The sequence below is a fragment of the Acetatifactor muris genome (assembly GCF_024623325.1).
Taxonomy (GTDB): Bacteria; Bacillota; Clostridia; order Lachnospirales; family Lachnospiraceae; genus Acetatifactor; species Acetatifactor muris.
Genome location: NZ_JANJZD010000035.1, coordinates 1 through 48,012, shown reverse-complemented (window position 1 = coordinate 48,012; position 48,012 = coordinate 1). Strand labels below are relative to the sequence as shown.

Below are 48,012 nucleotides of genomic sequence, written 5' to 3'. Positions count from 1 at the left end.
CAAGGGCGCGAAGCGCCGCATTTTTTGACTGGTTTGTCAAGTGTTTTTGAGAAAAAAGTGGGTGATTTTTGAAAAATAGGTTCTGAAAGCACCATGAAATAAGGGCTGAAGATTCCGAGAAGTTATTTTCGGAAAAGGGAGGAAAAGCAGATGCTTCATTATGCGCTCTTTGCGGCAATCGTACTCGCTGTCTTGTGTTACATGGACTGGCAGGTAAGGAGGGTTTTCTTTTTCTATGGAGTAGGAAGAAAGAAATGGTACGTCACCTGCCTTCGGGGTGTCCTCTTTTCGGGCTTTGCATTGTTAATTGCGCTGTGGCCGCCCGGAATTGTAATTATTCTCCATTTTTTAGGCGTCTTTATCGTGACGAATTTAATGGAAGTGATAATAAAGCAGATTGGCAGGCACAGACAGGATGAAAAAGGGGGTAGGCTTTGGGAATTTCTGTGCCACGGCGGAATCCTGCAGGTATTGGCAGTGTTTCTAATGCTGGGATATGGATATTACAATGTCGGACACATAGACAGAACGGAATACATCATAGAGACGGATAAAATATCTGCCGATTACAGGATTGTTTTTATCAGCGATACCCATTATGGAACGGTACAGAATCCGGCTGTATTGCAGGAACTGATGGCAGAAATCGGGGCTTTGGAGCCGGACTTTATTGTGCTTGGCGGAGATATTGTGGAGGGCGGCACTTCAAAGGAGTCAATGGAAGAAGTCTTTTGCATGATGGGAAAGCTGGACAGCCGTTATGGGATTTACTATGTGTATGGAAACCATGACAGGCAGGAGGACAGGGAACACCGCAGCTTCACAGATCAGGAACTGGAGCAGGCCATTACAGATAATGGAATCATTATCTTAAAGGATGAATATGCGGAGATTGGGGGCGACCTGATTTTGGCAGGCAGGGATGATGTGGGATATTATGAGAAGCGGGAACGTCTGTCCGCAGAGGAAATTCTGGAAGGGGCAGATCAGGAACGCTATATCATCGTGCTGGATCATCAGCCGGTGGAAAACGCTGCAAATGGGGATGCGGGGGCAGACCTGCAGCTATCCGGGCATACCCATGCAGGGCAGGCTTTTCCGGCCGGACTGTTTATGCGTGTAATGGGAATGCCCTGTTATGGGGAATATCAGGAGAACGGCTGTAAGCTGATTGTTTCTTCCGGGGCGTCTGTGGGTGTATTTCCGATACGGACAGAGAAACATTGTGAATATGTGGTGATTGAATTGAAGCAAAGTCATGGATCAAATTGAGGTTGAGTTGAGATTCATGGTACATGGTAATGAGAAAAATAAACGAGGAGGTCCTATATGGAAAATTCATCAGCAAAAAAGGAAAAGAAAAAAATGAGCAGACGTAAAAAAGTTGTGATAGCTGTCATAGCGGTAATAGTGGCAGCGGCCATAGTTGGCGGAGGTATTTTTTACTGTACCTTTTTCCCAAATCCACTTGCAAAGAAAATTCCCGTCAGCGACATATCCGCAGGAACCATGTCTGTGACAGGTGAGAGCAATGTGCTTGTGGCATATTTCTCTTTGACAAATAACCGGGTGTATACGGCGGATGAAATGGATGCAGTGTCCTCGGCAAGCCTCAAAATAGAAGATGGAACCGGATACGGCCATGCGGAGCTTTTGGCACTTGCAGCACAGGAAGTAACCGGAGGTGATATTTTTCCTATCAAAGTAGACGACCTGTACCCGGAAACTTATGGCGGAGCGTTTGACCGGCACCATAGAGAGACGGGTACATCAATCCGGCCAGAACTGACAGAACATCTTGAAAGCATAGAAAATTACGATACGGTGATTATTATTTACCCGAACTGGCTAAGCAGTATGCCGGTGCCCGTTCTGTCATTTTTGGAGGAATATGATTTTTCGGGAAAGACGATCATACCGATTGCCACCAGTCAGGCATTGGGTTTGGGTTCCGGCCCGGAGCAGATTGCCGCAGCCTGCCCGGATGCAGTGGTGGCGGATGGACTTTCCGCAAGGAGTGAGGACGGCGTAAAAGAATTCCTGACAAAAGCTGGTCTGGCAAAGTAAAGGAGGCTTCATGCGTATCAAAAAGGTTTGCAAGTTATGTATAGATATAGGGATGCTGGTTATTACGTTTCTGCTTATGGCTTCGGAGAGAACGGGGATTGTCCTGCATATGCTCCTGGGGGCGGCTTTGTTCGTCTTAGTTGTTGCTCACAATATTTTAAATCTGGCATGGTGGGCAGGCATTGGCAAGGGAACATATAGCCGGACAAGGTGGATGCGTACTATATGGAATGTGTTGCTGCTCATTGACTTTTTACTGGTGATGATAAGCGGGATTCTGTATGCGGTCGGTCTGCATAGGATAACGGCGCTCTTATTTTTGATTCTGACTGTGATACATATAAGAGTGCATTGGAAAAAGGCTTCGGCAAAACAGCAGAAATAACAGATATTGAATAGGAGGCTTATTAAAATGGTATTGATAATCGTCTGCATTATCGCAGGACTTGGAGCAGGTATTGGAACAGGGCTTGCCGGTTTATCCGCAGCGGTGGTTATTACGCCCATGCTGATTACTTTCTGCGGATTTACGGCATATGAAGCGGTAGGAATTGCACTGGCTTCTGATGTGCTGGCTTCGGCAGTCACGGCATACACCTATGGGAAAAATAAAAATCTTGATATTAAAAACGGTCTTATAATGATGGCCTCTGTACTTGTATTTACGATTTTGGGGAGTTGGCTGTCCTCGCTCCTTCCCAATGCGGTCTTGGGAGGCAGTTCTTATATTATGACCTTTATTATGGGTGTCCGTTTTCTTGTAAGCCCCATAACAAAGACCACATCAAGGATGGATGAAATAGAGCCGAAAAAGAGGGTTATACGGTCTTTGCTTTCAGGAATCCATATCGGTCTGTTCTGTGGATTTGTCGGTGCTGGAGGTGGCGTGCTGCTTCTGATTACACTGACCTCTGTTCTCGGATATAGCCTGAAAACGGCAGTCGGAACAAGTACCTTTATTATGACATTTACGGCTTTGACAGGGGCGGTTTCCCATGTAATCATTGGCGGTACGGTAAATGTAACGGCCCTTGTGGTCTGTGTGATAGCGGCATTGGTCGGGGCAAGAGCTTCGGCGCTATTTGCGAATAAAGTGGATGCCAAAAAACAGAACAGGGTTACAGGCGTTGCACTGTGTGGATTAGGGGCTGTGCTGGCTCTTGTTAATTGGCTGTAAAAAGTATTTTGGGAGGGAAGTTTTGGAGTATGAAACGCACAATTATTATAACAGGCGGCAATACAGGACTTGGTTATTCCTGTGCCGGATATATTGCAGGGAGCAGCAACGATTATACTATTATGATAGCTTGCAGAAACGTACAGAAAGGAAACAAGGCAGCAGAAAAATTAAAGGAAAAGACAGGGAATCCTAATATTTATGTATTGGAACTTAATCTTGCTTCTTTTGCTTCTGTCAGAAAGTTCAAGGAGGATTATTGCAAAGGCGGTTATCCTCCTTTGTATGGGATAGTCTGCAACGCAGGGGTGCATCAGCATGGCAGATTGAAATATACGGAGGATGGGATTGAAGAAGCTTTTGGCGTGAATCATTTGGGACATTTCTTATTGGTGAATCTGTTATTGCAAAATATGGAAAACGATGGACGAGTTGTATTTGTGACGAGCGATACTCACGATTCGGATAAAATACAGTTCCATGATGCCGGGCGCCTTGCATACCCTGAAAAGTTTGGCTGTGCCGAAGATGGGTATCCCGTTTCAAAATTATGCAATATTTTATGTACTTATGAAATGGCAAGAAGATTAAAGGGACAAGGTAAAAAGCATATTACTGTAAATGCGTTTAATCCCGGATTTATGCCAGATACAGGGCTGCCTAAAGCTCTGCCGCCAATTTTGAATATTTTGATTCCTGCACTGATTAGTGTATACGCGGTTTGTATCGGTACATACAGCAATTCAAGAAGATCGGGAAAAGCCTTAGCTGAAATGATGGTGGGTAAAACATATGAGAATAAAACAGGTATCTACAATGACCGTGGAAAAATAAAAGAATCATCAAGGGCTTCTTATGACAAAAAAGCTGCTGTACAGCTATGGGTTGAAAGTGCTGAAATGGCTGGTCTGAAAAATGAGGAAACCATTTGCGGTATTAAAAGTTGAGGTTGAGTTGAGGTTCGGTTGAGATTGGCTTGAGATTGAATCGGCATACTATAGGAACAGCGCACAACATTTGAACTTAGGCGTTGAAGAAAGGGTGATGGCTTATGCTGCAAATAAAAGGCATATCAAAACAGTACCGGACGGGTGAGCTGGTTCAGCAGGCTCTAAATGATGTCAGCTTGAATCTGCGGGATAATGAATTTGTTTCCATACTTGGCCCCAGCGGTTCAGGTAAAACTACGCTTCTGAATGTGATAGGCGGTCTTGACCGTTACGATGCCGGAGATTTGGTTATCAATGGTATTTCCACGAAGGAATATAAAGACCGGGACTGGGACGCTTACCGGAACCATACCATCGGTTTTGTGTTCCAAAGCTACAACCTGATTCCCCATCAGACAATCCTTGCCAATGTGGAGCTGGCTTTGACGATTGGCGGTATTTCCAGAGATGACCGCAGGGAGCGGGCAAGGAAGGCGCTGGAGGAAGTGGGCCTGGGGGATCAGCTTCACAAGAAACCAAACCAGATGTCCGGCGGGCAGATGCAGCGGGTGGCGATTGCCCGTGCCCTGGTAAATGACCCGGAAGTGCTTCTGGCGGACGTAAAATGGAGTATGGTTTTAATTGTGTATTGTGTGCATAGCGTTCAGAAAAAGAGGAAAAAGGGAACGCTATACACAAACAGAACCTAAATTTGTGTATAACGTCATCAACATATAAGATAACAGAAGCAGGTGGAAGGGCATATCCCTGAAGCCGTTTTTTATTGCCTAAATTAGACAAAGTGGTGCAGGATGTTTGTGAACTATTCCGGATAGCTTTTTTCGGTGGAGATGGTATAGTGTTGTCCTGAAAAAGAGCAAGGGAGGCTTAAGCAGTATGGCACAGCAGGAAAGGATGCCCGGTGCGGCAAGAGAGAAACGCAACTGCTGGAGGCGGGGAAACGGCTCCTACAGTTACCGAGGGGAACTGAAACGGGGGATTGCGCTGAACAAGAAATACCTGAACCGGAAAGTACGCCGCAGCGCAGACACCGTCCCCAGGGGGAAAGGCTACCGGAAAATATGCCGGACAGTCAATATGGTGAATTTTACTTAAAGCATAGCCATGCACTTTCGCTTAAAGGGTGCATGGCCTTTTTGTTGGAAAAAGCCGCGGAGCAGGCTAAGGCTGCATGATCTTGAGGATTGGAGGGATGGGCATGGATGAGGAAAGCATCCGCCAGGACAGGGAACTGGCAAGGGCGGCGATCAAAGGACTGACTTCTTATGCAGAGCAGATCGCGCATCAGGGGAAGGATGAAGAAATAGGGCAGGTAAGGAGCCTGGTTGACGCATTGAGCCTGTATTGGGGAGTGGATGGAAAGAAAGACTGGACGGGGGAATTTGATCACAAAGTCCGGCAGGCCAGGCAGAAAAGGGACACGCTGCGGCAATGCTCCGGCATAACCCGGATCAAGGCAGTCATGGGGCTGTGCCGGTATGCGGAGGAAATGGCCGAGGCCCAGGGCATGGAGGAAATAGGGAGAATCCAGGAGATCCCGGATGTCATCAGGCGCATGGGGGAGGCTTTGGAAATGTGCCAGGGCGACATTGAAAATGCCTGCCGCAAAATCGAAGATATCGCAGAAACACTCAAGGCATCACCGCAGGCTATGGGAATGCAGCTTTAAAGGCATCCAAAAGCCGGCGCGGGCTGCATGCAACAGGGAGGTACGGATGGCAAAGTTTGTGGATAAGCAAAACCTGCTACAGTATAAATATTTTAACAACCTGGTCGGAAATTATGACATTGTCAGGGAGATCGTCAGCAATTATATGGCGGGGGAACAGCAGCTGTCAAACCGCACTGCACAAAGCAACCCCAGAGAGTACCGCGAGAGCCTGCGGATGCTGAACAAGGCCAAACAGGATCTGCCGGCAGCCCTCTATTCCAGGAAGGAAGACCAGGAACGATGCCATAAGGAAATCTTTTACGGCAGCACGAAACAGGCAAGACAGAATGCCAACAGATATATTGATATACTGCTTTGCATCAGCTTTTTTCAGGGGGCGCAGATAAGGCGGAGCGTGGAAGCCAGTCCGGGGATGCTGGAGGGACTTTCGGATAGAGAGAAAAGACAAAAATTTGAGTTTAAAAGGGAGGATGGGAAATACTATTCTTCCTTTTTTAGCGTGCCCAAGCTGGTGCTTGTTAACAGGGACCTGTTTGCACAGCACCTGGAGCGGGATGCGGCGGAGGAAGATCTGGAGCGTTTGGAATCCATGATGCCCAGGGATGTACACTATATCCTGAATGTCCAGCATGAGGCGCAGAGTGAATCCGCCTACCTGATCGCCAGGGAAGAAAGCCTTTATATACAGCGGCTGGGCAGATATAAGCTGACCCCGAAGATACAGCTGCGCTGTGGGGGAATGGAAGATCCTGAAATCCTGTCGGTCGCATTATGCCTCACAGACTACCTGCTGGAGATGAAAAGCATTGCGGCACAGCAGGCAGACAGCCCCAGGGAGGCCGGGGCCGGTGATGCCGGACGGCGCCGGGTATCCAAATATGTAGACCAGAACAGCATCAAGATATTTGACATATCCCGGAGCAGCGGCAGGGAAGGCTATGAACTGGAAGTGGACTATTTCAAAAAGAAGCATGGGACAGTAGGGACCGCACGGAGGACCGGGTATGAAATGACGCCCCATACCAGGCGGGGGCATTACAGGACATACAGCGATGGAAAGACCGTCTATGTCCATTCCTCTGTCATCCATAAAGAGAAATACGACGGCATCCAGTCAGCGCACCGGATCAATGATGCAGGGGAAAACAGCATTGCGCAGGAAGATGCCGGCGGCCCCACGTTCACTATGGGGATGTAGATACATGGAGGGGATGGGAATGGATATCAGACAGAGGATCAACAGATTCAACACAGAGAACCGCCCTTTTTACATTGTGGACCATGACAGCGGCGAATACAGCTTATGCCTTGCCTTTTCCTTCCTTGACGGGGAATATAAGGAGTTTGGGCAGGATGCATTTAACCGTTATGCACTGGAGATCAATGAACCGGTGGTGGATGGGAGGGGGATGTTTACGCATGGAAGCGGATACGAATGGCAGGCTGTCTTTGAAAAAGCGTTTGAGGGCGACCCGAACAGCGGCAGGATACGGTATGACTGTGAGGCGGGCGGGTTCTTCTGCTATGCGGACAGCCTGCCTCTGCTGGAGGACTTTGGCACACGTTTCAGGGCTGTCTGTATGGATGGGGAAAAATTCGCAGAAATTGTCAGCGCGGCATTGAAAGAGGATGCAGGACAGCAGTGTATGCAGGAGGCTATGTGCATGGGCGGGATGAAATAAAAAAATTGGCACCAGGCTGTTGCCGCAGGGAGCGGCCAGATTTTCCGTTATGGCGGAGGTCTGGCCGTTTTTTGACGCCCTGCGGCGGCTGGATTAATAGATAGAAAGGATGGGAAGACATGGCATCTAAATTTATGAGTGACATACCGCTTGCAGGGATGGAGGCACAGATGCAGCAGGTTCCGGGATTTAAGCCGAGGAAGTGCGGGATGTCCGTCAGCAGGCTGGAACTGACGCAGGCACGGGGAGGCTGCAGCGGGAAGGCGGAAGGGCAGGGGAACTGCGGGCCGCCAGGCGGGAGCAGGCCCTGTGGCAGCCCTGGAGGCGGCTGTGGGCGCTTTTCCTGCCTCCTCGGACGTTTTACCGATGAAGTAGGGTTTGGCCCGTTTACAGACCGGGTGTCGCGCCTGGAGGGCAGCGCAGGGAGCGCGTTCTGGGATGAGGGGCACAGGGAACGGTTCCAGATCCAGTGGAAGGCACAGGCGGACATCCCCGACAGGGATGCCATGTGTGCCGCCCTGTACCTGCTGACGGCAGACGGGATGCTGTGGGGGATGGCAGCCCAGGCGGTCCGGCCGGAGCTGATCGACTTTGCATCCGTCTGCATCAGGGGCATCGGACTGGACGGCTATGTGCTGTTCAATTCCGCAAAGGATCTGTATAAGGGGACCAACCGGCTGAGCCTGTCGGAGCTTACCGACCCGGAACTGGTCAGTGACGGGACGTTCCGGACGGTGATCACGGCATTCCTGATCCGCAGGTATGGGGCGGAGGCATTGGAGGAAGAAAGGAGCAGCGGATGTTAAAGGTATATCTGAGCAATATCGCCACATCAGAAGGGCTGTGGCTGGCATTCCCCATGGGGAGCCAGGAAAGGCAGGAGGCCATGAAGTTCGGCGCAGGGGGTACAAATGAGATCGGTGCGGCCACAAGCCCGCTGGAGGGGTTAAAGACGCATCTGGAGGGGATGACGCTGCAGCCCGGACAGGGCATACGGGAACTGGAGTTTTTAGACCGGCATACGGACTGCATGACGGAAAGGGAAAAGGGCATATTCCAGGCGGCGCTGGAGATCGAGAAGCCGCGCAGTGTAATGGAGATCGTAAACCTGTCCTGCAACCTGGATAAGTTTGCGCTTTATGAAGGCGTTTCCAGCCATGAGGAACTTGGGAGGCGTGTGCTGGGAAACGAGGAAATGCCAGAGAAGGTTGCCCTTTACCTGGATTATGGGGCAGCCGGTGAAAAGTACGCAGGCAGCCATGCCGGGTGCTTTATGAACCTTGGGTATGTGGTGCGGACGGGGGAAGCCCTGGAGCCGCTCTATGACGGCAAATTTCTGCCGCAGCCCGGATATGATAAGTCCTGCGTCATCCAGGCTTGGCTGTATTCCCCCTATTATGCCGCAGGACATTACCGGAATTACCCTGTTTCCCTTCCCGCCTCAGATGACAGGCTTGCGCTGGCAGAGGAAAAGCTGGGCTGGAGAAAGCTGGATGAGCATGAGGTGGCATATATCAGCTGCCCTGTTTCAGAACTGGAATCCTGCCTGCCGTTTTCCAGGGATATCATGGAGATGAACGCATTTGCAGGGCTGCTGGCGGAAAGGAACATCCTGGGGGATGCAGGGACAAAGGAAAAGCTGTTTGCGGCGCTGGAGGCGGAGGCACCTGAAAATATGGCGGAGGCCATGGAGATTGCCGCAGGGCTGGATCGGTACACCATGCTGCCGGAAGAAGTAAAGACAGCAGAGGATTATGCGGTTTACTATATGAAGGCCGAGCAGATGGATATAGATATAGACGCAGACCTCCAGCTGTTCATTGATTATAAAGCCTATGGGGAATTCCGGATGAGAAGGGACGGGGTGGTGCAGACGGAGCATGGGCTGGTGAGGCGGGAGGACATCCCGATGGCGCAGCCTACGGAGGAACTGGAGGAATTCAGGCTGTTCAGCCCTTTGAGCGGACTCCTGTACCCCTATGATGAGGATTATGGCGGCATCTCGGACCAGCCCATGGAAATTGGCCCTGGGGATCTGTGCCAGTATGAGGACAAGATACTGGAAAGGATCGGGCAGGAACACCTGGAGGAAGAAGGGGAAAGAGGGCTTGCCGTCTACCTCGGCAACCGCCTGCTGAAGCGGAAAGTATTCAGCATGAACCCCACCGTGGAGATATGGAACGGGGAACTGTGGGGCGTTCTGGAGGTAAAAAGCCATGGCACCCTGTCACCCCAGGAGATGTCCGGGCTGATGGAGGAATGGCTGGGACAGGAATCCGATGGCTGGGGGGAAGGCTTCGAGCAGCGGGAGATCAAGACAGAAGAAGGGGAGCTCTGCGTCAGCTTCTGGCATTCCGGCGATGATTTCTTTATCAAGACGGAGCAGGAACTCAAGCAGTGGCAGACACAGGACTTCGGGATGAAGATGGGAGGGAACGGATGATGCGGATACAGGCCAACATCTATGCAGACTGCCATGAGAAACTGCGGGGATACCAGGGGGCGATGCTGGAGCTGCCTGCCACCCCCTATGAGATCAGTGACGCCCTCCAGCGCGCCCGTGTGCCGGAGGGCGGCGGGTATACGCTGGAAAGCACCGGCGACTGGCCGGACTTCCTCTGGACTGCCCTGTCCAATGTCAGCCCCCTCTCAGGGGAAAATGCCCTGGAGGAACTGAACCTGCTGGCGGATGCCGTAAGCCGCATGGATGAGATACAGACCGGGACTTTTGAAGGGGCCGTACAGCTGCACCTGGAGGAAACAGGGAAGAACCCCACTTTAAAAGAATTAATCAACATTTCCGCCTGCCTGGATGATTATGAATTCCATCCCGGCGTGACCAATGACTTAAGCCTTGGGAGGGCCTGCATGGAGGGCGGCATGCTTGACCTGGTGGAGAGCCTTCCGGATGAGGTGGCTGCGCTGCTTGACCCCGCAAAGGTTGGGAAAGCGCTGCGGCACAGTGACCACGGGGCATTTGCCTCCAGGGGGTATGTGTACCGGGGAGTTTCTGCCGCCCGCCAGGATTTCTATGACGGGGAACACCCGCCTGCCTGCGGGGAACACCACAAGGGCCTGCTCTCCCTGCGGATAGAAAAGCTGGATGCCCCTGACGCGGACAGCGGCGTATGGCTGGAACTGCCGGCGGACGAAAAAGCCCTAGGGTGGGCACTCCTGTCTGTCGGTGAGAAAACCTTTGATACCTGCCGGATCGCAGAGGCAAAGAGCATCATCCCGGCATTTCAGTACCAGCTGGCAGGGGACGAGGACATCGGGAAGCTGAACAAGCTGGCAAAGCGCCTGCAAAAACTGCAGCAGGAGATGCCGGGGGATCTGATGCTTATGAAATACAAGGCCGTGCTGGAGCTGGAACAGTATTCTGACCTGGATATGGCGCTGGACATTGCCGCAAACCTGGGCTGTTACGATTTCAGCCCGGATGTCCTGTCGCCGGACGCATACGGGGAGTATGTCCTGCAGAGCGCCGGCATTGACACAGGCGATCCTGCCTTTTCCTGTTTTGATTTCCGTGGGTACGGGGAGCGGCTGCTTGAAGGGGCAGGCTATGTGTTTACACCCTATGGAGCCGTCACCCGAGGCGGGCAGGAGTGTGTGCATGAGTACACAGAACAGGAGCAGGAGTCTGGGCAGGGCATGGCGATGGAACAATAGCACGGCGGCCGCAGGAAAGGAGGTGGTGCGGCATAGACAGCTTTATCTCATGGGTGGGCGGGAAGAAAGCCCTCCGCAAGCTGATTTATACAATGTTCCCCGTAAATTTCGACCGCTATATCGAGGTGTTCGGCGGTGGCGGCTGGGTGCTCTTTGGCAGGCCGCCCGACTGCAGGTGTATGGAGGTCTATAACGACTATAACTCCAACCTTGCCAACCTGTTCACCTGCGTGAAGGAGAGGACATGGGCGTTCCTGAAGGAACTCGGCTTCCTGCCGGTGAATGGAAGGGATGAGTTTGCCGTCATCCGCAGGTTCCTGGACAAGCAGGAGTTTGACGCCCCGTTCCTTGCGGAGGAACTCAAGCTGGCGCAGGTATCCCTGCCGGAGCCTGACTTCGAGGAAATCCGGGCAATCCTGATGGAGAACGCGGAAGTGACGGACGTGAAGCGGGCCGCGGCATTCTTCAAGCTGATCCGCTACAGCTACGGGAGCGGCTGCACATCCTATGGCTGCAAGAACTTTGACGTGCGCAAATGCTTTGACACCATCTGGCAGGCATCCCGCAGGCTTGCCGACACGGTGGTGGAGAATAAGGACTTTGAGGCGCTGATCCGGCAGTATGACCGTGACAGCGCCTTTTTCTACTGTGACCCGCCCTATTATGAGACGGAAGGGCATTATGCCGTGGTGTTCCGCAGGGAGGACCACGCAAGGCTGCGGGATGTCCTGGCCGGGTGCGGGGGGAAATGGATGGTCAGCTACAATGACTGCGGCTTTATCCGGGACCTGTACGCAGGGTACACCATCACGGCGGTGACCCGTATCAACAACCTGGCACAGCGTTATGACGGCGGCTGTGAGTTCCCGGAGGTGCTGATCACCAACTATGACCCGAAGGAGCGGGAAAGGGCACAGCCCATGCAGATGAGCCTGTTCGGGATGTGCGGCAGCGATGGCGGGGAGGACGGATACGAAATCACGGATGCCGCCAGGGAAAAGGAAGGAGGGACCTATGGGCAATGCGATCTATAAGCTGGTGGACGGCAAGGGAAGGGTGCTGATCCCCAAGGCGCTGCGGGAAGCGGCGAACCTGGAATACGGAGGCATCGTGCGGCTGGGGCTTGCGGACGGGAAAGTGACCGTCCGCAGGGTGGATGTGATAGAACCCGGCGACCAGTCGCCGGAGGCGGTGGAAGCCTATGTGCATGCGGCCTTAAAGACCATGCCGGACAGCACAAGGCTTCAGCTGCTTGCGGAACTGAGCGGGCTGCTGCAGAAAAAGGAGGCATAGCACCATGCGCGAATATACAAAAAATGACTGCGGCCAGACCGGGTATGGTTTTTCCCTGAAAGGGAAGGTCGTGGTGTTATCCAAGGCGGCGCTGCCTCCGGAGCATCCGGGGCAGCTTTTCCTCTGCACAGGGGGGAACGGGGCAAACCCCATCCCCATGGGGCGGGGCGTGTTCCTTGTTTCCCTTTCAAACGGGGAAAGCTGCCGTTTCTGGCGGGAGGATGTGCTTGGCACGCTGAAGCCGGAACTGCTGCCGGATGGGGAAAAGCTGATGCTCTCCCAGATCCGGCCTCCGGGGGCAAAGGACATCAATAAAAATGAGCCGGAATATTCCGGGTACAGCTTCCTGCCGGACGGCCGCTACAGCGCGGGCGTATGGCTGTGCAGCCCCCAGGAGGCGCTTGATTATGTGGAGATGCAGAAGCCCTACCAGCACCGGGTGCTGGTCTGTGACAGGGATGATTTCGCGGTGATGGAAGTCATAGACGGAAAACTTGTATATCCCGATGAACAGGCACTTGCCGGATTCCGGCAGGGGCAGGGCGGAGGGATGACCATGCAATAACACAGGCGGTGCCTGTATCATGCGGGAAGGAGGGAGAAATGTGAGCCAGGTCCGGATTGAAAACGGGATCATCATGTTTTACGGAAACAAGGCCGGCAGGGTGGAGGACGGGTGCGCCGTGGTGGACCCCATGTTCAAAGGGGAGGAAATCAGCAGGTTCTTAGAAAGGCAGCGGCATATCCGGGAAGTCAGATGGATGGACGGGATGTTTGACCGCCTCATGGCAGGGGGACAGGAGGGTACTGCGGCGCAGGGACTTAAAAATGTCCGCGTCTGGCAGCTGAAGCCCGATGTGGATGTGTATATGAAATTCATCGGGTATGAGGAAACCTGCAGGAAGTTTGGCCCGCCGGATCAGGAAAACTACCACGCGGTGTATGACGGCGCGGCGGAAACCAATGACCTGGAGGCGCTGTACATGAAGTTCGGGAATGACGGCAGTGCCCTGCCTGCAGGCTACAGGGGGCATTCCCTTTCCATGAGCGATGTGCTGGAGCTTTATGACAGTACGGGGAGCAGCTTCTACTATGTGGACCGTACCGGTTTCCAGGAGATGGAGTTTGCCGCCCCGCAGCAGGCCCAGGGCCAGACAATGCAGCTCTGACAGGCAAAAAGGCGTCCAACGCCGGCCTGTCTGCTGGATAGATAGCATCAATGCCTTTAGGAAGGCAGAAAAAGAAGGAGGATTTTTATGTCTACACTGGATGTCAAGATCAGTTCCATGTACCCGCCCGGACAGCAGGGCGGCATCAGGGCTTATGCCTCTGCGACCATAGACGGCTGTTTTGCCGTGCGGGGGATCAAGGTGGTGGAGGGCGGCAGGGACGGCCTGTTCGTATCCATGCCCAGCCGCAAGACGGTGGACGGCTACAAGGAAGTGTGCTTCCCTGTGACCGCGGAATTCCGCAGTGAGTTCCACAATGCCGTGCTGGATGCCTACCAGCAGGCGCTCACCATGGCGCAGGCGCCGCCTGCCCCGCAGGAGGCGCCCGAAGGCGGGACACCCCAGGAAGGCCAGCAGATGGCAGGGATGTAACAGAAGCAGGACCACAATATCAAAACCATAAAACCAAAAAATGGAGGGACCATCAATGAAGAAGATCAGAAATCAGTTTAACAGGGTGTGCGGTGTTTTGGCGGTAAAGGCCATGGAGGCAAAGGAGAAACTGGCGGAGCGTTCCGGCGAGGGCTATGTTGACACGGCGGTCAAGATCCTGATCGCAGTGGTGCTCGGCGCACTCCTGCTGGCCGGCCTGTATGCCCTGTTCAAGGATACGGTTCTGCCCACGCTGGTAAACCGCATCCAGCAGATGTTCAACTATGCCGGTTAACCCGGCAGCCTGCCAGGGAACGCCTATGCCGCCAGGGATGCTGCTGCAGGCTGTGCTGTTTCTCTTTCTGCTGGTGATTGTTTCCGTCTGGGACATAAAGGACCGGGAGATCCCGGACGGGCTGCAGGCGGCCATCGCACTGCTGTCCCTGCTGCATTTTTCCCCGTGGAACCTGGCCGGGGCGCTTACGGCGCTGCCGTACCTCTTAGTGGCCCTGGCAGGAAAGGGGACAGGCGGGATCGGGGGCGGGGACATCAAGCTGGCGGCATCCATGGGGACCGTGCTTGGACTGCCGGCCGGCCTGGCGGCATCCGTCCTGGGGCTGTCAGCATTTACCGTTTACGGGCTTATCTGTTCCTGCATAAGGAGGCTGAAGGGGAGGAAGGGAAGGGCCGCCTACCCCGCGGGGCCGTTCCTGGCGGCAGGGGCAGCAACAGCCTATTTCATGGAGATTGGAGGATGGATCATATGAAAAAGAAAATCATCATCACATTTTGTGCCGCTGTGCCGGTTGTGGCGCTGGCGGCGTTTTTACGCAGCCGCAGGAAAAGATACGCGGTGCGGTAGTGAAAAAGGGCGGGCTTTCAGGGAAGGCCCGCCAGATACTTAATACAGAATATTTGATTTTCAGGAGGGAACAGTTTGGCTGTCCCATCCAAATATTGAAATGATGCCCGCTGGAGCGGGCAGGGAGGTGTAAGAATGCAGATTTTTAAGAACAGGATCGTCATAGGAGTGGCCTGCATCATCCTGTCGCTTGTCATATGCTTTGCGGTCACGCCGCTCTTTAACAGGAGCATCAGCGAAAAGACACAGATCGTGCGGGTGGTCAGGGAGATCAAAAAGGGCGAGGAGATCACGGCGGCACAGGTAAAGGTGGTGGAAGTAGGCGGCTATAACCTGCCGGAGGACGTGGTGAGGAACCCTGAAACCGCCATCGGCAGGTACGCCTCCGCCGATTTTGCGCCGGGGGATTATATCATCGCCTCCAAGATCGCGGATGAGCCTGCCGCAGAGAATGCCTACCTTTACAGCCTAAACGGGGAAAAGCAGGCCATGTCCGTGACGGTGAAAGCCTTTGCCAACGGGCTGTCCGGGAAACTGCAGAGCGGCGACATCGTATCCGTCATAGCCCCGGATTACAGGAAACAGGGGGTGACCGTGATCCCGCCCGAACTTAAGTATGTGGAGGTCATCGCCGTGACGGCGGACAGCGGGTATGACGCCAACACAGGGGAGCGGGAGGATGAGGACTCGGAAAGGGAGCTGCCTGCCACCGTGACGCTGCTGGTCACGCCGGAGCAGTCCAGGATACTGGCGGAGCTGGAAGCGGACGGCAGGCTGCACCTTTCCCTGGTATACCGCGGGGATGCGGGAAATGCCGCCAGATTCATTGCGGCACAGGAGGCCGTGCTGGAGGAACTGTATGCGCCTGAAGAAGAAAGCGGGGAAGGAACCGCAGAAGGCGCCCAGGAAACGGAGGAAAGAAACGGGGAGCAAAAAGACAGCTGGTCCATGGAGGAAGAAATCGGGAAAGCAGAGGAAGCGCTGTCGGGAAGCGGGGTGGAGTAAGCCTTGAATTTCATGAAAAACAGCATATTCAACAGGAAGGACGGCGGGGATGACGGCCGCATGGAGCCGGAAAAGGGAAACCAGGTGCTGGCGGTGTGGGGAAGCCCCGGCTGCGGCAAGACAACGGTGGCCGTCAAGCTGGCGGCCTACCTGGCACAGCAGAAGAAGGACGTGGCGCTGCTCCTATGCGACATGAACACGCCCATGCTCCCCTGCATCTGCCCTCCGGGGGACCTGGAGGAAGAACATTCCCTGGGGAGCATCCTTGCGGCAAGCCATGTGTCGGAGTCCCTGGTGCGGCACAACTGCATCACCCATAAGAGGTTCCGCCACCTTGCCATCATCGGGATGCGGAAGGGGGAGAACGAATACACCTATCCGCCCTATGAGCGGACCCAGGCGGAGGAACTGCTGGAGGCGTTAAGGAACATCGCCCCCTATGTGGTCATCGACTGCGGCAGCTCCATCGCCAACGACATCCTCTCCGCCATCGCCCTGCTTAAGTCCGATGCGGTGCTGCGGATGGTAAACTGTGACTTAAAATCCATCAGCTACCTGTCCAGCCAGCTGCCCCTGTTAAAGGAGAGCAGATGGGATGCGGAGAAGCAGTACAGGGTGGCAAGCAACGTGTACCCTAACGAGGCCAGCGGCCATATGGAGCAGGTGCTGGGGAGTGTGGCGTTCCAGATCCCCCATTCCGGGGAGGTGGCGTCACAGACCCTGGAGGGGAACCTGTTTAAAGAGCTGGGCCTGAAGGACAGCAGGGCATTCCGGAAATCACTGGAGTCCATCGCAAAGGAGGTGTTCGGATGTTAGGGGAAAAGCGGAGCAGGGCGGCATTCCAGGGGGATTTCCCGGAAAGTGTTCGGGACGGGGGAGCCGCGGATGCAGGGAAACCGGAGGCGGGAAATGCGCCGTCCGGGTACAAAGGGGAAAGACAAAAGGGAACCGGGCAGGCTGGACCAGGAAACGCGCCGGAGAGGGGCACGGGGGCGGGAATGCCCGTTCCAGTATCGGCCGGGGAGGCATACCTGGACAGCCTGCTAAACGGCTGCCTCGGCGGGGAGGCAGCCGGATGCCCTGGCAGTGACAGCAGGGCAATGGGGGATGGCAGGGGAACCTTTCCCGCACATACGGATGAAAGCGGAAAGACCCGGACGGATGCCGGGAAACAGGCGGGAAACGTCTGCAAGCCTGCGGCAGGGGAAATACGGCATATCCCTGTGGCAAAAACAGGATCTTCCGGAGAGGCATCTGCTGAAAGGAAAGAAGTGCCTGAAAGGGAGGAATCCGCTGAAACGGAAGAAGATTATGATACACCCAGGCGGGACGTTAGGACGCTGCGCACCCATGGCCTGTTCTTTGAGGCGGATGCAGAGGGCCGGGATTTTTCCTCGGTGCTTAAGGAGGTGCAGGCATACCTGTCCAGGGAGTACAGCAGCCTGGTCACGGCAGAGGGCAGCGAAGATGCAAGGGCGCAGATCCAGCGCTTTGCTGGCAAGTACATCCAGGACCACCGGATATCCGTGCCCGGCATGGATACGGAAACACTGATCGCCGCCATCTATTCCGAGATGGCGGAATTCGGTTTCCTGACCAAATATATCTACGGGGAGGGCATTGAGGAAATCGACATCAATGCATGGGATGACGTGGAGGTGCAGTTTGCGGGCGGCGTGACGGAGAAGCTGGCGGAGCATTTTGACAGCCCGGAGCATGCCATCAACGTGGTGCGGCGCATGCTGCATGTCTCCGGCATGGTGCTGGATGACGCCAGTCCCAGCGTCCTAGGACATCTTTCCAAGAACATCCGTATCGCTGTATTAAAGACGCCCATCGTGGATGAGGACGTGGGCGTGGCGGCCAGCATCCGCATCGTCAACCCCCAGAGCATGAAAAAGCAGGACTTCATAAAGGGCGGCACGGCCACGGGGCAGATGCTGGACTTCCTGGCGCAGTGCATCCGGTACGGTATCTCCGTGTGCGTGGCGGGGGCAACCAGCTCCGGCAAGACCACCCTCCTTGGGTGGCTGCTCACCACCATCCCGGACGGCAAGCGCATCTACAGCATAGAGAACGGCTCCAGGGAGCTGGCCCTGGTGCGCAGGAAGGAGGGAAAAGTGGTCAATTCCGTCATCCATACCCTGACCCGTGACAGCGAGAACGAGCGCCAGAGGGTGGACCAGATCGCCCTCCTTGACATGGCGCTGCGTTTTAACCCGGACATCATCGTGGTGGGGGAGATGCGCGGGCCGGAGGCGAATGCGGCGCAGGAGGCCGCCCGCACCGGCGTGGCCGTGGTCACCACCATACACTCCATGAGCTGCGACGCCACCTACAGGCGCATGGTGTCCCTCTGCAAGAGGGCTGTCGACATGGGGGACGACACCCTGATGGGATTTGTCACGGAGGCATACCCCATCGTGGCATTCTGCAAGCAGCTGGAGAACAAGGACCGGCGCCTGATGGAGATCATGGAATGCGAGATCCTGCCGGACGGCACAAGGAAGTTCCGCCCCCTGTTCCAGTACCAGATCACAGAGAACAGGGTGGAAAATGGGAAATTCATCATCAAGGGGAGCCATAAGCAGGTCAACCCCATATCGGAGGGCCTTGCCCGGCGCCTGATGGAGAACGGGATGCCCCAGGAGATGCTCCTGCGGCTCCTTGCGGCGCCTGATAAAAACAGAGAAAGGAAGGAGGGGAGTGCCCTATGACGGCAATTGAACTGTTAGCCTGCGCCGGGCTGATTACCGGCGTGTTCCTGATCCTGGGATTAAAGCCCACGGAGTTCACGGACGGCCTGTTTGCCTTTCTGATAAGACCGAAAGGCAGCATCCGGGAGGATATCCGGGAAACCTCCGGGCGGAAGAAGCCCGGCCCGCTGCGCCGGGAGATACTGGAGGCGCAGGGCGTGCTGGAAATGACGGGGAGGGGGCGGCGGTTCTCCCTGGTATGTGCGGCAGCCCTGGCGCTGTTCTGCGCGGGAGGCTCCGCCGCCATCCTCTTGGGGAACTTTTTCCTTGCCCCGGTCCTGGCGGTGGGCTTTCTGTTCCTGCCGTTCTGGTATGTGAAGCTGACGGCCAGCCATTACAAGCGTGATGTATCGGCGGAGCTGGAAACGGCGCTGTCGGTAATCACCACCGCCTACCTGCGGACGGAGGACATCGTGACCGCCGTGGAGGAAAACATCAGCTATTTAAACCCGCCGGTCTCAAAGGTGTTTAAGGACTTCCTGATGCAGATCAAGATGGTCAGCCCGGATGTGGAAACGGCATTAAAAGCCATGCGGGGGAAAATCGACAACGAGGTGTTCCGGGAGTGGTGCGACGCCGTCAGCGACTGCCAGAATGACCGGAGCCTGAAGACCACCCTGACGCCCATCGTGGCGAAACTCTCGGACATGCGCAACGTGAACGCGGAGCTGGAGTACCTGATCGCGGAACCCCGCAAGGAATTCCTGATCATGGTCATCTTCGTGGTGGGCAACATCCCATTGATGTACCTGTTGAACAAGGACTGGTACCATGTGCTGATGCACACGCCGCTGGGGCAGGTGATCCTGTCCGCCACAGCCGCGGCGATCTTCCTATCCGCAGGCTTCGTGGTGAAGCTGACCCGTCCCATAGAATACAGGAGGTGAGCGCCATGACGGGACTTTTATTCTTATTCGGGCTGTTTTTGGCCCTTGGGCTGTTCTACCTGGCAGCCGCATTCCTACGCCTGCCCACCACCGGCGCATCCAGGGCCATGCTTGGGACGGCAAAACAGGAGAAGAAGGCGGCAAAGGCCGTGGAAACCTGCCTGATGTCAGCGGCGGTGAAACTGTCAAAATACATCCGGATGGATGAATACAAGAGAAGCCGGATGGCAAACGTGCTGAAGGCTGGCGGCATGGGCATGGAGCCGGAGGTCTACCAGGCATACGCCCTTGTGAAAGCGGGGGCGGTACTCTTGAGCATCATCCCCTGCCTTTTCCTGATGCCGCTCTTATCGCCCTTTGTGGTGGTCCTTGCCCTCCTTTTGTATTTTAAGGAGACCGGGAAAGCGGATGAGCGGCTGAAGGCAAAGCGGGAGCAGATCGAGGGGGAGCTGCCCAGGATGGTGGCCACCATCGAGCAGGAGCTGAAGGCCAGCCGGAACGTGGTCGGCATGCTGGAGCGTTTCCGGGGGAATGCGGGGGAGGCCCTGAAGGGGGAGCTTGACGTCCTGCTGGCGGACATGCGCTCGTCCAACTACGAGGCGGCGCTGACCCGGTTCGAGGCAAGGCTGAACTCCCCCATGCTCTCGGATGTGGTGCGGGGACTGATCGGTGTGCTGCGGGGCGATGACAGCGCCGTATATTTCCAGATGCTCTCCCATGACTTCAAGCAGATGGAACTGCAGAGGCTGAAGGCACAGGCGCAGAAGATACCGCCCAAGATCCGGGTGTTCTCTTTCATCATGCTGGTATGCTTCCTGCTGACCTACCTTGCCATTATCTGTTATGTGGCGCTGCAGAGCCTCGGCGGGATGTTTTAAGGAAAGGGATGGAATATGAAAACAATCTATAATAATGAAATATATGAGGTCATTGACATCTCGCCCATGGATGAGGATAACGGCTGTCAGATTACACTGTGTTCAGACAGGACAGGGAGGGTAGTGGCGGAGGATGCGCTCTGCCATGACGGTGCAGGGTATCCCCTGGCATTCCTGCCGCTTGGGATATCGGACGGGCAGACGCTGGCGCTGATCCGTGAATTCGACACCTGGTATGCGAACACAGGGCAGAACCTGCGGTACTGGGCTGCGGAATTCCAGCTGATCGTCCGTATGCTGCTGTGCGGATACATGGTGGCAAACCCGCAGTACCTGGAACTGGATGAAGTGATAGGACCGGCATGGGAAACCATAAAGGGGGACAGGGAAAGCATGGGGAAGGAGGCGGACAAGGTCATGGAAGGCGGAAAGGAAAGAAAGCTGAAAGAGCGGCTGAAAGCAAATTATGAGGAATACATCCGGGAGCTTGGGCAGAAGCCTGCGGGGGAGCTCATTGGGATGGCACCGGAGATTGCCGCCGCAGAATTCATGTATAAGGAACTGAGCGTGGAAGGGGCATTCGGGGAATATGCCGGGTACCTTTTGCAGTTTGAAAATCCGCTGGAACTGCTCCGGGACAGCTGGCAAGGCTATGAAGATTGTGACCGTCATGAGGAAATCGACCATATGCTCTGGGACATGAAAGACAAGGGGATCGGCATCGGGGATTATCCCATGGCGGAGCAGGCAGGGGAAGATGCCCAGGGACAGGGGGTGGTCATGTGCTGAGAAATAAGTTCTGCCGTATCATGAAGGGACGGCGGGCGGAGGGGTATGTGGACGTGGCAGTCCTGGTACTCAGCCTGATGCTGGTGCTGGCGCTCTCGCTGCGGGTGCTGCCGGTGTTCATCGCCAAGCAGCAGCTCGACACCTTTGCCACGGAGCTGATGCGTGAGGCGGAGATTTCCGGGCGCATAGGCACGGAGACGGACAGGCGGGCCGCCGCCCTGCGGGAAAAGACGGGGATCGACCCGCAGATCGCGTGGTCTGACAGCGGGCAGATCCAGCTGAACCAGGAGGTCACGGTCACCCTGACGCTGCAGAAGGACATCGGGCTGTTTGGGAATTTCGGGTCATTCCCCGTCACCCTGCGCGCACAGGCCACCGGGAAATCCGAAGTGTACTGGAAGTGAGGTGGGCAGAATGGGCAAAAAGATAGTAAGGATATTAAAGGACAAGGGCGGATCGTCTTTCCCCCTTGCCATCGCCGCCACTCTGGGGCTGCTCATCATCTTCTGCGGCATCTCGGAATATTTCCGCCTGCACCTGATCGCCGCGGGCGTCCGGGACGCCACGGAGGATGGCATCATCTCCACCGTCAATGACAATTACTACGGTGTGTACCATGGGGTGCGGGAAGGCTATTCCGGGAATTACCTGCCGGACGGCGGCGGGGCATGGGAGGCGGCAGTTAATGAGGGGGATATCTATTCCTTCCTCGACCTTACCCTGGGAACGCAGGAGGACGGGGGCAGGCACGTCAAATATGCGGGGGATGGCGGGGGAGCGATGGAGTTTGCCATCGACAGCCTCTCCGTCACGGTCAGGAACGCGCCCCTTGCCCCGTCCGACCCGCAGAATGCGGCAAGGTTTGAGGCGGATGCCGTGATCCGGCTGGAGGTGCCCGTGCGCTTTGGCGGAAGGCTCCTCCCCTCCATGCACATCACGGTGAAGGTGCAGGCAGGATATATTGAAGTATTCTGAAATAACGATAGACTTTGCGTGGAATATGTAGTATGGTGTATCGTACAAACCGGACAAAAGAGGACTAAAATATAACAACCATGCCAAAGGAGGGATTTTATCATGAAGATGACAGAAAAGACAAAAAGGCGCCTGGCAGTCGGGGGAGGCATCGCCATCTGCGCAGGGCTGCTTGCGGCGATCAGCCTGCAGTTTGCGAAAACACCCGCAGGGGCGGATGTGCTTCCCGGAAAGGAAAGCGGTGTGGCGGAGGTCATCATCGATCCGTCCCATGCCGCGGGAGAAAGCGGCGCCGGAGGGGAAGACACAGAACTGACCATCCGGCCGGATACGGGCCAGGGGGCAGGGGAAACACAGACAGTCCAGCCCACAGACAGCCGGCCCGCCCAGACCGGGGAGCCGGAGCAGAGCATCCAGCCGGAGGTGGAAAAGCCGCAGCAGCCGGATGGGGAAACCCTGACAAACCCGGAGGAAAAGCCGGACGGGACCCCGGTGGAGACAACGCCGGAGCCGGTGGACCATGACACCTATGTGCCGCCTGCGGATGACGGGGGAACAGGTGGCGGCGGAGGGCTGCCCGGCTTTGACTATGTGCCCAACGGGGGAGAAAATATTGAAACCTTTGCAGGTGACATGTATGAGAACGGGAACAAGATCGGAAGTATGGATTAAGCCGGACAGGGTGAAAAAGGATCATGACAGGAAAGCACCGTACAGGTTAATGTGCGGTGTTTTTTTGTGGGAAGGAGGAATTGATTGAAAAGCATGAAACTGAGACAAGGCAGGAAAACAAGGAAAGGATTTATCCTCATGCTGGTGGTTTCCCTGCTCTGTTCCCTGCTGTCAGGCATCCCCGTTTATGCAGTGGGGGAGGGGAACATGGACGGCGGGGGAGGCGGCATGGGGCAGGGGACCAGCCAGAACAAGTGGACGCCGGGCTATGACGGGGTGAGGGTGAGCGTGGTAAGGGCAGACGACCATTCGGTGGTCACCACGCCCATAGACCTGACGAACAAAACCATCCCCGGAAACGTCTGCCATTTCGGGAAGGTGAGCAAGCTGCAGTACAGCGGCGGTGCAGGGCTTTCCCCAATGCAGGGAGGCTATGCGTATACGAAACCCTCCCAGGCGCTGCCCCGGATCGTCAGTTCCAGCGGGGGCGGCAATATCGCCGCCATCAAGAGCTATTTCACGGACGAGCAGGTGGTGCGCAGCATCGCAAACCTGACAGGGATGGACTTTGACGTGCTGACAAACGGGGAATACCGGCTGCTCGTTGAGCCGGTTGCCTATTATACGTTCCAGGGCGCATTTATCGCCACCACGGCCACGGAGGCGGCCCTTTACGATGAACTGTTAAGCGGGGGGCTGCGGCGGAAGATGGTGTCCCTGTCCCATAAGAACCTCCCCCTGGCCCTGTTCCTGGAAACGCCGGACTTAGGCTTCCCGGCATGGGGCGGGAGCCGGAACACGGCGGCCTCCAATGCGGACATCAGGTCCAGCCTTGGGCTTGGCATTGTGCGTTTCAGTGACATGCCGCCGCAGATCCCGACAGTGACGGACTGCGACTATGAATACCGCACGGACACGGAGGTCATCACGGCGGTATGGATAAGCGGCGGCCAGAGCGACCCGGACCATCCGGTCTCTGTCACGTTCCATATCGCAGGAAACAGCTATACGGTGGGCGGCGTCTATTACCCGGATGGGGAGAGCCAGCTGGCGTGGGTGCGCTGGAGGACGCCCAGGGAGCCGCAGGCCATGGCGATCACGGTGGACGTCCACGGAGGCGGCTCGGCAAGCAAGGGCACCATCCGGGCGAATATCGTAGATCTGGACGCGAACCCGCCCCCGGACCCCAATGCGGACGACAGGAATGACGGCTTTTCCAGTGTGCCTGTACCAGCAAAGGGGCAGGTGACGTCAGCCAGCTGGGGGATATGGCGTCCCTGGTGGAAAGCCCACTGGGTATGGCACAGCGACTATAATGAGGACGGGGAGGACGAGGGGTATTGGTGCGACCACGGCTGGTGGGAGTTTCGTTTTGACACATATTCCGCCAGCCTTTCCGCGTCCATGGCCGTCACGCCGGATGCGAAATCACCCACGGCCAGCGGGAGGACGCTGAAATCCGGGTACGGCATCCAGGAGAGGGTGGAAACCCATGTGGGCACAAGCCAGGCATCCGCGGTCACGGCGGCGCAGAATGCCGTCACCTATTTCCCGGAGTTCGGCTACCAGAGGTATTGGCGGCTTTTGGAGCGCATGGGCGGCGGCTATGACATGGCCCATGAATTTAAGGAAAACCCTTACAGCACCTACAGCCGCAGGACCCACTTCACGCCCATCTGGTACCCGGACGGGGGCTATACGGCCTACACATGGCTCATAGACTGCTGGACGCCCGCGGGGATGCTCTCCATGGATCTTACGGACTCCGTGACCATAAGCGGGAACCTCTGGAGCGACTGGCATATCGCCCCGCAGAACCCGGACTGACCGGCAGGGCGGAAAGAAAATATCATCAGGGAAAGGAAAGAGGCTGCAGGCCGGCACACCGCCGTCTGCGGCTTTTCCTTTCCGCAAAAAGAAGGGAGATAACTATGAAAATGAAGAAAATGGCTCTTTTACTGTGTATGGCGCTGCTGGTCATTGGCATGTACAGCGTCCCTGTGTATGCAAAAGGGGACGTGGCAGGGGCAATCGAGGGGACATGGACCACTGCCTCCGCACAGATCAAGACCGTGGTCAACAAGGTGGTGTTCCCCGCCATCGACCTGATCCTGGCCGTGTTTTTCTTTGCCAAGCTGGGGACAGCTTACTTTGATTACCGGAAACATGGGCAGTTTGAATGGGCAGCCCCTGCGATCCTGTTTGCCTGCCTGGTGTTCACGCTGACGGCACCAGCCTATATCTGGCGCGTCCTTGGAATATAGGAGGTATTGTCATGACTTTTTTTGAACAGGAGCTGCAGAAACTGTTTGGGAAGGGAACGGGGCTCTCCGATGTCCGCATTGTAGGGAACGCCTGTTATGGCAGGCTTTCGGAGGATGTCCGCGTGAAGATCCATTTTACAAACACTTTTTCCTCAGATAACTATGACGCCCTGAAGGTGGTCCTAATCAACCGCCGCGAGGGGCCGGTTGACAGCATGGTGCTGCATTTTTCCGACCTGTGGGGGAGCAGGAAGGTAAACAATCCAAATTTCCGCGATGGAGTCTGCCCGCATATCTGGAAAGATGGCAGGGACGTAAAGTGGTATGCATACAAACCGACAGAGGCGGATTACAGGCAGCTCTCCGGGGCGGTCAGGGATTACCTGGATGTGTTCCGGGAGCCGGCGCTGGGGCAGCAGATGGGGCAGAAGATGTGCTGAGATAAGGGCAGGGAGGAAAAACGGGGCAGAAAATATCTATATTCAGGGAAGGAAGTGAATAGCGGAAGTGTTCATATGGGATTTCATCGCCGACACCGTGCTGGGCCAGATCATCGACTGGATCTATGGGCAGATAGTAGGGTTCTTGGGCGATTTTTTTATGCAGATGGGAAACATGGGGGCCGACCTGTTTGAGATGGGCTGGGTGCAGTCCATCGTGCTGTTTTTTTCTTATCTGGCATGGGCGCTGTACGCCACCGGGCTGGTGGTGGCGGTGTTTGAGTGCGGGATCGAATGCCAGAGCGGGAGGGGGAGCTTTAAGGAAACGGGCCTTAACGCCATCAAAGGGTTCCTGGCGGTGGGGCTGTTTTCCACCGTTCCGGTGGAGCTTTACAAGCTGTGCGTCTCCCTGCAGGGCAGCTTCACGGCAGGGATCACCGGCTTCGGCTCGGACTTCGGGGCAGTGGCGGCCAGCACCATCGAGTCCTTAAAGGATGCGGGGACATGGCAGGATGCCGCCTCCGCGGGGGTGTTCGGGGGGCTTGGGAGCATCACCAGCTCGATCCTGATGATCTTTATCCTGATCATGATGGGCTATGCCGTCATCAAGGTGTTCTTTGCCAACCTGAAAAGGGGCGGCATCCTGCTGATCCAGATCGCGGTGGGGAGCCTTTACATGTTCAGCGTCCCCAGGGGGTATATTGACGGCTTTACAGGCTGGTGCAAGCAGGTCATCGGGCTGTGCCTGACCACGTTCCTGCAGGCGACCATCCTGGTGGCGGGGCTGATGGTGGTAAAGGACCACGCCCTGCTTGGGCTTGGGCTGATGCTGTCCTCCGGGGAGGTGCCCCGCATCGCAGGGCAGTTCGGGCTGGATACCGGGACCAGGGCCAACGTGATGGGCGCGGTCTATGCGGCGCAGGGCGCCGTGAACCTGACAAGGACCATCGTGCAGGCAGTGAAGTAGGAGGCGTCTATGGCAGAAGGAAAGATTGTATATATCGCATCCCCTTATGCGGGGGACGTGGAGGGCAATGTGGAGTTTGCAAAAGCAGCCTGCCGCCTGGCGATGGGGCAGGGAAACACACCGGTGGCGGCCCACCTTTTATACCCGCAGATGCTGGATGATTCCGTCCCGGAGCAGAGGGAGCTTGGGATCAGGATGGGGCTTAAGCTCCTTGGGGCATGCAGTGAACTGTGGCTGTGCGGCGGCCGCATCTCAAACGGGATGCAGGAGGAACTGAAAGAGGCATGGAAGCAGGGAATCCCGGTCCGGCGCATCCCCTGGGAGGCGGTGGCGCAGCTCATGGGGCAGGATGCAGGAGGGCAGATGCAGCCCATGGGATACATGGGGGTAAGCCCATGACGGCGATGGGCAGCCTGTTTGACGGCATAGGGGGTTTCCCGTTAGCCGCCGTGCATAACGGGATCACCCCGGCCTGGGCCAGCGAGATCGAGGCATTCCCCATGGAAGTGACAAAGTTAAGGTTCCCCCGGATGCTCCATGTGGGGGACATCACGAAGCTTTCCGGGGCGGCGCTTCCACCGGTGGAGGTCATCTGCGGGGGATCGCCCTGCCAGGACCTTTCCGTTGCGGGGAAGCGCCAGGGGCTTGCGGGGGAACGCTCCGGGCTGTTCATGGAGCAGGTGCGTATCGTAAAGGAGATGAGAGAAGCCGATGGGAGAAGGGGTATACCAGATGACCTTGTCCGACCTCGATACCTCGTTTGGGAAAATGTTCCCGGAGCCTTCAGCTCCGCGGGCGGCGAGGACTTCCGGGCGGTCATCGAAGAAATCGTCAGAATTAAGGACAGTTCCTGTCATGTGCCTCGACCTGACGCCGGGCGCTGGGGACCTGCTGGGGCGGCCATACTGGGAGATAAATTCAGCCTGGCTTGGAGAGTGCTGGACGCTCAATTCTGGGGAGTCGCCCAGAGACGCCGCCGCATCTTCCTTGTCGCAGATTTTGGAGGGCTCACCGCACCCGAAATACTATTTAAGCAGGACAGCCTGCCAGGGGATCCTGCGGCGGGCGGGGGAGAGGGGCAAGGAGCTGCCGCCGCAGTTAAAGGAGGCGCTGATGGTGCAGGCGGGGATCGTCTGACATATCTCCAGACAAAGGAAAAAGGCGGGGGAGCGATGCTGTGCATCAATGACCAGGGCGGCGAGAGGATGGACGTTACCGAAGATGTGGTTGCAACGCTGCGGGCGGGGATGGGCAGCCACCAGCCCCTGGTGGCACAGCCGGGGGACGGGGCTGTGCGTCCGCCTGCCATAAGCAGCTTCCATGTGAACCAGCGGGATGAGGTCATAGACCTGGGCGGGCTTTCGGGGGCGCTTATGGCGACAAGGAACATGCAGATGCAGACGTTTGTGACGGAGCTGCCCGCCTTTGGCGTGGTGAGCAAGGGGAACGGGGACTGTTTCCTGACGCCGGAATGCCATACCTCGCTTACAGGCGGTGGCGGCCAGGCAGGGCAGGGATATCCCTGCGTCCTGTGCCTGAATGACCAGGGCGGCAGCCAGATGCACCTGACAGAAGATAAGGCAGGCACCCTCCGGGCGCAGGAGCACGGGCACCAGCCCCTGGTGTTCGACAACCACGGGCAGGACTCCAGGTTCAGGGGGCCGGTAGGGATCTCCCAGACAGTCTCGGCAGGCTTTGGGATGGGAGGCAACAACCAGCCGCTGGTGCTGGCCTCCCAGCAGGGCCATGCAGGGATCGGGGAGGGGATATGCCCGACCATCACCAGCGCGGCAGGGACCAGCGGGAACAACCAGCCGGTACTGTTTGAGAACCGTGGCATGGAGGGGAACAATTTAAGACCCGGCAGGGATATTGGGGCTGCTGCTGCCCCGGCTGTGTTTTCGTTAGACTCCAAGGAATCCAACAGCATGAAGTCGGCCAACCCGTATTCCGGGTGCAGGGAAACGGACATTGCCAGGACCATAGACACTACAGTCCCAGACCCCAGCAAGAACCAGGGAGGCATAGCCATCATGCAGGAAACATTCTGCATAGCGGGGAACATCATTGACCGGCAGCCGCAGAACGGCGGGAACGGTTTCGGGTACCAGCAGGATATTTCCTATACGCTGACGGCCATGGACCACCATGCGGTGTTCTCACCCCGGGCCGGCAGTCCGGACGGGGCAGGGGAACCGATACCGGCAGAAGAAAAGAATGGGGACAGGGAGGAAAGCTACCAGGAAACAGTAGGGTCCCTGTGCAGCGATGATAAGAAGGGAATCGGGAACCAGTACGTCAGCCAGGACAAATGCATCGTGGAGAAAAGGAACCTGATCCGGCGCCTGACGCCCCTGGAGTGTGAGCGCCTGCAGGGCTTCCCGGACGGCTGGACGGACATCCCCGGCGCATCAGACAGCGCGCGGTACAAGGCGCTTGGCAACAGCGTGGCGATCCCCTGTGTGGACTTTGTGCTGCGGGGGATCGCGTATTTCCTGCGGAAACGTGGGGAAAGGGAGCGGGACCCTGGGGATGCATGACATTGGTGGTCCTGCATCTTTTTCCGGGAAATCCTTGTTGGGTATTGGTATAGCTTTCCCCATGCATTGCCTTTATACTTGGCTTACAGAAAACGGAGAAAGGAGAAACGGGGCATGGAAAACCGTAAAAACTTATGCGCGATGATCCCGGAGGCCCTGCATGCGCAGGCCCGGACAGAGCAGGAACAGATGAACCTGACACTCAGCCAGTATGTAGAGATGGTGCTGAAGGAACACTTTGAGAATGGAGGAAAGAACATGGCAAACGGGACAACAAGGACACTGGCATTCCAGGTACCGGAGGAACTTTTTGAGAGGGTCAAGGCACACCTTAAAGCGACGGGCTTAAACCAGAAGGAATTCGTGATCGGCCTGATCGAAAAGGCCCTGCAGGAAGCGGAGGCAGGACAGGGACAGGGGACGGCAGAGGCGCCGCAGGAGAACAGCTAAAAGGAAAATAAGGATGCAGGAGATGCCGCCAGCGCCACAGGGCGCGGCGGTTTTTCCGTGGCAGGGGCGATGCACGGGACGGATGCCCGCGGGGGACAGGCGGCGGGAGGAAGCGGTGTGCAGGAGCCGGATATGATTCATGAATTTATAAAGGAGGCGGTCAGTTGTATATTTACCCTGACAATTTAAAGGCCAGGGCCACGCTGTGGCTCTGGCAGCTCAAGGACATCGGGATCATCGGCGTGTGTGCGTTATTATCCATCCTTGCGCTGACACAGGCAGGCTTTTTTGTGCCCATCGTGTTCACGGCGGTCTATGCCTTTCTGACGATCCGCTTTGAGGACACCAGCATCCTGGACTTTATCAGGTATGCCTGCGCATTTTTTTTCGTGGGCCAGCAATTCTTTGAATGGAGGTATACGGGATGAGCAGAAAGGAAAAAAGGGAGGAAAGGCAGAGGGCGTCCACACGCCAGCTGATCGGGGCGGGGGAGATCACGGATTACAGCCTTGTGACATACGGGCATGGGGAGATCGTGTACTTCATCGTGAAGCCCTCCAACATCTCCGTGCTGTCGCCGTCCAGCGTGGGGGCGAGGGTCTATGCGCTGATGACGGTGTTAAAAGGCGTGGCTGAGATCGAGATGCTGTGCTTAAACAGCAGGGAGAGCTTCGAGGACAACAAGCGGTTTCTGCGCGCCCGCATGGAGAAGGAGGAAAACCCCGTGGTGAGGAAGCTCCTGGAAAAAGACCAGGCCCACCTTGACCGGATACAGGTGCAGATGGCGACAGCCCGCGAGTTCCTGATCATGGTCCGGCTGCGGGAGGAAAAGGAGTCGGAGGTGTTCCCCTACCTGTCCCGCATCGAGAAGTCCTTAAAGGAGCAGGGCTTTTCCGTAAAGAGGGCGGACCGGGAGGACATCAAGCGCATCCTTGCGGTGTATTATGAGCAGAACGTGACCACGGAGCGGTTCGAGGACTTTGACGGGGAGCGGTGGATCATGCCGGAGGATTAAGCGTGAATAATTTCCCCTGAAAGGGGAAAATCCGGATTACTATTGGCGGGAAATGTGCTATACTGTAAGAGGAAGTTTTGAAAGAGAAGGAGGGCTTTTTGTGGACTATCAGGAGCTGTTTCGGAAAAAAGAACTGTACAGCCAGTGCCGGGGGTCCATCCCGGATTATACGCTGTTTACGTTTGAGCAGGCATTTGAAATAGAATATACCCACAATTCCACGGCCATAGAGGGGAATACCCTGTCCCTGATCGAGACCAAGGTGCTTTTAGAGGACGGGATCTCCATCGGGGGCAAGGCGCTGCGGGAGATCTATGAGGCGGTCAACCACCGCAAGGCGTTCCGCTATGTGAAGGAATGCATCGGGCAGGGGATGCCGCTGGATGAAAAGATCATCAAGGACATCCACGCCCTGCTGATGGAGAACATCCAGGTGGGCGGGGTATACCGGGATGTGCAGGTGTATATTTCGGGCGCACGGCACATGCCGCCGCCCCCGTCCCTGATGTACCGGCAGGTAAAGGACTTTTACGCGGATCTGTCTTGGAAGGGGAAGGAACTGAACCCGGTGGAGCTGGCGGCATGGACCCATGCGGAGTTTGTGAAGATACACCCGTTCACGGACGGGAACGGGAGGACGTCAAGGCTCATCATGAATTACCAGCTTATGGCGGAGGGGTTCCCGGCCATATCCATCGCCAAGGAGGACAGGCTGGAATATTTCAGGACGCTGGATGCCTATGCGGTGGAGGGGAACCTGCAGCCGTTTGCGGACCTGGTGGCAGGGCTTGTGGACAGGCAGCTGGAACGCTACATTGAACTTTCCGGCCCGCAGCAGGAAAGGGGCCAGTCCCCCGCAATGCAGTAAGGCCAGAAACAGAAAAAAGAAATTTTGAGACGGCAGGGCGCCGGATGCAGGAATGTGTCCGGTGTTTTTTTATGCCCGTAAACCGGGGCGGGGAGGATGCGGAGGCAGGCCAGCCCCGCCTTATCTGATTGGAGGTGCCTATTTGAAAAGAGCAGAAAATGTCCCTATACGGACACAGGAGGATGTGCATATCCAGGAATTCCTGGACATGATCGCACCCTCCGTCATCAGGTTTGAAACAGACCACTTTATCTGCGGGAACACATACCGCTGTGTGTGGGCGCTGCGGGAATACCCCACGTCAACCGATGAGCAGGCGATCCTCTCCCACCTTGGGGAGAAGGACGGCGTGACCCTGCGCATCTATACCCGCCATGTGACGCCGGTGGAGGAACGCAAGATCATCAGCAACGCAGCCAACAAGAACCGCATGGACCGGGGCAATACAAGCGACCTGCAGACCACCGTGCTGGCGGAGAGCAACCTGCAGGACGTGGCGGCCATCGTGGCGCAGATGCACCGCAACAGGGAGCCGCTCCTGCACACGGCGGTCTACCTGGAGCTGTGCGCCCATGACTTAGACCAGCTGAAGCTCCTGCAGACGGAGGTGCTGACGGAGCTGATCCGCTCCAAGCTGAACGTGGACCGGCTGATGCTGCGCCAGAAGCAGGGCTTCCAGTGCGTGATGCCCACAGGCTTCAACCTGTTCCGGGACCAGTTCGAGCGGGTGCTGCCCGCCAGCAGCGTGGCGAACCTTTACCCTTTCAACTATTCCGGGAAGACCGATCCCCAGGGCTTTTATATCGGGCGGGACAAATTCGGCAGCAACGTGCTGGTGGACTTTAACCGCAGGGCGGATGACAAGACCAACGCCAACATCCTGATCCTGGGCAACAGCGGCCAGGGCAAGAGCTACCTGTTAAAGCTGCTCCTCACCAACCTGCGGGAATCAGGGATGCGCGTCTGCGCCCTGGACCCGGAGATGGAGTATGAGGACCTGACGGACAACCTGGGCGGGTGCTTTATCGACCTGATGGGCGGCAGGTACATCATCAACCCCCTGGAGCCGAAAACCTGGGATGACGCCGCAGGCCCGGAGGACATGGACGCGCCCCGGACCTTCCGCATCCGCTCCCGGCTGTCCCAGCATATCAGCTTCTTAAAAGACTTTTTCCGCAGCTACAAGGACTTCACGGACCGGGAGATCGATGTCATAGAGATCATGCTCCAGAAGCTGTACGCCGGGTGGGGGATCACGGACCAGAGCGATTTTGACAGCCTGGCGCCGGAGGACTACCCCGTCCTCTCCGACCTGTATGCATTCATGGAGGCGGAGTACAAGGCGTTTGACGGGGGTAAGAGGCAACTCTATACGGCGGAGATGCTGCGGGGCATCCTGCTGGGGCTGCACTCCATGTGCGTGGGCGCGGAGAGCAAGTTCTTTAGCGGCCATACCAACATCACGGACTCCAGTTTTATCACTTTCGGGGTAAAAGGTCTGCTGCAGGCCAGCCGGAGCTTAAAGGATGCCCTGCTGTTCAACGTGCTTTCCTTTATGAGCGATGAGCTGCTGACCGTGGGCAACACGGCGGCCAGCCTGGATGAGTTCTACCTGTTTTTATCCAACCTGACCGCCGTGGAATACGTCCGCAACTTCATGAAGCGTGTGCGCAAGAAGGACTCGGCGGTGATCATCGCCAGCCAGAACCTGGAGGACTTCAACCTGGACGGCGTCAGGGAGTATACCAAGCCGCTGTTCTCCATCCCCACGCACCAGTTCCTGTTCAACGCGGGCAGCATTGACGCCAGGTTTTACACGGACACCCTCCAGCTGGAGGAAAGCGAGTACAGCCTGATCCGCTACCCCCAGAGGGGCGTGTGCCTCTACAAGTGCGGCAACGAGCGGTACAACCTGATGGTCAACGCCCCGGAGCACAAGGCGCGGCTGTTCGGCAAGGCCGGAGGCCGGTAAAAGTGTGTAAAGATTTTCTAAGCTGTCAAGAGGGTGCCTAGCACACCTCTTTAGTACGCCAGCCAAGAAAATCTAAGTTACACACGGAAGAATCGCAAGTGCGGCGATTCTTCCCATGGATTGTTTATGCTCGGAAGGAGGGGACAGGGTTGGAGCTTAAGGAACAGCGGTTCGGCATTGAGATCGAGATGACCGGGATCACGCGGCAGGAGGCCGCCGAGGTGGCTGCCGCATATTTCGGTACGGAAAGCAGATATGTGGGGATGGGGTATAAGGCATATGCGGCGCTGGACGGGCAGGGGCGGCAGTGGAAATTCATGCGCGATTCCAGCATCACCCCGGAGCGGAAGATAGGGGGACAGAGGATAAGTGCAGATGATGAATACAGGACGGAGATGGTCAGCCCCATCTGCCGTTATGAGGATATCATACCCATCCAGGAGATTATTCGGGAGCTGAAGAAACATGGGGCGATTACTAATCCAAAATGCGGCATCCATGTGCATGTGGACGCATCCCCTTTTGACGCCCGGACGCTGCGCAACATCACGAACATCATGGCATCCAAGGAGGATCTGATCTACAAGGCGTTGAAGGTGTCCGTGGCCCGCGAGCATCAATACTGCCAGAAGGTGGAGGAACGGTTCCTGGAGGAACTGAACCAGAAAAAGCCCAGGACCCTGGATGGCGTGGAGCGGATCTGGTATGGCGGCGAAAGCCGCAGGTATGAACACTATGACGACAGCCGGTACCACTGCCTGAACCTCCACTCCGTATTCCAGAAAGGGACGGTGGAATTCAGGCTGTTCAATGGGACGCTCCACGCAGGCAAGATCAAGGCGTATATCCAGTTCAGCCTTGCCATTACTGCGCAGGCGCTGAACCAGGCATGCGCCAGCAGGAGGAAGACCCAGACCACCAATGAAAAATACACGTTCCGCACCTGGCTGCTGCGGCTTGGGCTGATCGGGGATGAATTCGCCACCGCAAGGCAGCACCTGCTTGCGGAGCTTCCGGGCTGCATCGCATGGCGGGACCCGGCCCAGGCGGAGGCACAGAAGGAAAGGCTGAGACAGAAAAGGGAAAAAGAGCGGGCGGAGCAGGAGATCCCGGCAGAAGAAGCGCAGGCTTATGTGATGGGCATGTAGGGTGTTTTTGTGTGCGCCTGCGGATAAATGCGCAGGCAGTGAGAAAGGAGCAAAGCAGGAGATGGGAAGGAAAAAGGAAACGCTGTACCTGGCATACGGCAGCAACATGAACCAGGCACAGATGGCATACCGGTGCCCCACAGCCGAGGTGGTGGGGACCAGCGAACTGAAGGGATACGAGCTGCTGTTCAGGGGAGCGAACAGGGGGGCGGTCGCCACCGTGGAGCCGAAAGAGGGCGGTACGGTGCCTGTGCTTCTGTGGAAGATCCGCAAGTCCGATGAGGAAGCGCTGGACCGCTACGAAGGATATCCCAATTTTTACGGGAAACAGATGCTGCAGGTGGAGCTGGATGGGAAAGAAGTATCCGCCATGGGGTATATCATGACGCCCGGCCATGAATTCGGCATCCCCTCTGACAGATATGCGGATGTCATATGGGAGGGATACGAGCAGTGCGGGCTGGATACAAAGCCACTGGAGGATGCCATTAATAAAGCCTATGCCATGGCATTCCAGCAGGAACAGGGAATGGCTGAACCGGGATATCAGGGATTATATGGAACCGGCGGCATGAAACCGATGGAGTAGAAAGGAGGGAAGCCTATGGCGGCAACGGCAGCTGTGCTGGCGGCCAAGGCCGTTCTGGCTGCGGCAACAGACAAGAGGGGAAGGACGGCGATAGCCACCGTGGTGGCGGCAGTCCTGACACCCTTTATCCTGATCGTTGTGATGATCCTGTGCGCGCTGTCCGGCACGGCAGGGCATAACAACGCCGCCGTGAACCTGGCGTGGGGCGGCGGCTACCTGTCGGCGGGACTCCCGGCAGATTACCGGATGTACATCGAGAAGATGCAGGAGAGCTTCCAGAAACTGGACGCGGTCCTGGCCGAGATCAATGGAATGGCGGAGGACGGCGCGGTGGACGGATACCGGGTCAAGGCAGTTTTTTATTCTCTGTTTTTCGGCGCGGAGCAGCCCAGGATGAACGATGACGACTACAGGGGCTTTGCGGACTGCTTCGTGGCATACGAGGAACGGGAGGATGAGGAAGGGGAAACCTACACGGCGGCAGTCCCCATCACGGATATGGGGACCGTGTACGGGAACCTGTCCTCCCTGCTTGGGAGGGGGATCACGGACGAGGACAGGGCCAACGCCCAGCGCATCTATGTGCTTGCAAAATACGGGCAGGCAGGGCCGGGAAGCGGGCTGCCTCCCGGCGAGGCCATGGGGGACGGCAGCTTTGCGGCCCTGATCGCGGAAGGGGAAAAATACCTGGGCTGCCCCTATGTGTGGGGAGGGTCGACGCCTGAGACGTCCTTTGACTGTTCCGGGTTTGTCTGCTGGGTCTACACCCATTCCGGGGCTTACCCCCTGGCCCGCACCACGGCCACGGGGATCTATAACCAGTGCGCCATCGTGCCGAGGGAGGAAGCGCAGCCAGGCGACCTGGTGTTCTTCAGCGGGACCTATGCCTGCAGCGGCCCGGTGAGCCATGTGGGGATCTATGTGGGCGGGGGAAGGATGCTGCACTGCGGCTCGCCCATCGGCTATACAAGCATTGAAACGGCGTACTGGAGGGAGCATTTTTTTGCTTTCGGGCGCCTGCTGGATTAGGAGGGATGCCATGAATCCGATAAATGTAATCATGGAACACAAGCCATACTTTAAACTCTGTCAGGCAAAGGCGGAAAAGATAATCCGTCTTCCGGAAAGGGAATTTGAACAATTCCTGAAAAGCCCGATGGAATACCAGGACTTTATAAAAGAGGATGTGGATCTGATGCGCCAGGATGAAAGCGGCGTGTACCACTGCCTGCTGGTCACTGGCGATAACCACAGGGATGGTGTCCTGGTGGAGGCGGATGGGTATGATTATGCCCGGTATGCCTCCTATGTTCCGGATGCGGCGGCTCTTGCATATGACTCCTTGTCGGAGATGGGGTACAGGCTGGCGTTTTTGGTGGATCTGTTCGTTACGGAAGGAACGGCAGCCGCATCAGGGGGATATTGGGAGGTCAGTTTTGAAAAAATCAGGGAGCAGTCCGGCCTGGAGCTTGGAGCAAACCCGTTCCTGCAGGAGCTTATGGCGGACATGATCACAGAAAGGCCGGAAGTGGCGGAGGTGTGCATCTGGAGGGATTGTTTCAGTGTGAACTACCGTCCGGAATTCTGCCATGACCATCAGGAGGAAGAAATACCGGAAAGCCGGGAAATGGGATATGAGGCGTTTGCGGAGGCGCTTTCTGCCATCCGCCCGGACAGCAGGGAGGCGGCTGCGGTCTGGTATGAGTGGGCGAAGGAGCTGGAGGAATTCGATAAGGCCGGGGAGCCTGAGAGGACCGGCAAGAAGGCTGAGGCATTCCTAAATGAGTTTGCAGGCCGCTTCCGTGCCATCCAGGAGAGGCATGGGGATGAGGTTGCCGGACAGATGATCTCCCTGGCAGAGATCCCTTTCTGCCTCTTTCCCTGGGAGATGAAGCTGGCGGCGGAACACCTGGCGGCCGGAGGGGGCGTCCATGATATCCCCCAAATGTCCAAGGAGGGCGTACTGGAAGATTTTTCGGATGCAGGACAGGGGAAAGCGCCCGTCCAATCCATGTGAAAGAGTGGGGCTGTTTTTCTCTGATGCCTAGCGGCCCCCGGATCAGGAGGGAACAGGATATGAAAACAGTGTTTGAACACAAGCCGGATTTTACTTTCCGGGAATTTGCCGTGGAGAAAACCGTCACGATCCCGGCAAGGAAGCTGGAGGAAATGCTGCGCCACCCAATGTGTAACCATGAGGCCATTGTGGAAAATGCGGGAGTGATGGGAGTGGACGGGGACGGCGTGTACCACTGCCTGTTGGTCACCGGGGAAGGCAGGGCAGACGGGCTGCTGGTGGAGAGCGAAGGCAGCGGCAGCGCCCGGTACGCCTCTTATGTGCCGGAGGCCACGGCCCTGCGGTACCCCACGCTCTCCAGGCTGAACCGGGAGCTGGCGGAGGTTGTGGACGCCATCATTGCCGAGGGCACCAGCCGGACCACCGAGGGGAACTGGACGGTTACTTTTTCGGAACTGGAGGACATGACGGGGCTGTGCGTGGAGGGGAAACCGTTCCTGCAGGAGACCCTGGGGGATATGCTCTGCAGCCGCCCGGAGGTGGCTGACCTGGCCATTGAGGACGGGCAGTTTGACGTGGCATATTACCTTGATTTCTGCCCGAACTGCCAGAGGGAGACAGCCCAGGAGGGACTGCCGGATGAGATCAGCATGGAGGAAATGCAGCACTATGGGTATGGCTGGGAGGGGATGCTCCCGCTGGGCAGGGAGAGGGCGCTTGCGCTGGCTGATGCGGGGCTGGAGGTCTTCCTCCTGATGCCGGACGGCACGGAACGCACAGCGGAAGGCAGGGATGAGATCGCAGCCCATGACGGCCTGTTCGGTGTGGAGCGGCAGGCATGGCAGGGCTATCAGGAGGAAATGGAAAGCGGCAGCCAGGCAAATGTCCCTGCGGGGACACAGGGGATGCTCCCGTCCATGTGAGGGGGCGGAACCGGGAACCAGAAAGGAGAAGCGCATGAAACAGACAACATTCACGGTGAAGTATGACGAGGAAAAATTAAACGCCATCAGGCAGTACATGGGGAAAAAGAACGTGGACTTCGAGGGGGAGCTGACGGAGGCGATGGGGAAGATGTATGAAAAATATGTCCCCCAGGCTGTCCGGGAGTACATCGAGAGCAGGGAGGATGCGCCGCTCGCTGCCCGCAGGCCGGCCAGACCGCAGGCAGGCGGCGGGGGCGTCTGACCTCCTGTAATCCGGAACAGACGGCACTCAAAATGCGGGCAGGGTGACAGAAAAGCCCCTGTCACCCCCTGTGGCCGTCCGTGTGGCGATTTGTGCCCTTGTTTGGGAAAAGTGGATAAACAGACCGCCCGGCGTCCTTTCTGCCCTGTTTGGGGCGATTTGGCGGAAACAGCCCCCAAACCCTGCTGACAAGGGGTGCAGGGCAGCCAAAATGGGAGAAAAACCGGGGCTGGATGGCAGGGTTGAAATGTGTGCAGGTTAAAGGGCGGGTGGCTTTTGCAAGCCCCCTCGCCCGGTTCACACCGCCCGGCAAAGCCGTGCGGGAAAGGAGGATGCCACCCACAGGTGCAGGTTTTCCGGAAATCAGGTGGCTGGACAGGAAAATCAGCAGGAAAAGGGGAAAATTCCGGGGTGGCTTGGGGAAAGCAGGCGGGAAAAAGGAGGGTGCTATGGGCGCAAATGAGGATAAGACCAAATTTTCCATACGGGTGGATACCAGGCTTCTGGAACTGGCCGACTCCTGCATCAGGGACGGCACAGCCAGGAACCGCACGGAACTGATCGGGGATGCGCTGCGGTTCTACCTGGGCTACCTCATGGCGGGGAAGGCGGAGGATTACCTGCTCCAGTCCTTATCCTCCGCCGTGGCCGGAACGGTGCAGGACAGCGAGAACCGCCTGGCCCGTATGGACTTTAAGATCGCGGTGGAGCTTTCCAAGCTGTCCCAGGTCATCGCATACACCCATGACGTGGATGAGGAATCACTGAATCGCCTCCATGCAAAGTGTGTGGAGGAAGTGAAGCGCATCAACGGCGCAGTAGAGTTCGAGGATGCGTACAGGTACCAGAGGCGGGAAAACTGACGGCGGAAAAATAACAGCCGGATCTGAATGCAAAGGAGTGGTGGCATCATGCCAAAAATAATTTTTACCTCCCGCTACCTGCGGGATGCGCCTCCGGCACAGCTGGAGAATTATGTCCGTTACGTCAGCACCCGCGAGGGCGTGGAGAAAGTGGAGGGGAGCAGGCAAAACCTCCCCTCCACGGCACAGCAGAAAGACCTGATCCGCCAGATCGTCCGTGACTTCCCGTCCGCAAAAGGGATGCTGGAGTACGCGGACTTTTTGCTGCACCCAACCATGGGGAACGCATCGGAATTCATCTCCTGCGCCATGGAGCAGAACCTGGATCTCATTGGCAAGCGGGAGAACTATGTGGACTACATCGCAAACCGTCCCAGGGTGGAACGTCTGGGGGACCACGGCCTGTTTACGGACGCAGGAAAAGCGGTGGTGTTGAAACAGGTGCAGGAGGAAGTGACGGGGCATAAGGGTCCGGTCTGGACCCACGTCATCTCCCTGCGGCGGGAGGATGCCGCAAGGCTCGGCTATGACAGCGCCGCACAGTGGATGGCGCTACTGCGCTCCAAGCGGGCAATGCTCTGCAGATATATGAAGATCGACAGCGCCAGCCTGCGCTGGTATGCCGCATTCCACAACGAGGGGCACCATCCCCATGTCCACCTGATGGTCTATTCCGCAAAGGACAATGACGGATACCTGACGGAAAAATCCATTGAGACCATGCGCTCGGAACTGGCGCACGATATCTTCCGGCAGGACTTCGCGCACATCTATGAAAAGCAGAACCAGGCCCGCGCGGATCTGAAAAAAGGCGCCGCGGATGTGGTGCAGGGGATGATGGATGCGCTGCGCCAAAGCACGGTGGCGAGTGCGGAGATTGAAAAAATGATGGTGCAACTGGCAGGGCGCCTGCGGAACACGGGCGGGAAAAAAGTGTACGGCTACCTGAAACGGGATGTGAAGAACCTGGTAGACCGGATCGTGGACGAGCTGGCAAAAGATGAAAGGATAGATGCGCTGTACCGGGCGTGGGGGAAATGGCAGGATGAGATCCTGTCCACTTACCAGAACAACCTGCCGCCCCTGCCGCCGCTGTCCGGCCAGCCCCAATTCAAGAGCCTGAAAAACATGGTGATCGCAGAGGCGCTGAAGCTGGGCAGTGGAAATTTTATTTTTGAGGATGAGGCAGCACCTGATCAGGAGGAACCGGAGGACGGGGAAAGGCTGTTCCTGGACGGGGCGGAGCTGCCGGATGGGGAAGGCGTCACTGATCAGTTCCCGGAGGATGCTCCTGACTGGTTTCCGGGGAACGTCCCTGACTGGCTCATGGAGGATGTGGACGGAGCCAGGACACCTGAAGATGGGGCTGCGGAAAGGGGATCACCGAAGGGTGACAGGGGCATCCCGGCCTTTTATGCGGAATGGAACAAAGACTATAAGCTGGCCCGCCGGTACCTCTATGGGGAAAAAGATACGGGGCAGGATTTCACAAAAGCACTTTCCCTGTTCCGGCAGGAAGCGGAGAACGGGAACGCCCTGGCGATGCACGACCTGGGCAGGATGTGTGCGGACGGCCTTGGGCAGGATGCCGACCAGGATGCGGCGCAGGAATGGTATGCCAAAGCGCTGGAGGCTTTCCATGGGGCAGAAAAGAAAGCAAAGGAACGGAAACGTCCCTACCTGCAGTACCGCATCGGGAAAATGTATGCCGCCGGCCTTGGCACCGGGCAGGACTATGGGGCAGCGGCCCGGTGGCTGGCACAGGCGGCGGGGGCAGGGTATAAGTATGCGCAGTATTCCCTTGCGGGGCTTTACCGCCGTGGGCAGGGTGTGGCGCAGGATAACGTGCAGGCGTTCCTCCTGTATGGACGCTCCGCAGGAAAAGGCAACCCCTATGCGGATTACGAACTGGCAAAAATGTACCGGGACGGCATAGGAACGCAGAAAGACGGCACACAGGCGGGGGCGCATTTCCAGAATGCGTTTGGCGGCTTCCTGAAGCTGGAGGCGAAAGGCGGCGATGATAAGCTGCAGTACCGCCTGGGGCAGATGCTGCACACCGGTACGGGAACCGAAAGGGATGACGGGGCGGCTGCAGCCTATTGGGAGCGTGCGGCGAAGCTGGGTAACGTCCATGCGCAGTATGCCCTTGGAAAGCTGTGGCTGGAAACCGGGGGCGGCAATCCTGCGCAGGCTGTCAGATGGATCACAAAGGCGGCGGAGGCGGGAAATGCCGCCGCCCAATATACCCTGGGGAAACTCTTCCTGTCCGGGGAGATTGTGGAGAAGGACGCTGCAAGGGCGGTGGAGCTGTTCACCTTATCGGCGGGACAGGGAAATGATCATGCGGCGTACTGTCTGGGGCGGCTTTACCTTTCCGGGGAAGAAATCCCAGGGGATACGGCGGAGGCCGTCTGCTGGCTGACGCTTTCCGCAGAAAAGGGAAACCAATATGCGCAGTACGCATTGGGAAAACTGTACCTTTCTGGGGAGGACATCCCCAGGGATGTGGAAAAGGGCATTTACTGGCTGGAGCGGTCCGCAAATCAGGGAAACCAATATGCGCAGTACGCATTGGGAAAGCTGTACCTTTCCGGGGAGGATATTTCCAGGGACGTGGAAAAAGCCATTTACTGGCTGGAGCAGTCGGCAGGGCAGGGGAACCAATACGCACAGTATGCCTTGGGGAAACTGTACCTCTGCGGAAAAGACGTTCCCTGCGACAGGGACAAAGCCACAGCCTACCTGCAGGCAGCTGCGGAACAGGGAAACATCTATGCGGCGTTCCTGCTGGAGCACATGGACTCATTCCGGGACCCCGACCTGTTCCTTGCGACAACCCGCCTGATGCACCGTCTGGAAAAGCTGTTCCGTGAGGATGTACACAGAGCCGCAGGGGGCAGCCCGTTCCACATCGACCGAAAACGCCGCCGCAGACTCTCGGAGAAGAAGCAGGCCCAGGGTCACAAGAGGGACGACAGGGAGCCTGTGCAGCAACAGATCTGATCCGGCCCAGGGAGATTATTTATTCCCGTGGGCAATGAGCAGATCAATTATGGTGGTGACTCCATCCCGGATGTCTGTGTCTGTGGAACTTCGGCAAATACAGCAGGCACTCGGTTTGGAAAAGTGTGGCATTTAAGCAGAATGGAGGTGTAAGGATGGCAGGATTTGTTTATTTTACGGACGAGCAGAAACAGCGGGCAAACGAGGTAGACCTGGAGGACTTCCTCTCCCGCCAGGGGGAGAAGCTGCTGCGCTCCGGCAGGGAGAAAAGGCTTCAAAGCGACCACAGCATCACGGTGCGGGGCAACCGCTGGTATGACCATGCGGCAGGGACCGGGGGCTGTGCCATCGACTTTGTGCAGATGCATTACAACAGCACATTCCCGGAGGCGGTCACCCTGCTCCTTGGCGGGGAGCAGGGGCAGGCATACCGCACCAGCGAGCCGGAAGGGGAAAAAGAGCCAAAGCCCTTTGCGTTGCCGGAGGCGAACCAGGACATGCGGCGGGCATATGCCTACCTGACAAAGAGCCGCTGCCTGGACCGGGAGGTGGTTTCCGCTTTCGCCGGGAAAAAGATGATCTATGAGGACGCAAAATACCACAACGTGGTGTTTGTGGGGTATGACGCGGACGGGACAGCCCGCCATGCCCATAAGAGGGGGAGCCATACGAAAGGAGAGGCGTTCAAGGGCAACGTGGACGGCAGCGATCCCAGGTACAGCTTCCGGCACCTGGGGAAAGGGAACACCGTCTATGTGTTTGAGGCCCCCATCGACATGCTGTCCTTTATCACGCTGCACAAAAAAGGCTGGCAGGAGAACAGCTATGTGGCATTAAGCGGCATATCGGCACACGCCATGCTCCAGGCGTTAAAGGACAGCCCCCAGGCCGGCACGGTGGTTCTCTGCCTGGACCATGACCCCGCAGGCATAGAGAACAGCTACCGGCTGGCGGACGCCGTAAAGGAACAGCGGCCGGATGTCCGCGTGAGGATGCTGCAGCCCGTCAACAAGGACTGGAATGAGGACCTGAAGGCACAGAATGGGATGGAGCCAATCCCGGCAAAGGAGCATCCGGGGATAGCGGAGTGCAGGGCGTGGTGCGGGACGCTCAAGGAAGTGGCGGAAAGCATCGATCCCAGGCATGCCACCGCGGAATCCCTGAAACGGTACCACTACGGGATCTATCAGACACTGCAGAAGGGGACCAGCCCGGAACAGCTGGAGGATGCCTTTGACGGGGACGGCCTGCTCCTGGCGGGGATCGCAGTCAGGATCATGGAAAAGTACGGAAAGGAGCTTGGGCGGGAGGCTGCGCCGGGGCAGATCATCGACAACCTGTGCGGCAGGTACAGGCCCCATAAGGACAGGGGAAACCTGAAATCCCGGCTTACAGACATGCAGGATGCCTTTGAAAGCGTGATGGCGTGTTTTGCAGGAACAGAGCCGGGAACGGATGAGGAAAAGGAAACGCTGGTCAAAAAATGTGTGGGCCTTACGATGGAATGCATCAGGGCCCACATTTTTGTGGCTGAAAAGCTGCAGGCCCAGAAACAGGAGGGAGGGATAAAACAGATATGCAGCCAGTCGTAATGCTGATACTGATGGGCGTGGGGATGTTTGCCGTCATCGGCGGCATCTCCCTGCTGTCCCATTATTACACCTTAAACGGGATCAAATCCCGGACCGTGGGGGACGGCCAGCACGGCACGGCCCGGTTTGCCACGGAAAAGGAGATCCGGGAAACCTATGCCCATGTCCCCTACGAGCCGGAGAGATGGCGCAGGGGCGAGAACCTGCCCGCAGCACAGGGGCTGGTGGTCGGGTACAAAAAACACGGGGCAGGCATCACCGCATTGGTGGACGAGGGGGACATCCACTGCCTGATGATCGGTGCCGCAGGCGTTGGCAAGACCGCCAACTTTCTATACCCCAACATCGAATACGCCTGTGCGTCCGGGATGAGCTTCGTGACCACGGACACCAAGGGCGACCTGTTCCGCAACTATGCGGGGATCGCAAAGGATTACTACGGCTACCGGGTATCCATCCTTGACCTGCGCAACCCCACCCGCTCGGACGGCGGCAACATCCTGACCATGGTGAACAAATACATGGATGAATACCTTGCGGACACAGGGAACTTGGCGGCCAAGGCCAGGGCGGAGAAGTATGCCAAGATCACGGCCAAGACCATCATCTGCTCGGACGGCGCGCAGGCCAGCAGCTACGGGCAGAACGCATTCTTTTATGACGCGGCGGAGGGGCTTTTGGCATCCGTGATCCTGCTGATCGCGGAATACTGCCCGCCCCAGAAGCGCCACATCGTCTCCGTGTTCAAGCTGCTCCAGGACCTGATGGCGCCGTCCCCCGTAAAGAACCGGAACCTATTCCAGCTTCTGATGGATAAGCTGCCCGCCGAACACAAGGCCAGGTGGTTTGCAGGGGCGGCACTGAACAGTGCGGAACAGGCGATGGCCTCCGTACTCTCCACCGCCATGAGCCGCCTGAACGCTTTCTTGGACAGCGAGATGGAGCAGATCCTGTGTTTTGACAGCACCCTGGATACGGAAACCTTCTGCACCAATAAGGCGGCGATCTTCATCGTGCTGCCGGAGGAAGACAACACAAAGTATTTCATGGTGTCCTTATTCCTCCAGCAGCTCTACCGGGAAATGCTTTCCATTGCGGACGAGCATGGGGGAAAGCTGCCGAACCGGGTCATGGTGTTTGCGGATGAGATCGGGACCATACCAAAGATCGAGTCCATGGAGATGATGTTCTCCGCAGGCCGTTCCAGGCGGATCAGTATGGTGCCCATCATCCAGAGCTTTGCACAGCTGCAGAAGAACTACGGGAAGGAAGGCTCCAGCATCATCACCGACAACTGCCAGGACATCCTCTTCGGCGGTTTTGCGCCCAACTCGGAGAGCGCGGACATCCTCTCCAAAGCCCTGGGGAACAGGACGGTGCTGTCCGGCTCCATCTCCAGGGGGAAGAACGACCCCAGCCAGAGCCTGCAGATGATGAGCCGGCCGCTGATGTCCCCGGACGAGTTAAAGACGCTCCCCAAAGGGCATTTCATCCTTGCCAAGACCGGGTGCTGCCCCATGCAGACAAGGCTCCCGCTGTTCTTAAAATGGGGGATCGTATTCGGGGAGGCTTATGAGGTGCCGGAGAGGGCGGCAAGGGAGGTATTCTATGCTGACCGCTTTGAACTGGAACAGGAGATCCTGCGCCGCCGTGAGGATGAGGAAATGGAGGATGGGGAACCTGGGGAGCCGCCCCTGCCGCCAGGCGCGGTCCGGACGGGCGGCCAGGGCCATACGCCTGCACTCCAGGAGAAAGAGCACTCGCGCCTGCCCAGGCGCATGCCCCTGCGGACAGATTAGGGGGCGCCTATGGGATATTTTACGGAGATCTATGCAAAAGAGCTGCCGCACCGGGCAAAGGCGGTGTATATGTACCTGAAAGACCGCAGCAACAAAGAGGGACAGTGTTACCCTGCCATCAGCACGGTTGCGAAGGAGCTGCAGCTTTCGCGCAGGACGGTGGAAAGGGCCATTGACGACCTGGTGCGGGCAGGGCTTGTCACAAAAGAACAGCGCTGGCGGGAGAACGGCGGACGGAGCAGCCTGCTCTTTACCCTGAAAGGCGGCTGAAATCAAAAAAGAAATGCCGCCAGGGGGGAAGTGCGCCCTCCTGGCGGCATAAGGGATATGCCATGATGACACAAGCGGTGAAGGTATCACCCTAAGAAAGTTTTTACCGGCAGAGAAAGAATATGCAGTTACAGGACAGTCTGGGAGATTGGAAAACCAGGGCAGGGGATGGACTCAGCAGGGGCTGAAGAAGTCGCCGTAATCGCACCCCAGTATTTCCCGGAGGGCAACCAGCTGTGCGGTGGTAGGGTTGCAGGCCCCCTGCTCGATCTTGCTGAGGGAGCTGGTGCTGATGGGGATGCCTTCCAGCTGCAGCTTTGCCACCAGGTCTGAATTGCGCAGGCGTTTCTGTTCCCGCAGGCGGCGGATGTTCTGGCCGATGATGGGGGAACTGCCCTGTTTAATCCGTTCTGCCTTGTTCATGGGGCCTCATCAAAGGCTGATCCCGGACAGGCCAAGGAAATATTCCCGTTTGTCAAGGATCTCTTTTTGCTGATTTTCCGGCAGACAGCGGAACATGTCCTGGTAGTCCAGATCGGCCAGGGGTGTGCCTTTCGTGAGTGCAAGGAGCCGCAGGGAATACCATTCGCCCCAGAGGTCGTCAAACAGGTCCCTGCCGGAGGTGAAGATGCCGGCCTCCTCAAAACCGAAAGGGTAACTGTAATCCTGCAGTTTTACAAAGCCGTACTGCCCGGCGTCCAGCACCATGAGGTCCAGGCTGTACATTTCCGCAAAGGCATCGGCAATCCTGCTGCAGACTGCCCGCTCTTCCTCCGTGATGCGCACCCTGTCTTTTTCAGCCTGCATGTGTTCCACGGTTTCCAAGTGTGCGACCGCATCCTGCAAAAAATCCAGTTTCAGGTCTATCTCCGCCTGTGAATTGGCCGTGGCGGCATACTGGAGCAGCTCCTGCGGCCCCCAGCCGTTGATATCCCTGCACCGTCTGGCAAGACCGGAAAGGGTTTTGCACTGTTCAGGATCGAGGGTGTAGGAAAGGTTATAAGAGTCCATCTGTCAGCGCCTCCTTTCTGGGCTGTGCCGGATCTAAGAGCAGCTCCCGGCAGTCGGAAAAGCCCAGCAGGTATGACAGCATCCCGTAGCGGCTCCCAATGGCGTTGTATCCGCTCACATAGCGGTCGACCAGCTTCATGGCATCCGCCGAAAGATGCATCGCCTCCAGCTTATCCGAGTATTCATCAACCGACCGGAGCAGTGCCTGGTAATCCTCATCCCGCTGTGTGATCCCGTTCATGACGCCATTCATGCGCATACCCATCAGCTGGTAAAGTGTAGATTGTTTGTCCATAAAAAACGCCTCCTTTTCTCGTGGTTGGTGTATGTTAACTCTGAAACGGGGGAAAAGCAACTACTAAGTGAAAAAAGAATTAGTATGCTGGTTAAGCAATTTTAGGCGGCATTTTACGATGTGTGTAAAATGTATTGGTGAAACCATTAAAAAAGACACAAAGGTACCAGTTCACTAATTCAAAACAAATTTGAAAAATACAACATTTTTTGCAAGTATTGGTTTTAAAGTCAGTAATTATAGATATTTGAAGCCCTAATCAGCAAACATGAATTATTGCGGACATCATATAAATATGCTATACTATAAAGAAAGCTGGATATTTGTTAAAATGGGGGAGGTGGATATCCATCCGAGCCAAAGTATGAAATATCACTCTATCGGAATTGAGAATATAGTTCTAACCATGAGGATTGACAGATTTCCTCTGCTCACGGGTATGCTGGTTGGACAAGGATAAAGAGGACTGTATGACCTAATTAACCTGTCAAGAGATGAGTTTTCTGCTGACAGGTTTGGGGAGTTGTATTATCTTGCAAAGCAGATAATATTAACTATATAAATATAATCGTGATGATGTAGACAGACTGTGACAAAGATAATGGAGACAACAACTAAATACAACTTGACATTATCGGACACAAGTAGTGTGCTGACATGACGATATTTAACCTTACTACCGCCTTTTAAGAGGCGGCAGTAAAGCTGGGGTATAAAGACTTGAGCTTTATTCTGGCATCACCTGTCCTAAAATGCCAGTCAACCTTTGCTGCTGTTGTA

54 protein-coding genes and 1 pseudogene are annotated in these 48,012 nt (G+C 56.7%); 52 read left to right on the top strand and 3 right to left on the bottom strand.

Annotation, left to right across the window (positions count from 1 at the left end; all coding sequences use genetic code 11):
• Window positions 1-150: 150 nt before the first annotated feature.
• The 52 genes and pseudogenes from NSB25_RS23570 to NSB25_RS23315 all read left to right on the top strand — a co-directional run bounded on the left by NSB25_RS23570 (window position 151) and on the right by NSB25_RS23315 (window position 45,926).
• Window positions 151-1,272 (top strand): metallophosphoesterase, encoded by a 1,122-nt coding sequence (locus NSB25_RS23570; protein ID WP_103241859.1) that lies wholly within the window; start codon window positions 151-153, stop codon window positions 1,270-1,272.
• A gap of 57 nt (window positions 1,273-1,329) precedes the next feature.
• Window positions 1,330-2,067, top strand: a complete 738-nt coding sequence (locus tag NSB25_RS23565; RefSeq protein ID WP_103241858.1) for a flavodoxin — start codon at window positions 1,330-1,332, stop codon at window positions 2,065-2,067.
• A gap of 10 nt (window positions 2,068-2,077) precedes the next feature.
• The gene (locus tag NSB25_RS23560) at window positions 2,078-2,452 is read left to right on the top strand and encodes a hypothetical protein (protein WP_103241857.1); all 375 of its coding nucleotides are present in this window, start codon (window positions 2,078-2,080) and stop codon (window positions 2,450-2,452) included.
• A 27-nt stretch (window positions 2,453-2,479) separates the two neighbouring features.
• The gene (locus tag NSB25_RS23555) at window positions 2,480-3,244 is read left to right on the top strand and encodes a sulfite exporter TauE/SafE family protein (protein ID WP_103241856.1); all 765 of its coding nucleotides are present in this window, start codon (window positions 2,480-2,482) and stop codon (window positions 3,242-3,244) included.
• A 29-nt stretch (window positions 3,245-3,273) separates the two neighbouring features.
• Window positions 3,274-4,191, top strand: coding sequence for an SDR family NAD(P)-dependent oxidoreductase (locus NSB25_RS23550; RefSeq protein WP_103241855.1), 918 nt, complete (start codon window positions 3,274-3,276; stop codon window positions 4,189-4,191).
• 104 nt (window positions 4,192-4,295) lie between these two features.
• Window positions 4,296-4,793: pseudogene (locus NSB25_RS23545) on the top strand (ABC transporter ATP-binding protein); the annotation flags it as partial.
• 277 nt (window positions 4,794-5,070) lie between these two features.
• Window positions 5,071-5,289 carry a hypothetical protein gene (locus tag NSB25_RS23540; protein ID WP_103241853.1) on the top strand — a complete coding sequence of 73 codons (219 nt, stop codon included), beginning with the start codon at window positions 5,071-5,073 and terminating at the stop codon, window positions 5,287-5,289.
• Window positions 5,290-5,392: 103 nt separating this feature from the next.
• Window positions 5,393-5,863, top strand: a complete 471-nt coding sequence (locus NSB25_RS23535; RefSeq protein ID WP_146040168.1) for a hypothetical protein — start codon at window positions 5,393-5,395, stop codon at window positions 5,861-5,863.
• A 46-nt stretch (window positions 5,864-5,909) separates the two neighbouring features.
• On the top strand, window positions 5,910-7,064 hold the full coding sequence (locus NSB25_RS23530) for a hypothetical protein (protein ID WP_103241851.1): 1,155 nt from the start codon (window positions 5,910-5,912) through the stop codon (window positions 7,062-7,064).
• Window positions 7,065-7,083: 19 nt separating this feature from the next.
• Complete coding sequence (locus NSB25_RS23525) at window positions 7,084-7,548, top strand: hypothetical protein (RefSeq protein ID WP_103241850.1); 465 nt, start codon at window positions 7,084-7,086, stop codon at window positions 7,546-7,548.
• A 119-nt stretch (window positions 7,549-7,667) separates the two neighbouring features.
• Complete coding sequence (locus tag NSB25_RS23520; RefSeq protein WP_103241849.1) at window positions 7,668-8,354, top strand: hypothetical protein; 687 nt, start codon at window positions 7,668-7,670, stop codon at window positions 8,352-8,354.
• Complete coding sequence (locus NSB25_RS23515) at window positions 8,348-9,991, top strand: DUF6329 domain-containing protein (RefSeq protein WP_242982586.1); 1,644 nt, start codon at window positions 8,348-8,350, stop codon at window positions 9,989-9,991. Before NSB25_RS23520 ends, NSB25_RS23515 begins: the two co-directional genes overlap by 7 nt.
• Window positions 9,988-11,220 (top strand): DUF6329 domain-containing protein, encoded by a 1,233-nt coding sequence (locus tag NSB25_RS23510; RefSeq protein WP_103241848.1) that lies wholly within the window; start codon window positions 9,988-9,990, stop codon window positions 11,218-11,220. The genes NSB25_RS23515 and NSB25_RS23510 overlap by 4 nt, the downstream gene beginning before the upstream one ends.
• A 53-nt stretch (window positions 11,221-11,273) precedes the next feature.
• The gene (locus tag NSB25_RS23505) at window positions 11,274-12,254 is read left to right on the top strand and encodes a DNA adenine methylase (protein ID WP_172455256.1); all 981 of its coding nucleotides are present in this window, start codon (window positions 11,274-11,276) and stop codon (window positions 12,252-12,254) included.
• Window positions 12,235-12,513, top strand: coding sequence for an AbrB/MazE/SpoVT family DNA-binding domain-containing protein (locus tag NSB25_RS23500; RefSeq protein ID WP_103241846.1), 279 nt, complete (start codon window positions 12,235-12,237; stop codon window positions 12,511-12,513). The genes NSB25_RS23505 and NSB25_RS23500 overlap by 20 nt, the downstream gene beginning before the upstream one ends.
• Before the next feature lie 4 nt (window positions 12,514-12,517).
• Window positions 12,518-13,078: a hypothetical protein gene (locus NSB25_RS23495; RefSeq protein ID WP_103241845.1), complete on the top strand. Its 561-nt coding sequence runs from the start codon at window positions 12,518-12,520 to the stop codon at window positions 13,076-13,078.
• Window positions 13,079-13,118: 40 nt separating this feature from the next.
• Entirely contained in the window at window positions 13,119-13,682 is a 564-nt protein-coding gene (locus NSB25_RS23490) for a YodL domain-containing protein (protein WP_103241871.1), read from the top strand.
• An 87-nt stretch (window positions 13,683-13,769) separates the two neighbouring features.
• Complete coding sequence (locus tag NSB25_RS23485) at window positions 13,770-14,114, top strand: SpoVG family protein (RefSeq protein ID WP_103241844.1); 345 nt, start codon at window positions 13,770-13,772, stop codon at window positions 14,112-14,114.
• Window positions 14,115-14,169: 55 nt separating this feature from the next.
• On the top strand, window positions 14,170-14,409 hold the full coding sequence (locus NSB25_RS23480; RefSeq protein ID WP_103241843.1) for a DUF6133 family protein: 240 nt from the start codon (window positions 14,170-14,172) through the stop codon (window positions 14,407-14,409).
• Window positions 14,399-14,881 (top strand): prepilin peptidase, encoded by a 483-nt coding sequence (locus NSB25_RS23475; protein ID WP_103241842.1) that lies wholly within the window; start codon window positions 14,399-14,401, stop codon window positions 14,879-14,881. Before NSB25_RS23480 ends, NSB25_RS23475 begins: the two co-directional genes overlap by 11 nt.
• 230 nt (window positions 14,882-15,111) lie before the next feature.
• Entirely contained in the window at window positions 15,112-15,981 is an 870-nt protein-coding gene (gene cpaB / locus NSB25_RS23470; RefSeq protein ID WP_103241841.1) for a Flp pilus assembly protein CpaB, read from the top strand.
• A 3-nt stretch (window positions 15,982-15,984) separates the two neighbouring features.
• Entirely contained in the window at window positions 15,985-16,797 is an 813-nt protein-coding gene (locus NSB25_RS23465; RefSeq protein WP_103241840.1) for an AAA family ATPase, read from the top strand.
• Window positions 16,791-18,698, top strand: coding sequence for an ATPase, T2SS/T4P/T4SS family (locus NSB25_RS23460; RefSeq protein WP_242982585.1), 1,908 nt, complete (start codon window positions 16,791-16,793; stop codon window positions 18,696-18,698). Before NSB25_RS23465 ends, NSB25_RS23460 begins: the two co-directional genes overlap by 7 nt.
• Window positions 18,695-19,624, top strand: coding sequence for a type II secretion system F family protein (locus NSB25_RS23455; protein ID WP_103241839.1), 930 nt, complete (start codon window positions 18,695-18,697; stop codon window positions 19,622-19,624). Before NSB25_RS23460 ends, NSB25_RS23455 begins: the two co-directional genes overlap by 4 nt.
• 5 nt (window positions 19,625-19,629) lie before the next feature.
• A complete protein-coding gene (locus tag NSB25_RS23450) occupies window positions 19,630-20,502 on the top strand; it encodes a secretion protein F (RefSeq protein ID WP_103241838.1) in 873 nt (290 codons plus the stop codon).
• Between the two features lie 15 nt (window positions 20,503-20,517).
• Window positions 20,518-21,291, top strand: a complete 774-nt coding sequence (locus tag NSB25_RS23445) for a DUF3848 domain-containing protein (protein WP_242982584.1) — start codon at window positions 20,518-20,520, stop codon at window positions 21,289-21,291.
• Window positions 21,292-21,311: 20 nt separating this feature from the next.
• Window positions 21,312-21,695, top strand: coding sequence for a DUF4320 family protein (locus NSB25_RS23440; protein WP_103241867.1), 384 nt, complete (start codon window positions 21,312-21,314; stop codon window positions 21,693-21,695).
• Window positions 21,696-21,705: 10 nt separating this feature from the next.
• Window positions 21,706-22,266: a hypothetical protein gene (locus tag NSB25_RS23435; RefSeq protein ID WP_172455255.1), complete on the top strand. Its 561-nt coding sequence runs from the start codon at window positions 21,706-21,708 to the stop codon at window positions 22,264-22,266.
• Between the two features lie 102 nt (window positions 22,267-22,368).
• Window positions 22,369-22,938 (top strand): DUF6550 family protein, encoded by a 570-nt coding sequence (locus NSB25_RS23430; RefSeq protein WP_103241837.1) that lies wholly within the window; start codon window positions 22,369-22,371, stop codon window positions 22,936-22,938.
• 93 nt (window positions 22,939-23,031) lie between these two features.
• Window positions 23,032-24,765 (top strand): DUF8193 domain-containing protein, encoded by a 1,734-nt coding sequence (locus tag NSB25_RS23425; RefSeq protein ID WP_103241836.1) that lies wholly within the window; start codon window positions 23,032-23,034, stop codon window positions 24,763-24,765.
• Window positions 24,766-24,869: 104 nt separating this feature from the next.
• Window positions 24,870-25,202: a DUF3852 domain-containing protein gene (locus NSB25_RS23420; RefSeq protein WP_103241835.1), complete on the top strand. Its 333-nt coding sequence runs from the start codon at window positions 24,870-24,872 to the stop codon at window positions 25,200-25,202.
• 11 nt (window positions 25,203-25,213) lie between these two features.
• On the top strand, window positions 25,214-25,642 hold the full coding sequence (locus tag NSB25_RS23415) for a hypothetical protein (protein ID WP_103241834.1): 429 nt from the start codon (window positions 25,214-25,216) through the stop codon (window positions 25,640-25,642).
• A 67-nt stretch (window positions 25,643-25,709) separates the two neighbouring features.
• On the top strand, window positions 25,710-26,609 hold the full coding sequence (locus tag NSB25_RS23410) for a conjugal transfer protein TrbL family protein (RefSeq protein WP_103241833.1): 900 nt from the start codon (window positions 25,710-25,712) through the stop codon (window positions 26,607-26,609).
• A 9-nt stretch (window positions 26,610-26,618) separates the two neighbouring features.
• The gene (locus NSB25_RS23405) at window positions 26,619-27,008 is read left to right on the top strand and encodes a DUF7768 domain-containing protein (protein ID WP_103241832.1); all 390 of its coding nucleotides are present in this window, start codon (window positions 26,619-26,621) and stop codon (window positions 27,006-27,008) included.
• A gap of 5 nt (window positions 27,009-27,013) precedes the next feature.
• On the top strand, window positions 27,014-29,149 hold the full coding sequence (locus tag NSB25_RS23400; RefSeq protein ID WP_103241866.1) for a DNA cytosine methyltransferase: 2,136 nt from the start codon (window positions 27,014-27,016) through the stop codon (window positions 29,147-29,149).
• A gap of 114 nt (window positions 29,150-29,263) precedes the next feature.
• Entirely contained in the window at window positions 29,264-29,599 is a 336-nt protein-coding gene (locus NSB25_RS23395) for a 4-oxalocrotonate tautomerase (RefSeq protein ID WP_103241831.1), read from the top strand.
• A 57-nt stretch (window positions 29,600-29,656) separates the two neighbouring features.
• The gene (locus NSB25_RS23390; protein ID WP_257479319.1) at window positions 29,657-29,788 is read left to right on the top strand and encodes a hypothetical protein; all 132 of its coding nucleotides are present in this window, start codon (window positions 29,657-29,659) and stop codon (window positions 29,786-29,788) included.
• Window positions 29,764-30,027 (top strand): hypothetical protein, encoded by a 264-nt coding sequence (locus tag NSB25_RS23385; RefSeq protein WP_103241830.1) that lies wholly within the window; start codon window positions 29,764-29,766, stop codon window positions 30,025-30,027. The genes NSB25_RS23390 and NSB25_RS23385 overlap by 25 nt, the downstream gene beginning before the upstream one ends.
• Window positions 30,024-30,614: a hypothetical protein gene (locus tag NSB25_RS23380; RefSeq protein WP_103241829.1), complete on the top strand. Its 591-nt coding sequence runs from the start codon at window positions 30,024-30,026 to the stop codon at window positions 30,612-30,614. Before NSB25_RS23385 ends, NSB25_RS23380 begins: the two co-directional genes overlap by 4 nt.
• Window positions 30,615-30,714: 100 nt before the next feature.
• Window positions 30,715-31,482 carry a Fic family protein gene (locus NSB25_RS23375; RefSeq protein ID WP_103241865.1) on the top strand — a complete coding sequence of 256 codons (768 nt, stop codon included), beginning with the start codon at window positions 30,715-30,717 and terminating at the stop codon, window positions 31,480-31,482.
• Between the two features lie 52 nt (window positions 31,483-31,534).
• Window positions 31,535-33,454, top strand: a complete 1,920-nt coding sequence (locus NSB25_RS23370) for a VirB4 family type IV secretion system protein (RefSeq protein ID WP_330406197.1) — start codon at window positions 31,535-31,537, stop codon at window positions 33,452-33,454.
• Between the two features lie 149 nt (window positions 33,455-33,603).
• A complete protein-coding gene (locus NSB25_RS23365) occupies window positions 33,604-34,602 on the top strand; it encodes an amidoligase family protein (protein WP_103241828.1) in 999 nt (332 codons plus the stop codon).
• 61 nt (window positions 34,603-34,663) lie between these two features.
• Window positions 34,664-35,191, top strand: a complete 528-nt coding sequence (locus NSB25_RS23360) for a gamma-glutamylcyclotransferase family protein (protein ID WP_103241863.1) — start codon at window positions 34,664-34,666, stop codon at window positions 35,189-35,191.
• A 15-nt stretch (window positions 35,192-35,206) separates the two neighbouring features.
• Entirely contained in the window at window positions 35,207-36,220 is a 1,014-nt protein-coding gene (locus NSB25_RS23355; RefSeq protein WP_103241827.1) for a C40 family peptidase, read from the top strand.
• Window positions 36,221-36,230: 10 nt separating this feature from the next.
• A complete protein-coding gene (locus NSB25_RS23350) occupies window positions 36,231-37,208 on the top strand; it encodes a DUF6329 domain-containing protein (RefSeq protein ID WP_103241826.1) in 978 nt (325 codons plus the stop codon).
• A 59-nt stretch (window positions 37,209-37,267) separates the two neighbouring features.
• Window positions 37,268-38,131 (top strand): DUF6329 domain-containing protein, encoded by an 864-nt coding sequence (locus NSB25_RS23345; protein ID WP_146040167.1) that lies wholly within the window; start codon window positions 37,268-37,270, stop codon window positions 38,129-38,131.
• 34 nt (window positions 38,132-38,165) lie between these two features.
• Entirely contained in the window at window positions 38,166-38,396 is a 231-nt protein-coding gene (locus NSB25_RS23340) for a DUF6103 family protein (protein ID WP_103241824.1), read from the top strand.
• 233 nt (window positions 38,397-38,629) lie between these two features.
• The gene (locus tag NSB25_RS23335) at window positions 38,630-39,259 is read left to right on the top strand and encodes a ribbon-helix-helix domain-containing protein (protein ID WP_330406196.1); all 630 of its coding nucleotides are present in this window, start codon (window positions 38,630-38,632) and stop codon (window positions 39,257-39,259) included.
• 48 nt (window positions 39,260-39,307) lie between these two features.
• Entirely contained in the window at window positions 39,308-42,265 is a 2,958-nt protein-coding gene (mobP3, locus tag NSB25_RS23330) for a MobP3 family relaxase (protein ID WP_103241823.1), read from the top strand.
• A gap of 155 nt (window positions 42,266-42,420) precedes the next feature.
• On the top strand, window positions 42,421-43,857 hold the full coding sequence (locus NSB25_RS30050) for a DUF3991 and toprim domain-containing protein (RefSeq protein ID WP_103241822.1): 1,437 nt from the start codon (window positions 42,421-42,423) through the stop codon (window positions 43,855-43,857).
• On the top strand, window positions 43,842-45,656 hold the full coding sequence (locus tag NSB25_RS23320; RefSeq protein ID WP_172455254.1) for a VirD4-like conjugal transfer protein, CD1115 family: 1,815 nt from the start codon (window positions 43,842-43,844) through the stop codon (window positions 45,654-45,656). The genes NSB25_RS30050 and NSB25_RS23320 overlap by 16 nt, the downstream gene beginning before the upstream one ends.
• A gap of 9 nt (window positions 45,657-45,665) precedes the next feature.
• Entirely contained in the window at window positions 45,666-45,926 is a 261-nt protein-coding gene (locus NSB25_RS23315; protein WP_103241821.1) for a helix-turn-helix domain-containing protein, read from the top strand.
• 174 nt (window positions 45,927-46,100) lie between these two features.
• Here the strand turns inward: NSB25_RS23315 and NSB25_RS23310 are convergent, their stop codons facing one another.
• The 3 genes from NSB25_RS23310 to NSB25_RS23300 are packed head-to-tail and all read right to left on the bottom strand — an operon-like array spanning window position 46,101 to window position 47,232.
• Window positions 46,101-46,349, bottom strand: a complete 249-nt coding sequence (locus NSB25_RS23310; protein ID WP_103241820.1) for a helix-turn-helix domain-containing protein — start codon at window positions 46,347-46,349, stop codon at window positions 46,101-46,103.
• A gap of 9 nt (window positions 46,350-46,358) precedes the next feature.
• Entirely contained in the window at window positions 46,359-46,937 is a 579-nt protein-coding gene (locus NSB25_RS23305; protein ID WP_242982583.1) for a hypothetical protein, read from the bottom strand.
• The gene (locus tag NSB25_RS23300) at window positions 46,924-47,232 is read right to left on the bottom strand and encodes a hypothetical protein (RefSeq protein ID WP_103241819.1); all 309 of its coding nucleotides are present in this window, start codon (window positions 47,230-47,232) and stop codon (window positions 46,924-46,926) included. The genes NSB25_RS23305 and NSB25_RS23300 overlap by 14 nt, the downstream gene beginning before the upstream one ends.
• Window positions 47,233-48,012 lie beyond the last annotated feature (780 nt).

Excerpts from the sequence above, each read along its gene's own strand:
- NSB25_RS23320 (WP_172455254.1), top strand. The coding sequence starts at position 43,842 with ATGCAGCCAGTCGTAATGCTGATACTGATGGGCGTGGGGATGTTTGCC.
- NSB25_RS23370 (WP_330406197.1), top strand. The coding sequence starts at position 31,535 with ATGTGTCCGGTGTTTTTTTATGCCCGTAAACCGGGGCGGGGAGGATGC.
- NSB25_RS23550 (WP_103241855.1), top strand. The coding sequence starts at position 3,274 with ATGAAACGCACAATTATTATAACAGGCGGCAATACAGGACTTGGTTAT.
- NSB25_RS23475 (WP_103241842.1), top strand. The coding sequence starts at position 14,399 with ATGCCGGTTAACCCGGCAGCCTGCCAGGGAACGCCTATGCCGCCAGGG.
- NSB25_RS23530 (WP_103241851.1), top strand. The coding sequence starts at position 5,910 with ATGGCAAAGTTTGTGGATAAGCAAAACCTGCTACAGTATAAATATTTT.
- NSB25_RS23570 (WP_103241859.1), top strand. The coding sequence starts at position 151 with ATGCTTCATTATGCGCTCTTTGCGGCAATCGTACTCGCTGTCTTGTGT.
- NSB25_RS23510 (WP_103241848.1), top strand. The coding sequence starts at position 9,988 with ATGATGCGGATACAGGCCAACATCTATGCAGACTGCCATGAGAAACTG.
- NSB25_RS23415 (WP_103241834.1), top strand. The coding sequence starts at position 25,214 with ATGACTTTTTTTGAACAGGAGCTGCAGAAACTGTTTGGGAAGGGAACG.
- NSB25_RS23525 (WP_103241850.1), top strand. The coding sequence starts at position 7,084 with ATGGATATCAGACAGAGGATCAACAGATTCAACACAGAGAACCGCCCT.
- NSB25_RS23360 (WP_103241863.1), top strand. The coding sequence starts at position 34,664 with ATGGGAAGGAAAAAGGAAACGCTGTACCTGGCATACGGCAGCAACATG.
- NSB25_RS23515 (WP_242982586.1), top strand. The coding sequence starts at position 8,348 with ATGTTAAAGGTATATCTGAGCAATATCGCCACATCAGAAGGGCTGTGG.
- NSB25_RS23305 (WP_242982583.1), bottom strand. The coding sequence starts at position 46,937 with ATGGACTCTTATAACCTTTCCTACACCCTCGATCCTGAACAGTGCAAA.
- NSB25_RS23310 (WP_103241820.1), bottom strand. The coding sequence starts at position 46,349 with ATGAACAAGGCAGAACGGATTAAACAGGGCAGTTCCCCCATCATCGGC.
- NSB25_RS23395 (WP_103241831.1), top strand. The coding sequence starts at position 29,264 with ATGGAAAACCGTAAAAACTTATGCGCGATGATCCCGGAGGCCCTGCAT.
- NSB25_RS23495 (WP_103241845.1), top strand. The coding sequence starts at position 12,518 with ATGCGCGAATATACAAAAAATGACTGCGGCCAGACCGGGTATGGTTTT.
- NSB25_RS23335 (WP_330406196.1), top strand. The coding sequence starts at position 38,630 with ATGGCAGGGTTGAAATGTGTGCAGGTTAAAGGGCGGGTGGCTTTTGCA.
- NSB25_RS23435 (WP_172455255.1), top strand. The coding sequence starts at position 21,706 with ATGGGCAAAAAGATAGTAAGGATATTAAAGGACAAGGGCGGATCGTCT.
- NSB25_RS23355 (WP_103241827.1), top strand. The coding sequence starts at position 35,207 with ATGGCGGCAACGGCAGCTGTGCTGGCGGCCAAGGCCGTTCTGGCTGCG.
- NSB25_RS30050 (WP_103241822.1), top strand. The coding sequence starts at position 42,421 with ATGGCAGGATTTGTTTATTTTACGGACGAGCAGAAACAGCGGGCAAAC.
- NSB25_RS23345 (WP_146040167.1), top strand. The coding sequence starts at position 37,268 with ATGAAAACAGTGTTTGAACACAAGCCGGATTTTACTTTCCGGGAATTT.
- NSB25_RS23500 (WP_103241846.1), top strand. The coding sequence starts at position 12,235 with ATGGGCAATGCGATCTATAAGCTGGTGGACGGCAAGGGAAGGGTGCTG.
- NSB25_RS23460 (WP_242982585.1), top strand. The coding sequence starts at position 16,791 with ATGTTAGGGGAAAAGCGGAGCAGGGCGGCATTCCAGGGGGATTTCCCG.
- NSB25_RS23420 (WP_103241835.1), top strand. The coding sequence starts at position 24,870 with ATGAAAATGAAGAAAATGGCTCTTTTACTGTGTATGGCGCTGCTGGTC.
- NSB25_RS23555 (WP_103241856.1), top strand. The coding sequence starts at position 2,480 with ATGGTATTGATAATCGTCTGCATTATCGCAGGACTTGGAGCAGGTATT.
- NSB25_RS23455 (WP_103241839.1), top strand. The coding sequence starts at position 18,695 with ATGACGGCAATTGAACTGTTAGCCTGCGCCGGGCTGATTACCGGCGTG.
- NSB25_RS23450 (WP_103241838.1), top strand. The coding sequence starts at position 19,630 with ATGACGGGACTTTTATTCTTATTCGGGCTGTTTTTGGCCCTTGGGCTG.
- NSB25_RS23405 (WP_103241832.1), top strand. The coding sequence starts at position 26,619 with ATGGCAGAAGGAAAGATTGTATATATCGCATCCCCTTATGCGGGGGAC.
- NSB25_RS23315 (WP_103241821.1), top strand. The coding sequence starts at position 45,666 with ATGGGATATTTTACGGAGATCTATGCAAAAGAGCTGCCGCACCGGGCA.
- NSB25_RS23430 (WP_103241837.1), top strand. The coding sequence starts at position 22,369 with ATGAAGATGACAGAAAAGACAAAAAGGCGCCTGGCAGTCGGGGGAGGC.
- NSB25_RS23350 (WP_103241826.1), top strand. The coding sequence starts at position 36,231 with ATGAATCCGATAAATGTAATCATGGAACACAAGCCATACTTTAAACTC.
- NSB25_RS23480 (WP_103241843.1), top strand. The coding sequence starts at position 14,170 with ATGAAGAAGATCAGAAATCAGTTTAACAGGGTGTGCGGTGTTTTGGCG.
- NSB25_RS23540 (WP_103241853.1), top strand. The coding sequence starts at position 5,071 with ATGGCACAGCAGGAAAGGATGCCCGGTGCGGCAAGAGAGAAACGCAAC.
- NSB25_RS23300 (WP_103241819.1), bottom strand. The coding sequence starts at position 47,232 with ATGGACAAACAATCTACACTTTACCAGCTGATGGGTATGCGCATGAAT.
- cpaB (WP_103241841.1), top strand. The coding sequence starts at position 15,112 with ATGCAGATTTTTAAGAACAGGATCGTCATAGGAGTGGCCTGCATCATC.
- NSB25_RS23535 (WP_146040168.1), top strand. The coding sequence starts at position 5,393 with ATGGATGAGGAAAGCATCCGCCAGGACAGGGAACTGGCAAGGGCGGCG.
- NSB25_RS23560 (WP_103241857.1), top strand. The coding sequence starts at position 2,078 with ATGCGTATCAAAAAGGTTTGCAAGTTATGTATAGATATAGGGATGCTG.
- NSB25_RS23445 (WP_242982584.1), top strand. The coding sequence starts at position 20,518 with ATGAAAACAATCTATAATAATGAAATATATGAGGTCATTGACATCTCG.
- NSB25_RS23520 (WP_103241849.1), top strand. The coding sequence starts at position 7,668 with ATGGCATCTAAATTTATGAGTGACATACCGCTTGCAGGGATGGAGGCA.
- NSB25_RS23440 (WP_103241867.1), top strand. The coding sequence starts at position 21,312 with ATGAAGGGACGGCGGGCGGAGGGGTATGTGGACGTGGCAGTCCTGGTA.
- NSB25_RS23485 (WP_103241844.1), top strand. The coding sequence starts at position 13,770 with ATGTCTACACTGGATGTCAAGATCAGTTCCATGTACCCGCCCGGACAG.
- mobP3 (WP_103241823.1), top strand. The coding sequence starts at position 39,308 with ATGCCAAAAATAATTTTTACCTCCCGCTACCTGCGGGATGCGCCTCCG.
- NSB25_RS23425 (WP_103241836.1), top strand. The coding sequence starts at position 23,032 with ATGAAACTGAGACAAGGCAGGAAAACAAGGAAAGGATTTATCCTCATG.
- NSB25_RS23380 (WP_103241829.1), top strand. The coding sequence starts at position 30,024 with ATGAGCAGAAAGGAAAAAAGGGAGGAAAGGCAGAGGGCGTCCACACGC.
- NSB25_RS23400 (WP_103241866.1), top strand. The coding sequence starts at position 27,014 with ATGGGCAGCCTGTTTGACGGCATAGGGGGTTTCCCGTTAGCCGCCGTG.
- NSB25_RS23565 (WP_103241858.1), top strand. The coding sequence starts at position 1,330 with ATGGAAAATTCATCAGCAAAAAAGGAAAAGAAAAAAATGAGCAGACGT.
- NSB25_RS23340 (WP_103241824.1), top strand. The coding sequence starts at position 38,166 with ATGAAACAGACAACATTCACGGTGAAGTATGACGAGGAAAAATTAAAC.